Origin of the sequence: Methylobacterium sp. J-067, from assembly GCF_022829465.1 — a bacterium.
Classification (GTDB): Bacteria; Pseudomonadota; Alphaproteobacteria; order Rhizobiales; family Beijerinckiaceae; genus Methylobacterium; species Methylobacterium litchii.
The window spans coordinates 223526-279519 of sequence record NZ_JAKSXZ010000092.1 but is presented as its reverse complement, the minus strand read 5'-3'; the positions used below and the strand labels follow the sequence as shown (position 1 = coordinate 279519).

Sequence of the window (55994 nt, the reverse complement as noted above, 5' to 3'; positions counted from 1 at the left end):
AGCACGTCGCACGGGTCGCCGTCGCCGGACAGGGTGTGCGGGATGAAGCCGTAGTTCCCGGGGTAGAACATCGGGGTGTAGAGGAACCGGTCCACGACCAGCGCGCCGGATTCCTTGTCCATCTCGTACTTGATCGGCTCTCCGCCGAGCGGCACCTCGATGATGACGTTGACGTCATGCGGCGGATTCTTGCCGATCGAGATCGCGTCGATATTCATGGGGGGTCGCTCCCTGAGGCGGACATGGCCGCGCTGGGGGTCTCATAGACACGCGCGCGGCCGGTGCAAATCGCCGAGGCGCCACGAAGCGGGAAAACCGTTCGTTTAGCTGAAGATGTAGCCGACCTTGGGCAGCGTTATGCCTGCGACGCGATCCGGCACGAGCGGCCCGCGCTGGCCACCCATACTTTCGTAGAAGGCGCCCGCGCGAATATTGTCCTCGAGCGTCCAGACGCCGAGCCGGCCGAGCCCATGATCGGCGAGGTCGTTGCGGATCGCGCGGAAGAGCCGCCGTCCGAGGCCGATCCCCTGGTATTCGGGCAGGAGATAGAGTTCATCCACCTCGCCGTCGGTACCCAGCGCCCGGCTGCGGGCCCGCCCGTAGGCGGCGTAGCCCACGATCCTGTCGCCGGTCTCGACCAGCGCGATGGGCCGCCCCCGGCCGAGGGCCGACCGCCACCACGGCCGCCCCCGCGCCGCGATCATCTTTTCCAGGGCGATGCCGGGGATGATCCCGCGATAGGCCTCGCGCCACGCCGCATCGAACACCGTCGACAAGCCGCCGATATCGGCCTCCCTGGCCCGGCGGATGCTCGTGGTGCGCGTGCTCATCGGCTCGGCCTCCCGTCCGTTCTCGGTTAACAACCTCCGGACCCGTCGCAGGTTCGATGCCGATCCAGGCGGAGTGAAGGCAAGATCGGCGCCGTTTTGCGCACCGATTGCCCCTCCCCCGGCCGGCTGGTACAGGCGGCTTTCGCCTTCCGGACCCATCGTGCTCAAACGTTTTCTCAAGCCCGAGACGCGCTACGCCCGCCGCATGGCCCGCATCGCCCGCTTCGAGCGGCCGATCGGCGGCCCGGGCAGCCGGCTCATGGCCTGGGCGAACATGCTGCTCGTGGACCACGGCGTGTTCCGCCTCGCCTATCTCAACCGCCACCGGGTCGGCCGGGGGCAGGTGTGGCGCTCGGCCCAGCCGGGCCCGCACCAGCTCGCCCGATTCCGCGCGGAGGGCGTTCGGACGGTGATCTCCCTACGCGGCGGACGCGAGCACGGCTCCTGGCCGCTGCAGCGCGAGGCCTGCGAGCGCCACGGCCTGACCCTGGTGGAGTTCGTGCTGCGCTCCCGCGAAGCCCCGGACCGGGAGACGATCCTGGCGGCGCAACGCTTCTTCGCGGGGATCGAGTACCCGGCGGTGATGCACTGCAAGTCGGGCGCCGACCGGGCGGGGCTCGCGGCGGCGCTCTACCTGATCCTGCACGAGGGGCGCCCCGTGGCCGAGGCCGCGCGCCAGCTCTCGGCCCGCTACGGCCATTTCCGCTTCGCCAAGACCGGCATCCTCGACGCCTTCTTCGCCCGCTACCTCACCGAGGGCGAGCCGCAGGGCCTCGACTTCCTCACCTGGGTCGAGACCGTCTACGACCCGGAGGCGTTGAAGCGCGACTTCCGGCCGGGCTTCTGGTCCGACGTGGTCGTGGACCGGGTGATCCGGCGGGAGTAGCCCCGCCGGCTATTCCGCCGCCGGGCGGGCCATCTCGCGGAAGGGGTGCGCCGGATACGTCCCGACGATCCGCAATTCCCGCGAGAAGTAGCCGAGTTCGTCCAGCGCCCGGCGCAGGCCGGGCTCGTCGGGATGGCCGTCGACCTCGGCGTAGAATTGCGTGGCGGTGAACTCGCCCTCGATCATGTAGCTCTCGAGCTTCGTCATGTTCACGCCGTTCGTGGCGAAGCCGCCGAGCACCTTGTAGAGCGCCGCCGGGATGTTGCGCACCCGGAAGACGAAGCTCGTCACGAAGGCGCCCTCGCCCGTGGCCGGCTCGGGCTCCGGCGAGAACACCACGAAGCGCGTGGTGTTGTGGGCGGCGTCCTCCACATCCCGCATCAGGATATCGAGGCCGTAGACGTCGGCCGCCATGGCGGGGGCCAAAGCCGCCCGGCTCGGATCGCCGGCTTCCGCGATCTCGCGGGCGGCGCCCGCCGTGTCGCCGCTCACCACCGAGCGGAGGCCCAGGCGGCGGATGATCCGCCGGCATTGCCCCAGCGCGTGGACGTGGCTGTGCACGCTCTTCAGCGCCTCCACCGGTATGCCCGGCAGGACCATCAGCTGGAAGTGGATCGGCAGGAAGTGCTCGGCCACGATGTGCAGCGGCGAGGTTGGGATCAGGTGGTGGATGTCCGCCACCCGGCCCGCCAGCGAGTTCTCGATGGGAATCATCGCCCGCTGCGCCCGCCCCTCGGTCACCGCCGCGAAGGCGTCCTCGAAGGTCGGGCAGGGCAGCGGGGTCCAGTCCGGATAGGCCTGGGAACAGATGATGTGCGAGTTGGCCCCGGGCTCGCCCTGGTAGGAGATGGTACGCTCAGACATCGTCTCGTGCGGGTTCAGTTGAGGCGGCGGCGCTGCATCAGCACCCGCGCCTTCTCGAGGTCGGCGGGGGTGTCGACGCCGAGCGGCAGGTCGTCCACGACCACCGCGTCGATGCGCATCCCGGCTTCCAAGGCGCGGAGTTGCTCCAGCTTCTCGCGGGTCTCCAGCTCGCCCGGCGGCAGGGCGACGAAGCGGGTCAGCGCCTTCCGGCGGTAGGCGTAGAGGCCGATATGGTGCCAGAGCGGGCCGGGGCCGTAGGGCGCGCGGGCGCGGGTGAAATACAGGGCACGCAGGCGGCGCGGGGCCACCTCGTGGCCGACGAGCTTCACCACGTTGGGGTTGTCGGCCTCCTCCGGATCGGTGATCGCCGCGCAGAGGGTGACGATGTCCACCGTCCGGTCGGACAGGGGCAGGATCGACGCGCCGATGATCGCCGGGTCGATGGTCGGGAGGTCGCCCTGGACGTTGACGATGACGTCGTGCCGGCCCTCCGGGTCGATGCTCTCCAATGCCTCGGCGAGCCGGTCGGAGCCGGACGGGTGGTCCGGCCTCGTAAGCACCGCGAGACCGCCCGCCGCCTCGACCACCTGCACGATCTCCGGCGTGTCCGTCGCCACCACGACGGGGCCGATCCCGGCCTCCACCGCGCGGCGCCAGACATGGAGGATCATCGGCTCGCCCGCGATGTCGGCCAGCGGCTTGTTCGGGAGGCGGGTGGCGGCGAGTCGCGCCGGGATGAGAACGAGGGGATCGGACATGGCTTCGCGGGTCCGTGGAACGGTCGGGTCTGTATCAGGCCGGGTGGCGGTTGTCGTCCCTGGGGGCCGGCCGATGCAAGGCAGTGACAATACCGGCGAAATCCTGCATGCGCGCTACCCCCGCGACCCTGCGTTATCCCTTGGCGGCATTGTCAAGGTCGGGGCGAAGCGGCTAAGGCAGCCTCGAAGCCTTCCAGAGTGCGGCGGTGTGGCCGGGTGTGCCCGCGCAGGCGCGGCCCCGGGGACGTAGAGAGGCCCATGAACTCGTTCGAGGTGAACAAGATCGCCGGTGCCGTGCTCGGCGCCATGCTGTTCGCGGCTGGCTCCGGCTTCGTGGCCGAACTGATCTACCATCCGAAACCGGCCGGCAAGGCGGGCTACGACCTGCCGGAGGCCGAGGCCGAGAAGCCTGCGGCGGCCGGTGCGGAGGCGAAGGTGGAGCCGATCGCCGTGCGGCTCGCCAGCGCCAACGCCGAGAAGGGCCAGGGCGGGACCAAGGCCTGCCAGGCCTGCCACAGCTTCGAGAAGGGCGGCCCGAACAAGGTCGGCCCGGACCTGTGGGACGTCGTGGAGCGCAAGAAGGGCGCACACGAGGGCTACGATTATTCCGCCGCCATGAAGGAGAAGGGCGGCACCTGGACCTATGCCGACCTGGACGAGTTCCTGACGAGCCCGAAGGCCTATGTCAAAGGCACGAAGATGGGTTTCGCCGGCATCGCCAACCCGCAGGAGCGGGCGAACGTGATCGCCTACCTGCACACGCTCTCGGACAGCCCGAAGCCCCTTCCGGCCGCCGACAAGGCCGAGGACAAGCCCGCCGCCCAGCCGGCAGCCGCCAAATCCGAGGAGAAGCCGGCCGCCGCGCCCGCCGCCGAGAAGCCGAGCGCCGAGAAGCCGGCCCTGAACAAGGGTTCGGAGGGCAAGGATTCGCCCGCCAAGCCGGCCGACCTGAGCACCGCCAAGCCGGCGATCGAGAAGCCCGCGGGCAGCCCGCGCCCCGACGGCAACGGCAGCGACCGCAACGCCCCGGCCCCGCCGGCCGACGCCCATGACAGCGACCAGACGGGTCAGCCGTCGAGCGTGATCCCGGCGGAGCCGACCGCGCCGTCCGCCCCAGCCACCAAGGAGCCGCCGTCGCAGGCGAACCCCGAGGCGGTCGAACGGGCCAAGGAACTGGACATCCAGGTTCCGAAGAAGGACGACAACGCGCCGCCGAAGTAAGGGCCGTTGCCGGACGAGCCTCCCGAACGGCCCGCCCCGCGCCAGGCGTCCCTGGCGCTCCTCGTGGCCGTGACGATGACGGGCACGGTGGCGCTGCACATCTTCGTGCCGGCGCTCGCCGCCGCCGCGTTCGACCTGCACACGGACGCGGCCGGGATCCAATCGACGATCACGGTCTACCTGATCGGTCTCGCGGGCGGGCAACTGGTCTACGGCCCGCTCTCGGACCGCTATGGCCGCCGGCCGGTGCTGATCGGCGGGCTCGCCCTCTATCTTGCCGGGCTGCTGCTGGCGATTCCCGCGCCCAATCTCGGCGTGCTGCTCGTCGCGCGGATGATGCAGTCGCTCGGCGCCTGCTCCTGCCTCGTCATCGGCCGGGCGATGGTGCGCGACGTCTCGACCCGTGAGGACGCGGCGCGCAAGCTCGCCATCCTCGTCACCGCCATGACCCTCACCCCCGCCCTGGCTCCGGCCATCGGCGGCGTGGTGAGCCACGCCTTCGGCTGGCGGTCGGTGTTCGTGGTCCTCGCCGCGCTCGTCGCCATCCTCGGGGCGTTGGTGGTGCTGACCCTGCCGGAGACCAACCGGCAAAAGGTGGCGCTGCCGGGCCTCGCGGCGGTGCTCTCCGCCTATCTCCGCCTCGTGCGGATGCCCGTCTCCCGCGCCTATCTCGTCGCCGGGGGCTGCGCCGGCACGAGCCTCTACGCCTTCCTGGCGGTGGCGCCGTTCCTGCTGGTCAACCGCCTCGGGCGCTCGCCGGAGGAGGTGGGGTTCGATTGCCTGCTCGTGGTGTTCGGCATGGTCGCGGGGGCGGTGATCGCGAGCCGGATCGCCCGCCGCGTGTCGATTCGGCAGGGCGCGCGGAGCGGCAACCTGATCTGCATCGTCTCGGCCCTGGCCCTGCTCGCCGTCGACCGGTCGGGCGTCCTGACGATCGAGACGCTGATCGTCCCGCTCTTCGCCTACGCGGTCGGGGTCGGCCTCCTGAGCCCCAATGCCGTGGCCGGGCTGATGAACGTCGATCCGCACGCGGCGGGCTCCGCGTCGAGCCTCTACGGCTTCACCCAGATGACCTTCGGCGCCCTGTTCACCGCCGCCGCGACGGCGTGGCCCGCCACCTCGGCGGCCCCGGTCGCGCTGACGCTCCTCGCCGCCGGGCTGATCGCGGGGCTGTCGCTCCGGCGGGCGTGAGCCTCAGCCCTGCGCCGGCAGGATCGCCCCGGACAGGCCGACGGCGAACCCGTCGCGGAGTTCGAGCCAGAGCAGCCGCGCCGGATCGACCGGCCCCGGCATGGTCAGGCGCCCCGGCGGTACGGGCGCGAAGCCGAACCGGGCGTAATAGGGGGCGTCGCCCACGAGGATTACCAGCCCCTCCCCCGCCGCGCGGGCGGCCTCGATGGCGGCGCGGGTGAGGGCCGAGCCGATGCCGCGCCCCTCGAAGCTCGGATCGACGGCGAGCGGCCCGAGCATCAGGACACCCGCCTCCCCCGCGCGCACCGGGCTCATCCGCACCGAACCGACGAGGAAGCTGCCGACCGAAGCGGTGACGCCGAGATCGCGCCGGTACGGGTTGCCCTCGCGCAGGCGATAGGCCGTGCGCGCGAAGCGGCCGGGCCCGAAGGCGCGGGCTTCAAGGCGGGCGATGGCGGCATCGTCCTCCGGCCGCTCGGGGCGGACGACGAGGGAGAGTGAGGTCACGGCTCGGGCGGCTCCGCGGAAACCTGAGCCGCGTAACAGTGTGCGGGCGCGCCGGCAAACCAGCGTCGTGAGCCAGGCTCCGAATCCAGGGGCACCGGCTCGCGAGTGATGATAAGTCGAGCCGCGAGAGGATCGCGATGCGCCTGACCCGCTATACGGATTACAGCCTGCGGACGCTCATCTACGTGGGGCTGCGGGAGCCGGGCCAAAGCTCCATCGGCGAGATCGCCCGTGCCTACGGCATCTCCGAGAACCACCTCACCAAGGTGGTGCACCAGCTCGGCCGCCTGGGGTTGATCCGCACGATCCGCGGGCGCGGCGGCGGCCTGCGCCTCGGCATGGCGCCGGAGCGGATCGTGATCGGGCAGGTGGTCCGCCAGACGGAGGACGACCTCGCCCTCGTGGAATGCTTCGCCTCGGGCGCCTGCATCATCACCGCGCCGTGCCGGCTGAAGCATGCCCTGAGCGAGGCGCTCGGCGCGTTCCTCGCCGTCCTCGACGGTTACACCCTGGCGGACCTGCTCGGCGGCCCGGAGAGCGGCGAGGTCGCCCGCCTCCTCGGCATTCCCAGCCCGGAGCCGGAGCCGGCCGTGCTCTGACTCAGGTGGCGCGGGCCGAGAAATCGATGCGTGGGTCGATCCAGACGTAGATCAGGTCCGAGAGCAGGTTCACCGCGAGCCCGATCAGCGAGAAGATGTAGAGCGTGGCGAAGACCACTGGGTAATCCCGCCCGACGATGGCCCGGAACGAGAGTTCCCCGAGCCCGTCGAGGGAGAAGATCGTCTCGATCAGAAGTGAGCCGGTGAAGAAGGCCGAGATGAAGGCCCCGGGGAAGCCGGCGATGACGATGAGCATCGCGTTGCGGAAGACGTGCCCGTAGAGCACCCCGCGCTCGGACAGGCCCTTCATCCTGGCGGTCAGAACGTATTGCTTGCGGATCTCGTCGAGGAACGAGTTCTTGGTGAGGAGGGTCGAGGTGGCGAAGGCGCCGATCACCAGCGCGGTGAGGGGCAACGCCATGTGCCACGCGTAATCCGTGACCTTGTGCCAGGGGGTGAAGCTGTCCCAGCCCTCGCTGGTGAGGCCGCGCAATGGGAACCACTGGTAGAACGATCCGCCCGCGAACAGGATGATCAGCATCAGCCCGAACATGAAGCCCGGCACCGCGTAGCCGACGATCACCACCGCCGAGGTCCAGCGGTCGAACCGCTCCCCGTCCCTCACCGCCTTGCGGATGCCGAGCGGGATCGAGATCGCGTAGGACAGGAGCGTCATCCACAGGCCGAGCGAGATCGAGACCGGCAGCCGCTCGCGGATGAGCTGGATGACGCTGACGTCGCGAAAGTAGCTGCGGCCGAAATCGAAGCGGATGTAGTTCCACATCATCATCGCGAAGCGCTCGGGCGCCGGCTTGTCGAAGCCGAACTGCTTTTCGAGCTTGGCAATGAATTCCGGGCTGAGGCCCTGCGCGCCGCGATAGCGTGAGTTGGCGGCCCCCCCGCCGTTGCCGCCGCCGCGCGAGCCGCCGCCGAGGTCGCCGTTGCCGCCCGTCACGCGGGAGAGCGCGCCCTCATTCTGCCCCTGCATCTTCGAGAGCACCTGCTCCACCGGGCCGCCGGGGGCGAATTGCACGATGGCGAAGGTGATCAGCATGATGCCGAGCAGGGTCGGGATCATCAGGCCGATGCGGCGCAGGATGTAGCTCAGCATCAGGTCATTCCCGCCCGATCCGCCGGGCCTTGTCGGTGTCGGACCACCAGGTCGCGGGGGCGCCGAGGTCGTATTTCGGCGGCGTGGCCGGGCGTCCGAACACGTCCCACAGGGCGAGGCGGTGCTGGTCGCCATACCACATCGGCACCCAGTGGCGCCCGGCGCGCAGCACCCGGTCGAGGGCGCGGCAGGCCGTGGTCAGCGCGGCGCGGGATTCCGCCCCGGCGATGGCCGAGAGCAACGCATCGACGACGGGGTCCGCGATACCGGCCATGTTGTTGGAGCCGGGCGTCGCGGCGGCGCGGGAGCCGTAGAGGTCGCGCAGTTCCGCGCCGGGGGTGACGCCGCCCGAATAGCGCCGGGCGGTGAGGTCGAAGTCGAAATCCTTCAGCCGCGCCTGATATTGCGACGGATCGACCATGCGGCTCGACGCGCGGATGCCGACGAGGCCGAGGTTGCGGATGTAGGGCTGCGTCACCGGCTGGAAGACCGGGTCGTCGTCCAGGAATTCGAGGGTCAGCGGCTCGCCGCCGGGCAGGCGCATCTCGCTGCCGCTGCGGGTGCAGCCCGCCTCCCGCAGCAGGGCGTCGGCGCGCTTCAGGAGCGCCCGATCCTGGCCCGACCCGTCCGAGACCGGCGGCAGCCAGGGCTCGCCGAACACCTCGGCGGGCAGCTTTTCGCGATGGGGTTCGAGGAGCGTCAGTTCCTCGGGCGAAGGCGCGCCCGTGGCCTTGAGGTCCGAGTTCTCGAAGAACGAGGCCGTGCGGGTATAGGCCCCGTACATCAGGTTACGGTTGGCCCATTCGAAGTCGAAGCACAGGCCGATGGCCTCGCGCACCCGGGGGTCCTTGAACTTCGCCCGCCGCTCGTTGATCCACCAGCCCTGGGTGCCGCTGGGTCGCGCGTCCGGCACGCGTTCGCGCACCACCCGGCCCTCGGCCACGGCAGGGAAATCGTAGCCCGTCGCCCAGACCCGCGCCGTGAACTCCTCGCGGAAGGTGAAGGCGCCGCTCTTGAACGCCTCGAAGGCCACCGTGCGATCACGAAAATACTCGTAGCGCAGGCTGTCGAAGTTGTTTCGGCCGACATTCACCGGCAGGTCGGCGGCCCAATAGTCGGGCATGCGCTCCAGGCCGATGGAGCGGCCGGGATCGACCGCCGCCACCCGGTAGGGGCCGGAGCCGAGCGGCGCGTCGAGGGTCGAGGCCTCGAAGTCTCGCTGGGCGTAATAGGCGGCGGAGAACACCGGCAATTGCGCCACGATGAGCGGCAGGTCGCGGGCGCGGCCCGGCGCGAAGGTGACGACGAGGCGCCCCTCACCCTCGGCGCGGGCGTCGGTCATGTCGCGGATCGTCTCCGCGATCTCGGGATGGCCCTTGTCCCGCAGGATCTTCAGGCTGAACGCCGCGTCCTGCGCCGTCAGGCGGGAGCCATCGTGGAAGCGGGCCTGGGGCCGTAGTTCGAACGTGTAGGTCAGCCCGTCCTCGCTCACGCTTACGGAGCGGGCGAGCAGGCCGTAGATCGCGTCCGGCTCGTCGAGGGCGCGGGTCATCAGGCTGTCGAAGGTGAATACGAGGCCGGCGGCGCCGGAGCCGCGCAGCACGTAGATGTTCAAGGTGTCGAAGGTGCCGAGCGACTGGTTGCCCACCGTGCCGGAGATCTGCCCCGAGAACCGGCCGCCCTTGGGCGCCATGGGGTTCACGTAATCGAAGTTGGGGAAGTCCTTCGGGTATTTCAGGTCGCCGAAGCTCGACAGCCCGTGCCGCTCGTCGTCGGCGGCCCAGGCCGGCCGGGGGAGCGGCAGGGAGGCGGCCAGCCCGCCAAGGACGAGGCCGCGCCGCGTCGCCCTCAACGGGGCGCCCCCGTCTTGGCGGCCAGGGCCTCGTCGTACCACCACGTCGTGGGGAAGCCGGAATTGGCGTAGAGCGGCAGGACCGGCGGGTGGCTGAAGCGGTTCCAGCGCAGGGTCCGCTGCCGGTCGGACGCCCATTGCGGCACGACGTAATCGTGGGCCAGCAGCACCCGGTCGAGGGCGCGGGTGGCGGCGATGACGCCCTCCCGGTCGGGGGCGAAGATCACCTTCTCGATCAGGGCGTCGATGGCCGGGTCCTTGATGCCGATCAGGTTGCGCGAGCCCGGCGAGTCGGCGGCCTTCGAGCCCCAATACTCGCGCTGCTCGTTGCCCGGCGACAGCGATTCACCCCAGCCGGTGGTGGTGATGTCGAAGTCGAAGTTGCGGATGCGGTTCTGGTACTGCGCCTGATCGATCACCCGCAGGGTCGCGCCGATGCCAATGAGCTTCAGCTGCGCCGAGAAGGGCAGGATCACCCGCTCGAAGGTGTTCTGGAATTCCAGGAACTCGACGGTCAGCGGCGTGCCCGCCTTGTCGACCATCTGGCCGCCCTTCAGCTCGTAGCCGGCCTCGCGCAGGAGACGCACCGCCTCGCGCAGGTTGGCCCGCACCGCCTCGGGGCTGTCGTTGACCGGGTTGGCGTAAGGCGTGGTGAAGACCGAGGCTGGAACCTTGTCCTTCAGGCCCTCCAGGATCTCCTTCTCACGCCCCTCGGGCAGGCCGGAGGAGGCGAGTTCCGAGCCGAAGAAATACGAGTTGATGCGCTTGTAGAGGCCGTAGAACAGCGACTTGTTCATCTCCTCGTAGTTCAGGGCGAGGTTGAACGCCCGGCGCACGCGCGGGTCCTTGAACTTGTCCTTGCGCGTGTTGAACACGAACGCCTGCATGATGCCCGTGCCCCGGTCGGGGAAGGCCTCCTTGATGAGGCGCCCGTCCTTCACGGCGGGGAAGTCGTCGTAGGCGGTCGCCCAGTTGCGGGCGATGTTCTCGACGCGGAAATCGTAGAGGTCGCCCTTCAGCGCCTCGACCAGCACGGTGCCGTCGCGAAAATACTCGTAGCGGACGGTGCCGAAATTGTTGCGGCCGGCATTCACCGGCAGATCCTTGCCCCAGTAATCGGCGACGCGGACATAGGTCGCGGTGCGGCCGGGCTCGAACTTCTCCAGCCGGTAGGGGCCGGAGCCCAGCGGGATCTCCAGGCTCGTCTCGGTGGGGCTGCGCTGGCGGCCCTGCGCGTCCTTGCCCTCCCACCAGTGCTTGGGCAGCACCCGCAACTGGCCGATCACCTGCGGCAACTCGCGGTTGCCCTTCTCGGAGAAGGTGAACGTCACCTCGCGCGGGCCGGTCGCCTCGGCCTTGTCCACGGTCTGGTAGTAGGCGGCGTAGAAGGGTGAGTTCGCCTTCAGCACGCCGAAGGACCAGACCACGTCCTCGGGGGTGATCGGCTGGCCGTCGTGCCACTTGGCGCCCTCGCGCAGGCGGTAGGTGACGGAGCCGAGATCGGGGGGAATACGCACCGCCTCGGCGAGCAGCCCGTAGGAGGTGAAGGGCTCGTCCGAGGATTCGGTCATCAGCGTATCGTAGATCTGCTGGACGCCGCCTTCGAGGTCGCCCTTCAGGCCCGAGACCACGATGTTGAAGTTGTCGAACCCGCCCTGGGAGCCGAGCCGCACGAGGCCGCCCTTGGGGGCGTTGGGGTCGGCGTAGTCGAAATGCGTGAAGTCGGGCCCGTATTTCGGCTGGCCCATCAGCGTCATCGCGTGGGTCCATTGCCCGTTCGCATCGGGCGGCGTGGGCTGCGCGCCGGCCCGGCCGACCGTATTGGCCGCCAGGAGGGTGCCCAGAAGGGTGCCATTGAACAGGCGGCGGGTCACGGGCTGCGTCACGCTTGGGCTGCCTCCGGTCCACGCGGTCGCGGGGCATTCCGGCCCCCGACCCTCCGGGGGGTCTTAGGACGGCGCCCGGGTCGCGTCGAGTGCGCGGGCGCCCCGTGCGTCACGGCGCCGGGTCGGCGGAGTCAGTGTCTGGCGCGGCGGGCGAGGTGCGTTCCGACCTCGAACAGGGCGAGGTCGAGGATCACGCGCAGGTGGTTGTCGGCGTCGTCGCCGAGTTCGTCGATGGCCTTGCGCGCGTCGAGGAGCGAGGCCGCCGCCCGGTCGAGGGCGTGCCGGCCCTGCGCATCGGTCTCCGTAAAGAAGCCGTTGCCTTCCTCGCGGGTCTCGGTGATGTCGATGATGATGCCCTTGGACCGGACGGGACGGCCGACATCGTCCTGATAGATGCGTCCCCGGCTGAGGATCCAGCGGATGCCGCGATCGGCCGTGACGACGCGGTACTCGGCGAGGAACAGGCGACCGTTGGCCAGCGCCCGCCACAGCGCCTGGACCAGCCATTCGCGGTCGTCGGGATGGATGCCGACCATCCCCGCCTCGCCCTGCAACGGCTGGCCGGCGAGGTCGGGATCGAGGGCGAGCAGGTTGGCGGCGCCCCGGTCGTAGCGGGCGGTGCGGCGCACGATGTCCCAGTCCCAGGTTCCGACCACGCCGGAGGCGTCGAGGGCGGAGCGCAGGTCTTCGAACGACTCGCGGCAATCGTTATCCACCTCGGTGGCCACGAGCAGCAAACCCCTCAGTTCAGAAGCAGACAAAGCGGCGGAGACCGGCCTCGTGCCCCTCAGGCGCCTATCACCTAGAGCAGTGATAGTTACTCAATTGGAAACGAGACGATCCCCTATACTATCGATTCTGATACGGACGTTTCCATTCGTAAGCAACCTTGGCCAAAGGGAAATTCGTCGGGGCGGGTGTGCGTCAGGCGCGGCCCTGGCCCCGGCGCCCCTCGACCAGCCACATCGCCAGCACGGCGGCGGCGAGCGCCGCGAGGGCGGCGAGCCCCAGCGCCAGGGGATAGACCTCGACGCCCCGGATGTTGGCGCTGTCGCTCGGCCGGAAGCCGATCCAGTCGCCGCCCGACAGACGCCCGCCGCGCAGGCTCTGGAGCCGCGGCACCTGCAACGCCCCCGCCGCATCGGAGAGGCGCCGGACGGAGCCGCCAGAGCCCTCGGCGACGGGCCGCAGGCGCTCGGTGTCGCTGAACACGTCGGCGAGTTCGCGCGGGTTTGCCGGGCCGACGCTCACGAAGGCCACGAGGTTGCCCGAGCGCAGGGTGTGCAGCCCCAGGCTCTGGGCGTCGAAGGTCGCGGTGAACAGGCCGGGCTCGGTGGGCTTGAGGGCCAGCGTCGTGACCCTGCCGGTCGGCCACGTGACGGTGACGGGCTCGGCGGTGTCGGCCATGGTCTGGCGCTCAACGCGGACCTCGCGGCCGTGGCCCGTCGTCTGAGCGCGCAGGGCCTCCTCTTCGAGGGCGGGCTCCTTCATCAGCCAGTGGGCAAGGCGCCGGAGCAGGTCGAGATAGGGGCCGCCGTCCTGATAGCCCCGCGCCCACAGCCAGGCATGGTCGGACAGCAGCAGCGCGACGCGGCCCTTGTCCTCCCGCGAGAGGGCGAGCAGCGGCAGGTTGTCGGCGCCCGACAGGATCGGCTCGAGACCGGGCCGCAGCCGCGCCTGGACGATCCTCAGCCAGTCGCCCCAGGCGGGGGGCGAGGCGTCGGAGCCCGGCAGGTCGCGGGTGACGGGGTGGCGCTTGCCGGTCTGGGTCGGGGTCGCCTTGTAGGGCCGCTCCACCACCCGCCCGTCGGGATCGCCCGGCAGGATGCCCGCGAGCCGGGTGCGGGCGAGGCTCGCCGCGCCGGCATATTCCGGCCCGGCGGCGATCAGCAGCGCCCCGCCCTCGCGGACGTAGCGGACGATGTTGTCGAAATAGGCCTGCGGCAGCACGCTCTGGTTGGCGTAGCGGTCGAAGATGATGAGATCGAAATCCTTGATCTTCTGGACGAACAACTCGCGCGTCGGGAAGGCGATGAGCGACAGTTCGGAGATCGGCGTGCCGTCCTGCTTCTCCGGCGGCCGCAGGATGGTGAAATGCACGAGGTCGACGTTGGCGTCGGACTTCAGGAGGTTGCGCCACGTCCGCTCGCCCTGGTGGGGCTCGCCGGAGACGAGGAGCACGCGCAGCTTCTCGCGGATGCCCTCGATGGGCAGGACGGCGCGGTTGTTGACCGTCGTCAGCTCGTTGGGGAGCGGCTCGACCTCGATCTCGACGACGTTCTGGCCGCCATGCTCGATCCGGGTGGAGAGGTCGAAGGGGCGGCCGGTGGGCACGTCGCGCCGGTCGATCTCTTCGCCGTCGCGGCGGGTGACCACCACCGCGTGGCCGGTGCCGCCGCGCTCCATCACCTCGGCGCGGATCGTCAGGTCCTTGCCGACGATGCCGAAGCGGGGGGCCTCGATCAGCTTGATCTGCCGGTCGCGCTCGTCGGCATGGCCGGTGACGAGGACGTGCAGGGGCGCCTTGATGCCGAGCTGGGCGAGGTTCGGCGGGATGTCGTGGACGACACCATCCGTCACCATTACGATGCCGGCCAGCCGCTCGGGCGGCACGTCGGCCAGCGCCTGACCCAGGGCGGCGAAGAGCTTGGTGCCGTCGTCGCCCTCGCCGGCATCGGGCACGTCGATGAAGCGCGGCTCGATATTGGTCAGAGAGCCGAAGCGGCGCTGCAACTCGGCGCGGACCTGATCCGTCACCTGCGGCCGGTCGCCGAGCGCCTGCGAGCCGGAGCGGTCGATCACCACGGCGGCGATGTCCTTCACCGGCTCCCGGTCCTCGTGGACGAGGGCGGGGTTGGCGAGCGCCGCCAGGACCAGAGCGAGGACGAGGGCGCGCAGCAGCGCCGTGCGGCCCCGCGCCAGGACGGCCAGCACCGCCATCGCCAGCGCGACGACGCCCAGGACGGCGAGAACCGGCCACGGCAGGAGCGGCGTGAAGCTGAGGCTCAGCATGGCGGGGCCTTTTCCCTCACTGCCCCAGACGCTCCAGAAGCGCGGGCACATGGACCTGATCGGCCTTGTAGTTGCCGGTCAGGGTGTAGATCACGATGTTGACGCCGCCCCGGAACGCCATCTCCCGCTGGCGCTGGTCGCCGCCGGTGATGGGATAGAGCGGTTCGCCCCGCCGGCCGATGGCCCAGGCGGTGGCAAGGTCGTTGCTCGTGATGATAATCGGGCTCACCCCGTCGCCCGCCCGCGCCGGCCGGCGCTCGCCGCCCTCGGGGGCCGGCGGCAGGGCCTCGACCCAGGTCTGGCCGGTGGCGTAGCGGCCGGGAAAGCTATCCACGAGGTAGAAGGCCTTGGTCAGCACGTGGTCGGCCGGCACCGGCTCCAGTTCCGGCACTTCGAGCGTCGCCAGCATCTTGCGCAGGTAGGCGGCTTCCGGTGTCGTCGGGCCGCCCGGCCGGGCGGTGAGGGCGTCGCGGGTGTCGAACAGCACCGTGCCGCCGTTGCGCATGAAGGCGTCGATCTTCCGGATCGCGGCCTCCGAGGGCTGCGGCCGGTTCGGCGCGATGGGCCAGTAGATCAGCGGGTAGAAGGCGAGTTCGTCCTTGGCCGGATCGAGCCCCGCCGGCTCGCCCGGTTCAAGGGCGGTGCGGGCGGCGAGCATCTGCGTCAGGCCGGAGAGCCCGGCGCGGCTCGCCTCGTCCACGGCGGCGTCCCCCGTGATGATGTAGGCGAGCCGGGTGATGAGGGCCGATTCGATGCCGTTCGGCCGGTTGGCCGGGGGCTCCTCGGCGCGCACGCCCCGCACCGGCACACTCGATGCCACCAGGGCCGCGAGGATGAGTGCGGCGGGGCGGGCACGCAGGGCCCTGAGCCGCCCGAGGAAGCCGCCGAGCCACAGCCCGGCCAGCGTATCGAGGACGAGGAGCAGCAGGCCCGCCGTGAACAGGCCAGGGCGCAGGTCCACGGTGGAGGCTCCGGCCAGGGAGCCGAGGGCGGCCCCGGTGAGGGGCGCGTAGTCGACGGGCGCGAGCCGGTCGTCGGGCTTGAGAGCGTTCACGCTGATCCCTCCGTCCGGCGGGCCGTAGAAGCCCGGCGGATGCTCCTGGCTCGCCCGGTCGGCGTAATCGGCCGGGACGGCGGTGGCGGAGGCCGGCGCCGAGCCGAGGGCGCCGAACCCGTCGAGGGTGACGCGGGGCGCCAGCACGGCGACCTTCGCGCGGTTGGCGCCCGCCTCGGCGGAGGCCGGGCCGGCACCCGCCAGCGCCACCACCCGCCGCAGCATGTCGATGAACAGGCCGGAGAGCGGTAGGTTCGACCACGTCGTGTCGGCGGTGACGTGGAACAGCACGATCCGCCCCTGCCCGCGCTTCTGCGCGGTGACGATGGGCGTGCCGTCCTGCAACGACGCCCAGGTCTTGCCCGGCAGGTCGCCATCGGGCTCCGCGAGGATCTGGCGGCGCACGCCGATATCGGCCGGCGGGGTCAGGCCGGCGAAGGGGCTCTCCGGCGGGAACGGGGCCATGGTCTTCGGCGCGTCCCAGGACAGGGCGCCGCCGAGGTTGCGGCCACCCCGGCGCAGGCGCACCGGCACCAGGGTGTCGTGACCGGCGGCGAGGCGCGCGCCGGCGAAGCGCAGGAGTAGCCCGCCCTCCTCCACGAACTTGTCGATGCGCCCCGCCGTCTTGTCGTCCAGGGCGCCGACGTCGGCCAGGACCAGCACCGAGACCTGGTTGTCGAGGAGCTGGTTGATCGAGTCCGCAAGGCTCGCCGCGCCGCGCGCCTGCTGCACGTCCGCGAAGGGTTCGAGGGCGCGGGAGAGGTAGTAGAGCGGCGCCAGCAGCGGCTGCGACTGGTCGAGGGTGCCGCCGAACACGAGGCCGACCCGGCGCCGCTTGCCGCGCTCGTCCATGAGCGAGACCGCCCCGGCCGAGTGCTCGTTCGCCACCTCGATCCGGCTGATGCCGTTGCGCAATTCGGTGGGCATGTCGAAGACGGCATCCGCGCTCAGGGCATCGCCCGCGAAGGTGAAGTCGCGCTCGGCGAGCGGCAGGCCCTTCTGGTCCAGCGCCCGGATCACCCCGGCATCCCGGCCGTTGCCGGCCGCGCGGAGCACATGGGCGGTGAGCCGCCCGCCGGATTCCGAGACGGTGAGCGCCAGGGCCGGCGGCCTGTCGGCCTTAAGCACGCTGAGCGCCGCCCCGGCGCCGGTCGCGAGGTCGTTCAGGCCCTTGGCGAAGCGCTCGTCGGGGCTGCCCGCGACCCCGTCCGTGATCCAGACGAGGCCGGCGCCCTGGTTCTTGTCGAGGAAGGCGCCGATGCCCTGCAGATGCGCGTCGCGGGTCGGCAGGTAGGGCCTCGGCGCGAGGGCACGCAGCCGCTCCAGGGTGGCGGCGGGGGACTTCGCCTCGACGGCGGCGACGGGCTCCGCGAGGCCGACGAGCGCCACCGCGCGCCCGTCGCGGGCGGCGCCCTCGACGGTGTCGGTGGCGACCCGCATCCGGTCGCGCCAATCGTGCGCGGATGCGAAGCCGTTGTCGAGGAGCACGAGGAGGGGCTTCTTGCCCCCGCCCGCGCCGATGCCGCCGGGGCTCCAGACGGGACCGGCCACCGCCAGGATGAGCGCGGCGGCGAGGAGCAGGCGCAGGATCACCAGCCAGGGCGGCGTCCGCGCGGGGGTCTGGCGCTGCGGGATCAGATCCGCCACGAGCTTCAGCGGCGGGAAGTCGATCCGACGGGGACGCGGCGGCGTCACCCGGAGGAGGATCCACAGGGCCGGCAGGCCGATCAGGGCGGCGAGCGCCAGGGGCGCGGCGAAGGTCAAGCCGAACATGGTCGCCTCAGCCGCCGCGGGCGATGACGAGGGTCGCGAGGCGCAAGGCCGCCTCGCTCGCGGGACGGTCGGTGCGGTGGAGCGTCAGCGTCCAGCCCGCCCCGCGCACGATCTCCTGCAACCGCTCTCGGTGGGCGGTGATCCGCGCCCGGTAGCGCTCGCCCCAGGAGCCGGCATCGCCGATGGCGAGGGAGGGTCCGCCTTCGAGGTCGTGCAGCACCGCCTGCCCCGTGAAGGGGAAGGTCTCCTCGATGGGATCGACCACCATGAGCAGATGGCCCCGGCTCCCCGCCGCCGAGAGGCCGCCGATGGATTCCGCGATCCGCTCCGGCGGGGTGAGGAAATCACCGATCAGCACCACCTCGTCGAAGCGCGCGGGCTGGGCGGCCGGCGGGAGGTCGCGGTCGAGCCCCGCCGTGTCGGCGACCAGGGCCTGGGCCAGATGCTCCACGATGCCCCGCGAAGCCCGCGCCCGCGTCAGGCCGAGCAGCCCGACCCGCTCGCCGCCATCCACGAAGGCGTCGGCGAGCGCGAGGCCGAGGACGAGCGCGCGCTCCACCTTGGACGCGCTCGCGAGGTCCGAGGAGAAGGCCATGGAGGCCGAGCGGTCGATCCAGAACCAGATGTTGTGGGCCGCTTCCCATTCCCGCTCGCGGACGTAGAGCCGGTCGTCGCGGGCCGAGCGGCGCCAATCGACGCGGGCGGCGGCCTCGCCGGTCACGAAGGGGCGGAACTGCCAGAAGCTCTCGCCCGGCCCGGCCCGGCGCCGCCCGTGCAGACCGTGGGCGAGCAGGCTCGACACCCGCCGCGCCTCCAGCACGAGGTGGGGCATCAAGGCGGCCAGCGCCGCCGCGCCCTCGGTCTCGCGGCGCCCCGGATGGCGCGTCTGCGCGGCGAGGGCCTGTGTCGCGACCAAGGTCAGAGCTTCTCCGCGAGCTTGGCGATCAGACCCTCGATGGTCTCGCCGTCGGCGCGGGCGGCGTAGTTGAGCGCCATGCGGTGCTTCAGAACCGGCTCGGCCAGCGCCTTCACGTCGGCGACGGAGGGCGCGACGCGGCCCTCGATCAGCGCGCGGGCGCGGGCGGCGAGGGTCAGCGCCTGGCTGGCGCGGGGGCCGGGTCCCCAGAGGAGCTTGTCCTTCACCAGCGCGTCGCCGCCATGGGGGCGCGCCGAGCGGACGAGATCGAGGATCGCCTCCACCACCGCCTCGCCCACGGGCAGGCGGCGCACGAGGCGCTGGGCGGTCATCAATTGGTCGGTGGTCATCACCGACGTCGGGCGGACCTCGTCGGCGCCGGTCGTCTCGATGAGGATGCGCCGCTCGGCCGCCCGGTCGGGGTAGCCGACGTCGATCTCGAGGAGGAACCGGTCGAGCTGCGCCTCCGGCAGGGGGTAGGTGCCCTCCTGCTCGATGGGGTTCTGGGTGGCGAGCACGTGGAACGGACGGGGCAGGTCGTGGCGCTCGCCGGCCACCGAGACGTGCCCCTCCTGCATCGCCTGGAGCAGGGCGGACTGGGTGCGCGGGCTGGCGCGGTTGATCTCGTCCGCCATCAACAATTGCGTGAACACCGGGCCCTTCACGAAGCGGAAGGCGCGGCGGCGCTCGGCATCCTCCTCCAGAATCTCGGTGCCGAGGATGTCGGAGGGCATCAGGTCCGGGGTGAACTGCACCCGGCGGGCATCGAGGCCGAGCACGGTGCCCAGCGTCTCCACCAGCTTGGTCTTGGCCAGACCCGGGAGGCCGACGAGGAGGCCGTGGCCGCCCGCGAGGATCGTGACCAGGGCGAGGTCCACGACCTTCTCCTGCCCGAAGATGACCCCGTGGATCGCCTCGCGGGCCTGTCCGACCGCCGCGAGGCAGCTCTCGGCGGTGGCGACGATGCCGTCGTCGAGGCTGGTGGCGGGGCTCGTGCCCTGGCTGGCGGCCTGGATCATGCCGGTGTCCGTCTCCCTGGGACGCTGCGGACGGGCGTCCGCGAAAGTCCAGGAGTGTGGGCCGGCTTCAGGGGGCTGGCAAGGTCGGGATCGCCGCACGGTTGCGTGGGCGCCCCGCCCGCCGAGGCGGACGGGGGCGTCAGGCCGCCCGCAGGCCGCCGAGGAAACGGCCGACCTCGGCGCCCAGGCGCTCGGCCTGCCGCGACAATTCGGTGGCCGAGGCGAGCACCTGCGCCGAGGCCGCGCCGGTCTCGTCGGCGGCGTCGGCCACGACGGCGATGCCGCCCGTGACCTCGCTCGTGCCGGCGGAGGCCTCCGTGACGCCCCGGACGATCTCGCGCGTGGCCGCGCCCTGCTCCTCCACCGCCGCCGCGACCGAGGCCGACAGGCCGTCGATGTCGCGGATGCGGCTGGCGATGGCCTCGATGGCCCCGGCGGCATCGCCGGTCATCGACTGGATCTCGCCGACCTGCGCGGTGATCGCCTCGGTGGCCCGGGCGGTCTGGCTCGCGAGCTGCTTCACCTCCGCCGCGACCACGGCGAAGCCCCGTCCGGCCTCGCCGGCGCGGGCCGCCTCGATGGTCGCGTTCAGCGCCAGCAGGTTGGTCTGGGCGGCGATGGTCGAGATGAGTTCGACCGCCTCGCCGATCCGCGCGGCGCCCCGGCGCAGGCCATCGACGGTGCGGCCGGTCTCCGCCGCCTGGGCGACCGCGCGGGCCGCCAGTTCGGCCGAGCCCGAGACCTGCCGGGCGATCTCCTGGATCGAGGAGCCGAGTTCCTCGGCCGCCGCCGCGACGGTGCCGACATTGGTGGCCGATTCCTCGGCGGCCGCCGCCACGCCTACCGAGCGCTCAGCGGTCTTCGCCGCCGAGGAGGACATGACGCCAGAGGTCGCCTGCAGCTCGGTCGCCGCCGAAGCGACGGTGCCGACGATGCCGCCCACCGCCTGCTCGAAGGAATTCGCGAGGTCGCGCATCGTCGCCCGCCGCTGTGCCTCGACGCCCTCCCGCGCCAGGGCCGCCTCGGCCTCCAGGGCGCCGTTGCGCTCCAGGCTCGCCCGGAAACCGAGGGCGGCGCGGGCGATCTCGGCGATCTCGTCCCGGCGGTCGGTGCAGGGGACCTCCGTGTCGGCATGGCCCTCCGCGAGGCGCGACATGGAGGAGGCGACCCGGAGCGCGCGCCCGGCGATGTCGCGGGCGAGCCACGCCATCAGGGCGAGGACCAGGGCGGCGCCGATGCCGGTGGCGACGGCGATGCCGGTGAGCGCCGAGGCGACCGAGGCCTCCACCGCCGCCGTCCCATCGCGTGCCTCGCGGCTCGCGGCGATTTGCAGGGCGTCGAGGTCCTTCCAGGCCGTATCGTAGAGCTTGTTGGCCGGGCCGTTGAAGGCGGCGTGCGCGGCCTCGGCCTCGCCCTTCGCGCCCAGGGCGAAGGCGCTCGACTGCGCGTCGAGATAGGTGCGCCACTTGGCCTTGAACGCCTCGAAGGCCGCCTGCCCCGCCGCGTCGGAGGGGATGGCCGCGTAGGCCCCGATCAGGTCCCCCATCTCGCGGATGCGCGCGCCATTGCGCTCGCTCGCCTGGGCGCGCTTGGCCCCGTCCGTCTCGTCGATGACGCGGGTCGCGCCGAGCCGCACCCGCGTCATGGTTGCGCGCAGGTCGCCCAGACGCTCGACCGACGGCAGGAGCCGCAGGCCGATCGTCTCCGTCACCGCCGCGCTGTCCCGCACCTTGAAGACCGCTTGCGCGCCGACCCCCAGGACGATCGTACAGACGAGGCTTCCGATGACGAGGAACTGACCTCTCAGGCGCAGGGGCAAGTGCATCGTTCAGACCATGACCTCAAGACAGCTGAGGTCTGGCCCAATCGCATTGGGAAACGGTTAAGCACGGCGCCCCGCGATGGGGCGCCGTGCGTTCAGGCCTTCACGTCCCGCCCGTCGGTGAATTCCCGCCACAGCAGGACGAGCGCCGCCATCACCGCCGGGCCGAGGAACAGGCCGAGCAGGCCGAAGGATTCCACGCCACCGAGGATGCCGAGGAGCACCCAGAGGAAGGGCAGCTTGGTGGTGCCGCCGATCAGCGCGGGCCGGATGAAGTGGTCGGCCGCAAAGGTCACGACGAGGCCCGCCACGGCGACGATGATCGCTGCCTTGACCGCCCCCGCCGACAGGAGGAGCAACGCCGCGACGGCGATGGCCAAGGCCGCGCCGAAGGGGATCATCGCCGCCACCGCCGTGAAGGCGCCGAGGAGCACCGGGTGCGGCACGCCCGCGAAGTAGTAGACGATGCCGAGGATCACGCCCTCGCCCAGGCCGACGAGGACGAGGCCGTCCACCGTCCCGTGGACCGAGGCGACCATCTGGCGCCCGACCCGCTCGCCGCGGGGGCCGAACAGGCGGTCGCAGGCCTTGAGCGCCTGCCGCGCGACCGTATCGCGGTCGCGGAACAGGAAGAATAGGGCCACGAGGCTGAAGCCGAACAGCACCACCCGGTGGACCACCTCCCGGCCGATGTTGCGGCCGGCGCCCAGGACCTTGCCGTTGTCGAAGCGGTGCAGGATCTCCGACCCCGCCTGGGCATGGCCAAGGTTGTCGTTCCACCACGCCGTCGCCTGGGCCGCGCCGTAGGGCAGCCGGTTGAGGAACTCGGGCGCGGGGATGCCGCTCTCCTCGGCCTTGCGGACGAACTCGGCGACGTCGTGCGCCTCCCGCGCCGCCTGCACGCCGAGGACGACGAGGGGCACCAGGAACACGAGGGCCACGGCCAGCACCGCGAGGCTCGGCAGGACGATGTTGTGCCGGCCGGGCGGGAAACGCCGCTCGATCTTGGCGTAGAGCGGCCCCAGGGCGATGGCGAGCACCACGGCCCAGGCGAGGGCCGGCAGGAACTCCCGCAGGATGTAGATCCCGAGGGCGCCCAGCGCGAGGACGAGGATCACCCGCGCCGCGCCCTGCGAGGGCGCGCGCTCGGGCGGAGGCATGGCGGGATGGCCCGGCCGCGCCTCCGCGAGCGCGCGGGCCGGGGGCACCGGCACGGCGAAGGTCGGGTCGAGGGTCGAGGGGGGCGACGGTTTCATCCGCCTTCTCCGATTCGGGTTGCCGGGCTGATTCGGGCGCGGCCGAGCGTGACAATAGCCCTGCCGCAGATAGGTCCGCCCCGCGCATCCGCCACCACGAGGGCGCCCGACTGACCGGGTCGTGAACGCGCGATGCCGGCAAACGGCCCCGCGTCGTGTTGCGGTTGCCGCACCCGACCCCCTCGTGTAGAGGTCCGCCGATCCGTCGGCGCCGAGCGGAGGGTTCGGGATTCCGGGCCCGCCGCCCGCGCCTCATGGCAGCGAGGGATAGGACGCCGGGCATCCGGCGCGAGGGGGCTCCCGCCGCCGAACCGGAAACCGTTTCAGAGCCCACGAGAAGACATGTCCGACGATCCCGCCACCGGCAGCGCGACCTTCCAGCGCGTGGCCGACATCATTGCCGAGACGGCCGACATCGAGCGGGACAAGATCACTCCCGAGAGCCACGCCATCGACGACCTCGGCATCGACAGCCTCGCCTTCCTCGACATCGCCTTCGCGGTGGACAAGGCCTTCGGCATCAAGCTGCCGCTGGAGCGGTGGACGCAGGAGGTCAACGAGGGCAAGGTCCCGGCCGAGCAGTATTTCGTGCTGAAGAACCTCTGCGCCCGGATCGACGCCCTGGTCGCCGAGAAGGCCGCCAAGGTCTGACGGCCCCGCGACCCGATGCGGCCAGCTCGCCATGCGTCTTGAATATTTCGAGATGATCGATGCCGTGGTGCGGCTCGACCGTACCGCCGGCACCATCGAAGCCGTGGCGAAGGTGCCGGACGCGAGCCCGGTCTTCGAAGGGCATTTCCCCGGCCACCCCCTGGTGCCGGGCGTGCTCCTCACCGAGACCATGGCCCAGGCCTCGGGCTATCTCATCCTCGCCCATCTCGGCTTCGAGCGGATGCCCTTCCTGACGGGCGTCGACAAGGCGCGGTTCCGCAGCTTCGTCGGCCCCGGCGCGGTGCTGACCGTGACCGCGAAGCTCGAACACGACGGATCGGGCTACGCCGTCACCAAGGCGGCGATCCGCCACGAGGGCAAGTCGATCTGCGATGCGGAGCTTCGCTTCCGCACCATGCCCTTCCCGGAGGGGCTCGACGCGCCGATGCGCGAGCGCGCCAGGACCAGCGGCCTCCTCCACCTCGCGGGGATCGGCGACGGAGCCCCAACATGACGCGTCCGGTCGTCGTCACCGGTATCGGCCTCGTCTCCTGCGCGGGCGAAGGCGAGGCGGCGCATCTCGCGGCGCTCGCGGCCGGCACCCCGCCGCGCACCGACGCGGACAGCTTCGCGCCCTACCCCGTCCACCCGGCCCCCGCCATCGCCTGGGACCGGCAGATCCCGAAGAAGAGCGACCAGCGCCAGATGGAGGCGTGGCAGCGCCTCGGCGTCTACGCCGCCGGCCTCGCCCTCGATGCGGCCGGGGTGAAGGAGGATGCCGCCTTCAAGCAGGCGCTGCACCTCGTCGTGGCGGCGGGCGGCGGCGAGCGCGACTACGCGGCCGACGGCGCGATCCTCACCGGCCTGCGCGACGCGGCCGATCCGGGGGCCTTCCTCAACGAGCGCCTGCAGAACGACCTGCGGCCGACCCTCTTCCTGGCGCAGCTCTCGAACCTGCTCGCGGGCAACATCGCCATCGTCCACGGCGTGACCGGCGCCTCGCGCACCTTCATGGGCGAGGAGGCGGCGGGCGTCGATGCCCTGCGCATCGCCCAGGCGCGGATCGCCTCCGGCCAGAACGAGGCGATGCTGGTCGGCGGCTCCTACAGCGCCGAGCGGCCGGACGCGCTCCTCGTCCACGCCATGGGCGGCTTCGCCAAGCAGGGCGATTACGTGCCGGTGCGCGACCGCGCGGCGCCGGGCGGCTTCATCCTGGCGAGCTGCGCCGCGTTCCTGATGCTGGAATCGGCCGAGCACGCGCAGGCGCGCAGCGCCCAAGCCCTGGCGCGCCTCGGCCCGGTGGCGAGCGGCCGCTGCCGCCGCGAGCCCGGTGCCGTCACGGAGTCCCTGGCCGCGCGCTGGGGCGAGGCCGTGACCGCCGCCCCCGATTTAGTGATCTCCGGCGCCACCGGCGTCGCGCCGATCACGGCGGAGGAGACCGAGACCCTGGGCCGGCTCGCCCCCGACGCGCATATCCATCCCCTCGGCGACCTGATCGGCCATGGGCTCGAAGTCGCCGCCCCGTTCGGCGCGGCCCTCGCGGCGGCGCTGATCGCGGAAGGCCGCGCGGGCGACATCGCCGTCACCACGGTGGGCCACCGCCGCGGCGAAGGCGTGATGCGGCTCACGCGGGCCTGACGCCGGTCTCTGGGAAAGCCAACGCGATCCGGCAGCCGCCCTCCGGCGCCTCGGTCACCGCGACCGTCGCACCGTGCAGCTTGGCGATGGCCGCCACCAGCCCGAGGCCGAGCCCGTTGCCGGGCGTCGCGCGGGCCGTCTCCGCCCGGTAGAAGCGCCGGAACACGCGCTCCCGCTCGGCCACCGGGATGCCCGGCCCGGTATCCTCGACGGCGAGCAGGCACATCCCGTCCCGCCGGGCGACGACGACCTGCACGGTGCCACCCTCCGGCGTGAACTTCAGGGCGTTGTCGATGAGGTTCGACAGGGCCTCGGCGCAGAGGTCTCGGTCGGCATGGATCGCCGGCACCGGGGCGATCCGCGCCTGGAGGCGGATGCCACGCTCCTCTGCCAGGGGCTCGAACAGGTCCACCGCCTCCTCAGCCAGATCCTTGAGGTCCAGCGTGCCGAAGGCGGCGCGGCGGCGCTCGTCCTCCATCTCGCCGATGCGCAGCACCGCCGTCACCATGGCGAGGGTCTGGTCGATCCAGGCGAGACCCTGCCCCACGGCCTCGCGGAACTCGACCACCGTGGCGGCGTGGTCGCGGCTGCGCTCCAGGCGGGCGCGCAGCCGTGTCAGCGGCGTGCGCAGGTCGTGGGCGACGGCATCGCCGACGCTGCGGATCTCGCCCATCAGGTGCTCGATCTTGTCGAGCATCCGGTTCACGTTGCCCGCGAGCCGGTCGAACTCGTCGCCCCGCCCGTCCACCGGCAGGCGCTGGCGCAGGTCGCCACGCATCACCCGGTCGAGGGCCGCCTCCGTCGCGGCGAGGCGCCGCCGTGCCCGGCCCGCGAGGAGCAGCCCCCCGCCATGGAGAGCACCAGCGTCGGGACGAGGCCGAGGCCCAGCGCCCGCACCGACATGTCCCGCACCCGGTCGAGTTCGTCGGAATCGTGCCCGATCACCGCGACGCTGCCATCCGGCAGGGCGAGGGCCGCCGCCCACATCTCGTCGCGGATCGTCCGCTGCCCCAGCTCGACCTTGGCCGCCACCCGGTAGGCGTCGCCGTCCGGGGGCAGGCTGGCGGGCAGGCTGTCGAGGTTGCCCGCCCGGCGGGTGTCGCCCGGCCCGAACAGCCCGGCATAGTGTCGGGCATGGGGATCCATGGCGATCCACGTATCGACTCGCCGGGCGGCCCCGCTGGGGTCGCTCGCCACGGCGCGGATCTCGAGGCGCAGGGTCTCGGCCAGTTCCTCGCGCAGGAGGCCCGCAGTCTGCCAGTAGACGAAGGCGAAGATCGCGAGGGCGAACAGCACCGACCACAGGGCGATGCCGCAGGCGAGGCGGAAAGCGGTGGAGCGGAAGAGGTCAGTCATCGGCCTGCAGGGTGAAGCCGATGCCGCGCACGCTGGCGATCATCGGCGCCTCGCCCCCGGCTTCGAGCTTGCGCCGCAGCCGGCCGACATGGACGTCGATGAGGTTGGATTTCGGGGTGAAACGGTAGCCCCACACCTCCTCGAATAGCATCGCCCGGGTCACGACCTGCCCCGGCCGCCGCATCAGGTAGGCGAGGAGCTTGTGTTCGCGGGGCAGGAGGTCGAGGTCGCGCCCGCCGCGCCGCCCCTGCCCCGCCATCAGGTCGAGTTCCAGGCTCCCGACGCGCAGCACCGTCTCCGGCGTTTCCACCGGGCGGCGCAGCAGCGCCTCGATCCGCGCCGCGAGTTCCCCGAGGGCGAAGGGCTTCGTCAGGTAGTCGTCGCCGCCCGCCCGCAGGCCCCGGATGCGCTCGTCGACGTCGCCCAGCGCGCTCAGCACCAGGGCGGGCGTCCGATCACCGGATTGCCGCAGGTCCTGCAGCAGGCGCAGGCCTTCGAGGCCCGGCAGCATCCTGTCGAGGATGATCGCTCCCCAGCCGCCCTCCCCTGCCGCCCGCGCGCCGGCCGGCCCGGTCTCGGCCCAAGCGACCTCGTGCCCGCGCCCGCGCAGATCGGCGAGCACGTCGGCGGCCGTGTCGGAATCGTCCTCGATCAACAGCAGGCGTGCCACGCTGCCCCCCTCGTCGGTCTCTCTGCCGCAAAGGCGTGCGTCCGTCGCGCCGCGCCGCACCGCATGAACCCGAATTTAATGGCGCGGCGCGGTCGCCGCCCCACAATCTGGAATAACTCTAAATCGTACCGCAACCCGATGGCATCCGCCTGTTTGGCGGAGGCGGCCAGCCGGGTTGACCGCATTGGGGGTGCGGATCGTGGCCAGGAAGCGGCGCCCACGGCGCCTGATCAATCGTTACGGGCAGACCCGGCTCTATGACGTCACGACCGGGGCCTACGTCTGCGTGGAGCAGCTCAAGGTGTGGCGTTCGGAGGGATTCGACGTGATCGTGCGCGAGGTCGAGAGCGGCCGTTACGTCACCGAGGCGGTTCTGCCGTCGGGCTTCGATGCGTGACGCGCCCTCCCTCCGGTACGGGCCGAACCCCGCCTCGCGCCCGCCGCCGCAGCGCAGCGCGACGCCGTCCTCCGCGTCCGTGAGCGCGCCGCGCCGCCGGAGCGGGTGGGGCCGGACGCTCGGGCTCCTGCTCCTCGCCGGGCTGGCGGGGGCCGGCTGGATCGAGCGCGATGCGCTGATGTCCTTCACCGGCTACGGGGCCAAGCCGGAGGCGCCGGCTGCGCAAGCCAAGGACAAGCCGGCCGAGGGCGATCCCGACACCGTGACCCTGGACGAGACGGGCCGCAAGCGGGCGGGCGTCGCGGAGGGCAAGGCGGTGATCCGCCGGATCGTGCTGCCCGTCCGCGCCCCGGGCACGGTGGCCTTCGACGAGCGGCGGGTGACGCATCTCAAGCCGCGCACGCAGGGCCGCGTGCTGAGCCTCGCGGTGCAGCCGGGGGACCGCGTCCATGCCGGGCAGGTGCTGGCCACCCTCGACGCGGCGGGCATCCTCGACGCGCGCAACGGCCTCGCCTCGGCCAACGCCGCCCTCGGGGAGGCGGTCGCCTCGGAGCAGGCCGCCGCGCTGCAGGTGAAGCGCGGGCAGGATCAGTTGTCCTTCGGCGGCGTCGCCAAGGCCGAGGTGGAGCGGCGGCAGGTCGATCTCGCCAAGGCGCAGGCGGCGGTGAAGTCGGCCCAGGCCAACGCGGACATGTACCGGGCACAATACGAACGCCTCGCCCCCGCCGAGGGCGCGGCGCCGGGCACGAGCGCCATCGTCACGCCCATCGCGGGCGTGGTGACGAGCGTGGGCATCACCATCGGCGACGTGCTCGACACCGCCCGCGACGCGATCACCGTGGCCGACCCGTCGCGGATGCTGGTCCTGGCGAACCTCTACGGCCCCGACATCGCCCGCGTGAAGACGGGGGACCAGGCCACCATCGAGGCGCCGATCCCCGGCCACGAGGCGTTCGCCGGCACGGTCGGGGCGATCAACGCCGCCCTCGACCCCGCCACCAACACCGCCCCGGCGCGGATCGAGATCGCCAACCCCGGCGACACACTGCGCGCCAACATGTTCGTCTCGGTGACGATCGCGGCCGACCTCGGCCGTTCGGGCGTGACGATCTCCGCCGCCGCGGTGCAGGAGACCGAGCAGGGCCCCATCGCCTTCGTCCGCACCGGGCCGGACACCTTCGTCCGCCGCGCCCTGACGCTCGGCATCCGCCGCGCGGATTGGGTGGAGGTCGAGGGCGGCGTGGCCGAGGGCGAGACCGTCGCGACCCAGGGTAGCTTCGCCCTCAAGGCGATCCTGCTGCGCAGCCTCCTCGGCTCCACGGATTGAGCGCCGCACCATGAAACGCTGGTTCGCGATGCTCGTGCGGCGCCGCCTCCTCGTCCTCGTCCTGGCGCTCGCCGGGGCGGCGGGGGGCATCGCCAACCTCCGGGGCCTGTCCATCGACGCGGTGCCGGACATCTCGCCGAAGCAGGTGATGGTCCTCACCCTCTCGCCGGGCCTCGGCCCCCTGGAGGTGGAGCGGCTGATCACCTTCCCCGTCGAGAACGCCATGGCCGGGGCGCCGGGCATGGAGGGCGTCCGCTCCGTGTCGCGGGCGGGCATCTCGGCGGTCTACGTGACCTTCCACGACGCGGTGCCGATCCGCGACGCGCGGGATCAGGTGTTCCAGCGCCTGCCGCTCGCCAAGAGCATGATGCCGGCGGGCGTCGGCGACCCGCAGATGGGGCCGATGGCGACCGGCCTCGGGGAGATCTACCAGTTCGAATTGCGCGGCCCTGCCACCTCGCCGATGGAGCTGAAGCGCATCCTCCAATGGACCATCGCGCCCAAGCTCAAGCTGACGCCGGGCGTGGTGGACGTGAACATCTACGGCGGGCAATTGCCGACCTACGAGGTCCAGGTCTCCTCCGAGGCCCTGCGCCGCTACGGCGTGACCCTCGCCCAGGTCTACACGGCGCTCCAGGACAACAACGCCGACGGCGGCGGCGCCTATATCGAGCACAACGACCAGCAATTGACGATCCGGGGCCTCGGCCTCGCCAAGGGGCCGGAGGATCTCGGCAACGTCGTCGTCACCACCGCCGCCGGCGGCATCCCGGTGCTGGTCTCGACGCTGGGCAAGGTAGTGCAGGCGCCGAAGGTCCGCCTCGGCGCCGTTACGCACGACGCGCAGGGCGAGACGGTCGTCGGCATCGCGCTGATGCAGTACGGCGAGAACGCCAGCGCCGTGGTCGAGGGCGTCAAGACAACCATCGACTCCCTTCGAAGCGAGCTGCCGCCCGGCGTCTCGATCGTCCCCTATTACGATCGCAGCGCCCTGGTGGACCGCACGATCCACACCGTGGCGCACAACCTCCTCGAAGGGGCGGCCCTGGTCATCGTGGTGCTGCTGCTCCTCCTCGGGAACCTGCGCGCCGGGCTGATCGTGGCGGCGGCGATCCCGCTCTCCATGCTGATGGCCTTCGCGGGGATGCGGCTGATCGGCCTCTCCGGCAACCTGATGAGCCTCGGGGCCATCGATTTCGGGCTGATCGTCGACGGCTCGGTGGTGATGATCGAGAACGTGCTGCGCGCGCGGGGCGCCCATCCCGACCGGCCGCCCCTCGCCGTGGTGAGCGAGGCCGCCGCCGCCGTCGCCAAGCCGGTGATGTTCGCGGTGGCGATCATCATCGTCGTCTACGTGCCGATCCTGGCGCTCCAGGGCGTGGCGGGAAAGATGTTCGTGCCGATGGCGCTCACGGTCATCCTGGCGCTCGGCGGCTCGCTGATCGTCACCATGACGCTGATGCCGGCGCTGGCCGCGCTCTTCCTGTCCGGCAAGGGGCTCGGGGAGCACGAGACCCGCCTCGTCCACGGGATGCGCCGCGCCTACACCCCGGTGCTGCGGCTCGCCGAGCGCCATGCCGGGATCACCCTGCTGCTGACGCTCTCGCTCTTCGCGGGCTCGTGCCTCCTCGCCACGCGGCTCGGCGGCGAGTTCCTGCCGCAACTGGCCGAGGGCTCCATCGTCATCACCTCGGAGAAGCTGCCGGGCATCAACCTCGACGCCTCGCTCAAGACCGTGCACCGGATCGAGGCGGTGCTGAAATCCTTCCCCGAGGTGAAGAAGGTCGTCTCCCTCACCGGCAGCGCCGAGATCCCGACGGACCCGATGGGCGTCGAATCCACCGACAGCTTCATCACCCTCACCGATCCCGCCACCTGGACGACCGCCGACAGCCAGGACGGGCTCGTCGCCGCCTTCGACAAGCGCCTGCAGGCGGAGGTGCCGGGCGTCGCCTATTCCTTCTCGCAGCCGATCCAGATGCGCATGGAGGACCTCCTCCAGGGCGTGCGCGGCGACGTGGCGATCAAGCTCTACGGCGACGACCTGAAGGTGCTGGCGAGCAAGGCCGACGAGATCGTGAAGGTGGTCTCCGCCGTGCCCGGCGCCGCCGACGTGAAGGCCGAGGCCCAGGCCGGGATGCCGACCCTCACCGTCGCGATCGACCGCGCCAAGGCCGCCCGCTACGGCATCAACGTCTCCGACGTGCTCGACGTGGTGAGGAGCATCGGCGGGCGTACCAGCGGCGTCGTCTATGGCGACGACAACTCCATCACCGACATCGTCGTGCGCCTCGATCCCGCCGACCGCAGCGACATCGAACGCATCCGCACCCTGCCGGTGGGCGGCTCGGGCAAGATGATGATGCCGCTCTCCATGGTGGCCAGCGTCGAGGTCGCCTCCGGCCCGGCGCAGATCAGCCGCGACAGCCTGCAACGGCGCATCTCCGTGCAGGCCAACGTGCGCGGCCGCGACGCGCAGAGCTTCGTGGACGCGGCCCAGGCCGCCGTGAAGGCGCAGGTGACGCTGCCACCGCGCTACTCCCTCGAATGGGGCGGCCAGTTCCAGAACCTGCAGGAGGCGACCGCCCGGCTGATCCTCGTCGTGCCGGCGGCCTTGGCCGCGATCCTCGTGCTGCTCGTGGTGATGTTCGGCGACATCCGCCTCGCCGGCCTGATCTTCCTCAACGTGCCCATCGCGGCGACGGGGGGCATCCTCGCCCTCTACCTGCGGGGCCTGCCCTTCTCGATCTCGGCGGCCATCGGCTTCATCGCGACCTTCGGCATCGCGATCCTGAACGGCGTCGTGCTCACGAACACCATCCACGACCTCGAACGCGAGGGGCTGAGCCCCCGCGACGCGGCGACGGAGGCCGCCGAATCCCGCCTGCGCCCCGTGATGATGACGGCCCTCGTCGCAACCCTCGGCTTCCTGCCGATGGCGCTCTCGACCAGCGCGGGGGCGGAGGTGCAGCGGCCGCTCGCCACGGTGGTGATCGGCGGCCTCGTCTCCGCGACGCTGCTGACCCTCGTGGTCCTGCCGGCGATCTACCCCTACGCCGCGCGGCTGCGCCTGCCCTTCCTGCCGGAGGCGGAGAGCCAGCCCGAGCCGGAGCCCGAGCCCTACCGCCGCCGCAGCCGGATGTAGAGGGCGCCGCCGCCGCCATGGTGGCGGGCGGCCTCCTCGAAGCCCAGGACGATGCCGCGCAATTCCGGCGAGCGCAGCCAGTGCGGCACGTTCCGGCGCAGCACGCCGCGCTCGCGATACGGGTCGGCATAGGTCTCCCCGCCCTTGCCGGTGACGACGAGGACGTAGCCGTGCCCCGCCGCCCGCGCCCGCAGGAGGAAGCCCGTCAGCGCCGCATGGGCCTCGGCCTGGATCATGCCGTGCAGGTCGAGGCGGGCCTCGATGGGCTGGCGCCCGCGCTTCAGGGCGATCCGCGCCTGCCGTTCGAGCCCCGCATGGGGCATCGGATTCTGCGGCGGCGCCTGATAGGGCGCGGCGGTCGCCACGCGGGGCGGCGGCGGCACGAAGGCCGGCGGGGCCTTGGCGGGCGCTCCCTTGAAGGGCGTCGCCCGGGGGCCGGGCAGGCGCTCCGGCATCGTGGCGGTGGAGGGCGCGGGGATCGGCTCCTCGGCCTGCGGGATCGGGCGGCCCTGCAGCGGCGTGAAGCGCTTGGCGACCTCGCGCCACAGGCGGCTGTCGCCGGAGGAGAGGCCGCGCGAGCGGCGCGGCGACTTCACGACCCGCCCCCGTGGCGCGGCAGCAGGACGACGAAGCCCACCGGATCGCGCAGGTTGCCGGCGGCGATGCCGGCCTGCGCGCCGCTGCCGACGAACAGGTCCCCCCGCGCCGGCCCAACGATGGCCGAGCCGGTGTCGGCGGCGATGGTCAGGCGTCCGCGCTCGCCCTCCCGCGCGCCCGGCAGGCGGCCCTCCAGCCAGAACGGCAGGCCGTAGCGCCACAGCGTGCCATCGACGGCGAGGCCGATGCCGGGGGAGAGCGGCGCGTTCGCCGCCCCTGGCGGGCCGAGGGTGGGCTCCTCGACCTCCGCGAGGCGGAAGAAGATGTAGGAGGCGTTCCGGCGGATGAGCCGCCTGGACTCGCCCGGGTGGTCGCGCAGCCAGCCCGTCCAGCGGGCCAGCGTCAGCCCTTCGAGGGGCAGGTGCCCCTCCTGCACGATGAGTTTCGCCACCGCCGTGTAGGCGCGGCCGTTGCGCCCGTCATAGAGCGCCCGCACCGCCCGGCCGTCCGGCAGGCGGATCCGGCCCGAGCCTTGGACCTGCAGCACGAGGAGATCGACGCCGTCGCGTAGCCACAGGATCGGCCGCGCCCGCTCGGCCAAGGCCCCGTCCTCGATAGCGGCCCGGTCGGGATAGGGCTCGAACCCCGATGCCGTGGCGCGGGCGGCGCGCAGGGCCGGATCGAGGCCGGGCCGCGTCTCGCCGGGGCCGAGGGTCACGAGGTCGTCCGGCCGGGCGAGGATCGGCGTCGTGAAGCCCGGCGCCTGTGTGAGGGAGCCCGGGAGTTCCGGCTCGAAATAGCCGGTGAGGAAGCCCGGTGTCCCGTCCGGGCGCACGATGCGATAGGCGGCGAAGGCGCGGCGGAAGAAGTCGGCGGCGCCCTGCGGCGGAACGGTGAGCGCCTTGGCGCAGGCGGCGATGAGATCGACGACGTTCCCCGTCACGCCATTCCGCTGGGGCGGCGCGGGCATGGGCGCGGCGCAGACGCGCCGGAACGCGGCGAGCGCCCCGGCCGGGTCAGGTCCAGGAAAGCCTGCCAAGTCGGCGATGGCGACGGGTTCGAGGCGTGCGCCCGCGATCTCGGCGGGCGCCGAGGCGGCCCGCGGCGCCAGAAGCGCCGCGGCTAGGGCGACGGAGGCGAGTCCGAGGCGGGCACGCGGAGGTCGCACGTCACCAGACGGTCAGGCGCCGGCCTCGGTGGCGACGAGTTGCCAGTTCGGATCGCGCGAGCCGAGGGTGCGCGCGAAGGTCCAGACATCCGGCACCTCGACCACCGTCTCCGCACTACCATCCACGACCTTGCCGTTGGCGTCGCGGGTGGCGGTGATGAGGTTGGAGAGGAAGCGCACCGTGATGTGGGCGACGCGGTTGCGCACGTCCACGGCGACGATCTCGGCCCGGTCGATGGAGACGAAGGTCGTCTCCAGGGTCTGCCGGTTGCGCTCGCGCTCGGCGATGGCCCGCTCGAACGCCTCGCCGACCTCCTTCGAGAGCAGCGAGCGCAGGGTCTTCCGGTCGCCCTTGGCGAAGGCAATCATGATCGCCTCGTAGGCGACCTTCGAGCCCTCAATGAAGGAGCGCGGCTCGAAGTTCGGCTCCAGCTGCACCACGGCCTCCAGGCCGCGCGCCACCTCGGAGCCCGGCTCGGCGATGCCGCGCCAGTCGCGCGGGGCAGCGGCCGGAGCTGGCTGGGCCACGCGGTCGACGCCGGGCAGGCGCACGACGTTGTCGCCGCCCCGGTTCTGCGGCTCCGTGCGGCTGCGCTCCACGGGCTTGAAGGGCGAGCGCTCGGCGCCGGTCTTCTGGCCGAGGACCGAGCGTAACCGCCAGATGACGAACACGGCCAGCGCCAGGAAGATGATCGTCGTTAAGTCGAAACCGTCCTGCATCACCGATCCGATTGCGGCCGTCCGCGCGTCTGTCGCCCCGCGCGTCTGGGCCCTGCCGTAGCGCGTCGTACGTTCACCCTTATCCGACCAACGCGCTCGGATCGAGCCGGTTGTTCGGGCAGTCCCGTTTGTGATGCGACGAACCCGCGCGACCGGTGGTTGAATCCTGTGCCGATCTCGCCCCGCCGCGTCGCTTGTCGGTTCCCTGTGGGCGTGATAGCCGCGCCGGAGGAAGGGCCTTGGGCGGCCCGTGCCAAGACAGTCTTCCGCCGTCCGCGCCGGACGTCAGATCGAGAAGGATGAATCCGATGGCCGATTCCCCGGCAGCCAACGGCAACGGCGGCGGCATGCCGCAGGGCGCCCCCACCATCAACGCCCTGGCGCAGTACGTGAAGGACCTCTCCTTCGAGAACCCGCATGCCCCGCGCTCCCTCCAGCCGAAGGAAGGCGCCTCGCCGCAGATCAACATCCAGGTGAACGTCAACGCCTCGCAGCTCAGCGAGACGGATTTCGAGGTCGAGCTGACCCTCGAAGGCGACGCCAAGATGGACAACGAGGTGCTGTTCGCCTTCGACGTGAAGTATGCCGGCATCTTCCGCATGCTGAACATCCCGGAAGACCAGATGCACCCGGCCGTGATGATCGAGTGCCCGCGCCTGCTCTTCCCCTTCGGCCGGCAGATCGTCGCCGAGGCGGTGCGCAACGGCGGCTTCCCGCCCCTGTACATCGACCCGATCGACTTCGTCGGCCTCTACCGGCAGAAGATGATGGAGCAGCAGGGCGCCACGGGTCCCCTCGCCTCCTGAGGTCTCGGGCCCGCCCCCACGGGCGGGCCACCTCGTCAGGGGTGCGAAAGCTTGACCGCACCGTCCGGGCGGCCCATGCGGGCGGCCCCACGGTAGTCGGACAGCATGCCCCCCACCGCCCACCTTTCCCTGATCAACCTCTTCATCGGCGACATCCAGGGAGGGCTCGGCCCCTTCCTCGGGACATGGCTGGCGCAATCGGCCCAGTGGGGCCCGGCGCGGGTCGGGTTCGTCGTCACCCTGGTCGGGTTCTGCACCCTGTTCCTGAGCGGCCCCTTCGGCGCGCTGGTGGACCGGGTGCCCCGGCCCCGGCTGCTGATCGGCGGGGCCTGCACCGCGATCCTCGCCGGCACGCTCCTCCTCCTCCCGGCCCGCAGCTTCTTCGCCGTGTTCACCGCGCAGCTCCTCGCGGCGGCGGGCGGCACGCTGCTCCTGCCCGCCGTGGCGGCGCTGACCCTGGGCATCGTCGGCAAGGACGGGTTTCCGAAGCAGCAGGGCCGCAACCAAGCCTTCAACCACCTCGGCATCCTGCTGGCGGCCGGCGTCATCAGCCTCGGCGCCCCCTTCGGCCCGGCCACGGCCTTCTACGTGCTCGGCGCCATGGCGCTCGCCGCCATCGTCGCGACGGTGACGACCCCCGCCAACGCCTGGAACCGCCGCCGGGCGGTGGGCTGGACGGAGGACGAGGAGGACGAGCCCGAGCGCTCCGGCATCCGGCAGGTGCTCGGCAACCGCCGCCTGCTGGTGCTCACCGTCGCGCTCACCCTGTTCAACCTCGGCAACGGCGGGATGCTGACCCTGCTCGGGCAGAAGCTCGTGGCGACCTCCGGCGACGCGACGGTCTGGACCGCCCGCTACGTGATGGTGGCGCAACTCGTGATGGTGCCGGTCGCCCTGTTCGCGGGGTCCCTGGCCGACCGGCGCGGACGGCGGCTCCTGCTGATGGTCGCCTTCGCCGTGCTGCCCCTGCGGGCGGTGATGTCCGGGCTGATCGACGATCCGTGGTGGCTCATCGGCGCGGAGGTGCTCGACGGCATCGCCTCGGGCATCGTCGGCGTCGCGGTGCCCGTGGTGGTGGCCGACCTGACCTGGGGCTCGGGCCGCACCCAGACGGCCCTCGGCAGCGTCAACGCGGTGCAGGGCGTGGGCGGCGCCCTGTCGGGCTGGTACGGCGGCCTCGCCTATGGATGGTTCGGCTGGACCGGGGCCTTCCTCGCCCTCGGCGTGCCGGCCCTCTTCGCCCTCGGCCTCGTGATCTGGCTCGATGCGACGCCGGAGCCCGGCCGCCGCCGGAAGCGCCGGGAGCGGCGCGCCTCCCACCAGAACCAGCCGGCCTGACATGACAAAGCCCGGCCGAGGGGCCGGGCCTTTTGGTTCCCGTCGCGCAGGGGATCAGCCGACGTAGGGGCTGCCGGTCTCGGCGGGGAAGCGGTCGGCCAAGGCGCGGCGGAGCTTCTCCAGGGCGCGGTTCTCGATCTGGCGCACGCGCTCCTTCGAGATGCCGAGGCGCTGGCCCAGGGCTTCGAGGGTCGCCTGATCCTCGGCGAGGCGACGCTCGCGCAGGATGCGCAGTTCCCGCTCGGAGAGGACGCCCAGCGCCTGCTGCAACCAGCCGAGGCGGCGCTCGCCGTCCACGGCCGCACCGACGGTCTCATCTGGAAGGGCTGCGCCATCCACGAGGAAGTCCATCCGCTCGGAGGCAGCGTCGCCGTCCTCGCCCACGGGGGCGTTCAGCGACATGTCCGGCCCCGAGAGGCGGGCATCCATCAGGGCCACGTCGTCCCGCGAGACACCGATGGCGCTGGCGATCCGGCGGTGGATCTCGTCGCCGACATGCTCTTCGGTGGATTGCATCAACCGAGCGCGCAGGCGGCGCAGGTTGAAGAACAGGGCCTTCTGCGCCGAGGACGTCCCGCCGCGCACGATCGACCAGTTCCGCAGGATGTAATCCTGGATGGAAGCCCGGATCCACCACGTCGCGTAGGTGGAGAAGCGCACTTCCCGCTCCGGCTCGAAGCGCGCCGCCGCCTCCATCAGGCCGACATGCCCCTCTTGAACGAGGTCGGCCATCGGCAGCCCATAATGACGAAAGCGCCCCGCCAGGGCGATGACGAGACGCATATGGGCCGAGATTAGACGGTGAAGGGCACGCTCGTCGCGCCTGTCCTTCCAGCGGACGGCGAGGTCGCGCTCTTCTTCGCGGGCGAGGAAGGGCGCCTCCATCGCGGTCCGGATGAATTGTCGACGAATTCCCGCGATTTCCGCCATCCCGCCTGCCTCTCTAGAACCGAGTGCTTGTGCGGCACCGGTCCCAATCGTCCGGCGCGCAAGGCGTCAGTCTGAGCGACGCCAAGCAACCGGTAACGGCAGCGCAAACGCGAAAGTTCCGCGCCCGCATCGCGGAAAGATGCTCGGCCGGACAAGAATCGCGATCAACTTTCCGAAAGATGGGTCGGTTCGCGCCGCTTTCCAGAGTCGAAAGACAAGTCCAGGGGGAAAAGTGACGCGGTTAACCATTTCGGGTGTGTGCAACGAAAAAGCCCGGCCATCACGGCCGGGCTTTTCCTCAACTCAATTAGAAGGTGAAACGACCTCTCAGGCCGCCTCCTCCTGGATGTCGTCACCCTCGGCTTCGCCCTCGCTCTCAGCCTCGGCTTCCGCCTTGGCCCGACGCGGCGACTTGGCGAGGCTCTGCTCGATGAGCTTCAGCGCCTCGGTCTCGGTGATGCGGTTCACCGAGGAGATCTCGCGGACGATCCGGTCCAGGGCGGCCTCGTAGAGCTGCCGCTCGCTGTAGGACTGCTCCGGCTGAGCCTCCGAGCGGAACAGGTCGCGCACCACTTCGGTGACGGCCAGCAGATCGCCCGAATTAATCTTCGCCTCGTATTCCTGCGCCCGGCGCGACCACATCGTCCGCTTCACGCGGGCGCGGCCGGTCAGGACGTCGAGGGCCTTCTTCACCACTTCCGGCTCGGCGAGCTTGCGCATGCCGACGGAGTTGGCCTTCGCGGTCGGCACCCGAAGGACCATCTTGTCCTTCTCGAAGGAGACGACGAACAGCTCAAGCTTGTATCCAGCGATCTCCTGTTCCTCGATCGCGGTGATCCGACCGACACCGTGGGCCGGGTACACGACGGCCTCGCCGGTCTTGAAGCCTTGCCGGCCTGCGGTCGTCTTCTTGGCTGTGGTCATGCGAGAAGGGCCTCCACTGACGCGCGACACGGCGGGCGCCTCGCGCGAAAAGCTGTTCCCGGGCGGACGACACCCGGTCGGATCGCAACTTCCCGGAACCGGCGCATGAAGAGCGCGACCCCGGAACACTCGCGAAGCCGGGCACGCGACATTGCCTTCCGCCGGGAGAGACCCGGCGGCCGAACACATGCAACCCCCAATGAGGGAAATGCGTTTCGGCGCGGAGTAGGCACGTCTGACGCGAGCGACGGCAGGCGGATTGTGTATCACAAACCGCGCCGGAATCAAAGCTCGCTCGAAGGCACGCGGGCGCCCGCAGCGCCTGCGCTCAGGGTTTTACACCGACGCGCCCGCCCGCCTAGGGAGGCGATGCAGGGCAGGTCTTCCGGCAGCGCACGGCCGTCCCGCAGGGTTCATGCGGCGGTGCGCCCGGTCCGGTCAATCACACAGATCAGAAGGCGATCAATCGCCCGTGCCGGCGTTCGGCGAGAAATGCGCGTCCAGCTTGCCGGAGACGCCGTCCCATTCCTTCGCGTCGGAGGGGGCGTCCTTCTTCTGCGTGATGTTGGGCCAGCTCTTCGCGTAGTCGGCGTTGAGCTTCAGCCACGTCTCCAGGCTCGACTCGGTGTCGGGCTTGATCGCCTCGGCCGGGCATTCCGGCTCGCAGACGCCGCAATCGATGCACTCGTCGGGATGGATGACGAGCATGTTCTCGCCCTCGTAGAAGCAGTCCACCGGACAGACTTCCACGCAGTCCATGTACTTGCACTTGATGCAGTTCTCGGTGACGACGTAGGTCATCGGCTCTCTAGGTCCTCAGGTCCCGCATCATCCGGATGGGGCACACGGCCCGCGCATCCGGGGCTGCGCTGGCGCGCAGGCGCTGTTGGTAAGCGTTGTCGGGAAGGGCTCTAGACTCTGCCTCCCCCACTGACAAGCGCGCCGACGCCGCTCCCCCGGCAGGACGTCCCCCTGTGGCAGCGCGTCATCACCCCGGCTCGCCGGTGATCGGCTCGTAGAGGCCCCTCGCCTCCTCGGCCGGGCCGCGCCGCGTCCCGAGATCGGCGACCCGCACGGCCATGGTGGCATGCGCCGCCGCGACCGTGACCACATCGCCGAGGCCCAGCGCCTTGGCCGGGTTGTCGCAGCGCGCCCCGTTCACCCGGACATAGCCGTCATCGACGAGGCGCGCGGCCAGGGTGCGCGTGCGAGCGAAGCGCGCGAACCACAACCATTTGTCGAGGCGCTGACGCCCCTCGCGCATCGCGCCTCCCGCCGATCAGCGCTTGTCGCCGCCGCCCGATTCCAGCTGGGCCTTGAGGGCTGCGAGCTTGGCGAAGGGCGAGTCGGGATCCGGCGCACGCTCGCGCCGGGGCGGACGCTGGTCGGGACGCGGCCCGCCATGGCGTTCCTGGCGCGGATCGTGCCGCCCCTCGCCGCGATGCTCCGGCCGGCGGTCGGGACGGCCCTCGTCCCGGCGCCGCTCGGGGCGCGGACCCTCGGGACGGTCGCGACGACGTTCGTCGCGGCCTTGGCCTTGGCCCTGGCCCTGACCTTCGGCCCGGCGCGGCTGATCGGAAGCCCCGGCCGGGGCGCCATCGCGGCGGCCACCGCGCGGACGGTTGTTCGGGCGGGCATTGGCCGGGCGCTGGTGACGCTGAAGCCGCCACACCTCGACCTGGGCAATCTCGGCAGGCGCGGCCTCCTCCTCGGCGGGAGCCTCGTCCGACGCCTCGGCGACGGTCTCGCCGTCGGCAGCGGCCTCCGCGACCGGCTCGGCGTCTGCAGATTTGGCCTGCTCGGGCTCGGCCGGGGTCTCGGCCTCGGCTTCGACGGCGGCGGGCGCGGTCTCGGGCTCCGGCGCGACCGGGGTCTCCGCCTGAGCGATCAGCGGATCGACCTCCGTCTCGGCGACCAGATCGTCGGACGGCGCGCTCTCGGCGGGCGCCTCGTCGGAGGGGGCTTCCTCCGTCGCGGCGTCGGCGTTGGCCTCGGGGGCCTCCTCCGGCGCTTCGGCGGCGACGACGGGCTTGGCCGGCTCGGTCGGGGCGGCGGCGAGCAGCGGCACGGTGATGGCCGGGCCGGGGCGCGACTCGTTGGCGTAGCCCAGGGATTTCAGGATCGAGGCGAAATCCTCGCCCGAGCAGCCGACCAGGGAGGTCATGCCGACCGTGGCGACGAACCCGTCGCCGTCGGCGCTGCCGTCCGGCGGGGCGCCCGGCGTCGTGCCAGGGCGGTAGGCGATGGCCGGGCGGATCAGGTCGGCGAGGCGCTCGAGGATGTCGACGCGCACCGCCCGCTCGCCGCAGACGCGGAAGCCGGCGGCCCGGTAGAGGCCCTTGGCGATCTCCTTGTCGACCTTGATCGAGGTGCGGCCGGAGCCGGCGAGATGGGCGATCTCGTCCAGGCCGCGCTGGTCGAGCCCGCCGTTGCGCAGGGCCCAGAGTTGGGCGGCCAGGGTGCGCGGCGCCGGCTTCAACAGGGCCGGCAGGAAGATATGGTAGGCGCCGAAACGCACGCCGTGGCGGCGCAGCGCGGCGCGGCCGTCCTGATCGAGGCTGCGCATCTCCTGCGCGACCTTCGAGCGCTCCAGCACGCCGAGCGATTCGACCACCTGATAGCCGATGCCCTTGGCGAGGCCGGTGAGGTCGGCGGCGGTCTCGATCTCCATGAGCGGGCCGAGGAGGCGCGTCACATGCGCCTTCAGCCACGCCTCGAGTCGGGCCTGGACCTTCTCGCGGCCCGCCGTGTCGAGGCTGTCATCGGCCAGGACGCGGATCTGCGGGGCGAACAGCTTGTCCCCCGGTACCAGGCGGCCCACCGGGGCGCCGGTCCAGCGGATCGTGCCGTCATGCGACAGCACGAGGGTCGAATCCGCCGTCGTGGCGAACCGCTCGGCCCGTGATTCGAACTCGCTGGCGAGCGCCTTCTCGGCCGCGCTGCGGAGCGTCTTGGCCTCGTGGCCTTCCGCACTCGCATCGGGCACGAACAGGAAGCCGTTCAGCTGGCCGACATGCTGACCCTCGACGGTGACATCCCCGTCGGGGGTAATTTGGGCTTCGAGCATCGTGTTCTCTCGTAGGCGTCGCATCAGGACGCTGGTGCGCCGGTCAACGAAGCGGCTCGCAAGGCGTTCGTGGAGGGCGTCCGACAGTCTGTCCTCTACCCGACGCGTTTCGCCCTGCCAATGTTCGGGGTCGCGAAGCCAGTCAGGTCTATTCGCGACGAATGTCCAGGTGCGCCCCTGCGCGATCCGCCGGGACAGGGTGTCGATGTCCCCGTCCGTCCGGTCGATCGACGCCACGTGCTCGGCGAACCACTGGTCCGGGATGCGCCCGGCCATGCCCTTCATCAGGAAGCGGTAGAGTTCGGCGACGAGGTCCGCGTGAACCTGCGGGTGCACCTTGCGGTAATCGGGCACACCGCAGACGTCCCAGAGGCGGCGCACCGCCGAGGGGCCGCGCGCCATGTCGCGGATGTCGTCCTCGCGCATCAGGATTTCCAACGCCTGCTGGTCCTCGCCCATGGGGGCGCGGGTCAGGCCCGCCTCGCGGGGGTGCTCGTCGAGGCTCGTCTGGAGGGCTTCCAGGCTCCCGAAGGAGAGATCCGGGTTGCGCCATTGCAGGATGCGCAGCGGATCGAAATCGTGGTTCTCCAGGCGCTCCACCAGTTCGGCTTCGAAGGGCTTGCAGCGGCCCGTCGAGCCGAACGTGCCGTCCGACAGGTGGCGTCCGGCCCGGCCGGCGATCTGGCCCATCTCGGCCGGGGTGAGGCGGCGGAAGCGGGTGCCGTCGTATTTCCAGCTCGCGGCGAAGGCGACGTGGTCCACGTCGAGGTTCAGCCCCATCCCTACCGCGTCGGTGGCGACGAGGTAGTCCACGTCCCCGCTCTGGTAGAGCTCCACCTGGGAGTTTCGCGTGCGGGGCGACAGGGCGCCGAGCACCACCGCCGCGCCGCCGCGCTGGCGGCGGATCAACTCGGCGATGGCGTAGACCTCCTCCGCCGAGAAGGCGACGATGGCCGTGCGCCGGGGCAGGCGCGAGAGCTTCTTCTCGCCCGCGAAGGTCAGCTGCGACAGGCGCGGCCGGGTGGTGGTGTGGACGTTCGGGATCAGGTCCTGCACCAGCGGCAGGATGGTCGAGGAGCCGATGAGCAGCGTCTCCTCCCGGCCGCGCACGTAGAGCAGGCGGTCGGTGAAGACGTGGCCGCGATCCATGTCGGCGGCGAGCTGGATCTCGTCGATGGCCACGAAGGCCACGTCGAGATCGCGCGGCATCGCCTCGATGGTGCAGATCCAGTAGCGCGGCCGGTCCGGCTTGATCTTCTCCTCGCCGGTCACGAGGGCGACCTTCTCTGGGCCGACCTTGGCGACGACGCGGAGATAGACCTCGCGGGCGAGCAGCCGCAGGGGCAGCCCGATCATCCCGGTCGGGTGCGCGAGCATCCGCTCGATGGCCAGATGCGTCTTGCCGGTATTGGTGGGGCCCAGGACGGCCGTCACGCCGCGGGCACGGGCGTCGCGGCGGAGGGAGCGCTGGGTGGGGCGAAGCAGGGCGTCGATGATCGGCTGTTCCTGCGGTCGGACGACCGGCTGCCCCTAATATGGGACGCTGCGCCCGCCCCTGCCAACCTGCGGCACGATGACGGGGTAGGCGTCGATCCGCACGTCCGCCTGCGGATGCTGCGGCTCGACGTCGGCGCAGAGAGTGTCCGGCACCGCCGTGATCGGCCCGCGCCGGGGCGGCCGGTGCTCGATCACCTGCGCCGAGGAGAAGGCATCGCCCCCGCAGGCCGAGCCTGCGGTGAGGGGCTGCGCCAGCGCCGGGGCGGCACTCAGGAGGGTGACGAGGACGGCAAGGCGCGGCAGCATGGGGGGAGCCTTCAGTCCACGCCCTCGACCAGCACCACTTCGCCGGTTCCGGCGGGCAGGCGCTTGGCGACGGCGGCTTGGTATTCCGGCGAATAATAGTAGGTCCGGGCGGCCTCGTAGGACTCGAATTCGAGCACGACGTTGCGCGGGCGGGCCTCGCCTTCCAGGGCTTCGCTGCGACCGCCCCGCACCAGCGGCTTGCAGCCGTAGAGCTTCATCGCCTCGGAGGCCATGGCGGCGTAGTCCTTGTACGCCTCCGGGTCCGTGACCGTCATGCGGACGATGATGTATCCCTTGGCCATGGCGTCTCCTCGGGCGGGCTCGGCCGCTCCACCGGGATAGGGCCGCCCCGCGCCGAAGGGAAGCGTCACTGGCCGGGCAGGCTCGCCTGGGCGAGGGCCGGGTCTCCCGCGCGTCCGGCGGTCTCGGTCTCGCCCGCCCGCGTCCAGCGGGTCGCCTCGATGATGTTGGTGCCGATCTCGGTGAGCACGGAGATGCGCAGGGGTACGAGGACCTTCGTGCCTTCGACCGGCGCGAGCCACACGGACATCTCGCGGTTGTCCTCCATGAACTTCACCCCCGGCCGGTCGTGTCGGTGGCCGGCGATCGCCCGGTAGCGGGCGTTGCAGACGAGGACCGGGCCTGCATAGCCGGGCTTCTGCACCTCGCGCGTCTCCGCGTAGCTCAGCACCACGTCGAAGCGTGTCGCCCCGTCGAAGAGCGGCAGGGTGCGGTCGCAATTGGCGGGGTCGGTGGGGGCGGCGCCCGCCTTCACCGGCATGACGAGGGCGCTCGCGGGGTCCATGATGCTGCGCTTCATGGCCGCCGTGACCGGCACCCGGTCCTGCATGTCCACGAGCGGCGGGGTGATCTCGGTCTGGACCACGTTGCCGTGGGCCAGCGCCATGCGCACGGCGATGCCGGAGCTGGCGGTGCGGGTGGCGATGGAGAAGGCGTCCGGCAGCGGGCCGGCGCCCACGCCCCCCGAGGAGCGCGCGGAGCCCTGGCCACCGGTGATGGCGCCGACGAGGCCGGTGAGCGTCGCAGAGACGTCCATCCGGTACGAATCGCGCTCGAAGGCACCCGCAAGCCGGGCGGTGCCGATCCGCAGGCCGGCGAGCGCGATGGCGTAATCGACGGAAAGGGAGGCGGGGGCGGCGGCGACCTTCGCCTTGCGGGGCCGCGCCTCCGCCTGCGGGGGAAGCATCCCCAGGGCGGCGGCGAGGGTCGCCGCGAGGAGGGGTCTGACCGGGATCGTGATACGCATGGTCCGGCTCGAAATCCTGGACCGCGCCGGCCGGGCCGCGCGGAATGGGCTTGGTTATCCCCGTGCCATGGTTAACAGAGGGTTCGGACGACGGCATCACCGGTCGAGCCTTGACGGGACGGCCCTGTGTCGCCTATAGCCCCCGCCTTCAACAGGACTCCGCCGGACCTGGTTTGACGCACGGGCGCAGCCCGCGGCGCGAAGGTTTGCGCAGGCTGCGATCTGGCCCGCGGCGGAACGAAACGGGATTATTCAAGTCATGGCGCGCCGCTGCGAACTCACCGGCAAGGCCGTTCAGGTCGGCCACCTCGTGAGCCACTCGAACCACAAGACCAAGTGCCGGTTCCTGCCGAACCTGTGCAACGTCACGCTCCAGTCCGATGCCCTCGGCAAGCGCGTGCGGATGCGCATCACCGCCCACGCCCTGCGCACGGTCGAGCACCGCGGCGGGCTCGATGCCTTCCTCGTGAAGGCCTCGGAAGGCGACCTGTCGCAGACCGCCCGTCTCCTCAAGCGCGAGCTGCACAAGAAGCTCGCCGAGGTTCCGGCCGCGGCCTGAGGCCCTTTTCGGATTGATCTGAAAGCGACCGGCGCTCACAAGGCGCCGGTCGCTTTCGTGTGTCCAGGATCCATCATGTCCGAGAGCCGTCCGCCGCTTCCGCCCTTCACCGCCGAGAGCGCCGCGAAGAAGGTTCGCGCCGCCGAGGATGGCTGGAACGGGCGCAACCCGGAGAAGGTCTCGCTCGCCTACACGGCCGACAGCCGCTGGCGGAACCGCGCGGAGATCTTCTCCGGCCGCGAGGCCATCGTCGCCTTCCTGACCCGCAAATGGCAGGCCGAGCACGAGTACCGGCTGATCAAGGAGCTGTGGGCGTTTCACGAGAACCGCATCGCCGTGCGATTCGCCTACGAGTTCCACGACGCGTCGGGCGCGTGGTTCCGGGCCTACGGGAACGAGAACTGGGAGTTCGACGCCCACGGCCTGATGCAGGCGCGGCACGCCAGCATCAACGACCTGCCGATCCGCGAGGACCAGCGCCTGTTCCACTGGGACCGCTCCGCCCCCCGCCCGGCCGACCATCCGTCGCTGAGCGACCTCGGCCTGTGAGAGAGGGCGGCGCCTAGCGCCGCCCGCCCGCCGCCATCCGCGCCGGCTGCCGGATCGGGACCGCCGCGCCGTCCTCCTCGAACAGCTCCGCCAGCTTCTCCGTCATCGCGCCGCCAAGTTCCTCAGCATCGATGATCGTCACCGCGCGACGGTAGTAGCGCGTCACGTCGTGGCCGATGCCGATGGCGAGCAGTTCCACCGGCGAGCGGGTCTCGATGTCCTCGATCATCCAGCGCAGGTGGCGCTCCAGATAGTTGCCGGCGTTGACCGAGAGGGTCGAATCGTCGACCGGCGCACCGTCCGAGATCACCATCAGGATCTTGCGCTGCTCGGGGCGGCCGAGCAGGCGCTTGTGCGCCCAATCCAGCGCCTCGCCGTCGATGTTCTCTTTCAGCAGCCCCTCGCGCATCATCAGCCCGAGGTTCTTCCGCGCCCGGCGCCAGGGGGCGTCCGCCGCCTTGTAGACGATGTGGCGCAGGTCGTTCAGCCGGCCGGGCGAGGCCGGCTTGCCGGCGGCGAGCCACGATTCGCGGCTCTGGCCGCCCTTCCACGCCCGGGTGGTGAAACCCAGGATCTCGACCTTCACGCCGCAGCGCTCCAGCGTCCGCGCCAGGATGTCGGCGCAGGTCGCCGCCACGGTGATCGGGCGCCCGCGCATCGAGCCGGAATTGTCGAGCAGCAGGGTGACGACCGTATCGCGAAAATTCGTGTCCTTCTCCTGCTTGAAGGAGAGGGGCTGGAACGGGTCCGTCACCACGCGCACGAGGCGCGCCGGATCGAGCTGGCCCTCTTCGAGGTCGAAGTCCCAGGCGCGGTTCTGCTGGGCGAGGAGGCGGCGCTGCAGCCGGTTCGCCAGCCGCCCGACGACGCCCTGCAGGTGCGAGAGCTGCTTGTCGAGGTAGCTGCGCAGGCGGGCGAGTTCGTCCGCGTCGCACAGGTCCTCGGCGTGGATCACCTCGTCGAATTTCGGGCTGAACACCTTGTATTCGGGGCCGCGCGCCTCGTTCGCCTGACGCGGCGGCGGGCGGGAGCCTTCGGCGGCCTCATCCGATTCGGCATCCTCGGCCTCGTCGGGCAATTCGCCGGAGGGGGCGTCGGCCTGCTCCTGCGCGCCCTCCTCGATGTCGTCCGAGGCTTCCTCCGAGGTCTCGATCTCGGCGCGGTCGCCTTGCGACTTCTCCTCCGAATCGCCCTCGCTCGGGTTCTGCTCGTCGTCCTGGGCGTCGTTCTCGTCGTCGTTCTCGTCGTCCTCCGGGTCGAAGGGCGTCTCGTCCGACATGTCGAGGGAGGTGAGGAGGTCGCGGATCGAGCGGGCGAAGGCGCGCTGGTCCTCGATGGAGCCGATGAGCCCGTCGAGGTTCGGCCCGGCCTTCTCCTCAATGTGCGAGCGCCACAGGTCCACGATCTTATTGGCCGCCTCGGGCGGGGCTTGGCCCGTCAGCCGCTCGCGCACCATGAGGGCGACGGCGTCCTCGAGTGGCGCGTCCGCCCTGTCGGTGATGGTCTCGTACTTGCCGCCCCGGTGGTAGCGGTCCTCCAGCATCGCGGCGATGTTGCTCGACACGCCCGACATCCGCCGGGAGCCGATCGCCTCCACGCGGGCCTGCTCGACCGCGTCGTAGATCGCCCGCGCCGGGGCGTTCTCGGGGGCGAAGCGGCGGTGCAGGCTCACATCGTGGCAGCCCAGGCGCAGCGCCATCGCGTCGGCGTTGCCGCGCAGCACCGCGACGTCCCCCGCCGACATCTTCCGCGGCGGCTCGGGCAGGCGGGCCTTGTCGCCCGTCAGCGCCGGCCGGTCGGTGGCGTAGGTGACCTCGATCTCGGCCTTGCGGGCGATGGCGCGCAGGCACCCCGCCACCGAGCGCTTCAGGGGCTCCGCGACAGGCTCGCGCCGCTCGCCGGGCTTGCGGTTGGACAGGGACATGCTGGCCTTCAGCTCAGGGCGACGTTCATCGCGCTCTCGGGCAGTTCCTTGCCGAAAGCGCGCTGGTAGAACTCGGCCACCAGGGTCCGCTCCAGCTCGTCGCACTTGTTCAGGAAGGTCACGCGGAACGCGAAGCCGATGTCGCGGAAGATGTCGGCGTTCTCGGCCCAGGTGATGACCGTGCGCGGGCTCATGACGGTGGAGAGGTCGCCGTTCATGAAGGCGTTGCGGGTGAGGTCGGCGACGCGCACCATGCGGCTGACGATGTCCCGGCCGCTGTCGCCCTTGTAGTGGGGCGCCTTCGACAGGACGATGTCCACCTCGCGGTCGTGCGGCAGGTAGTTCAGGGTGGTGACGATGGACCAGCGGTCCATCTGGCCCTGGTTGATCTGCTGCGTGCCGTGATACAGGCCCGACGTGTCCCCGAGGCCGACTGTGTTGGCCGTGGCGAACAGGCGGAAGGCCGCGTGCGGGCGGATGACCCGCTTCTGGTCGAGCAGCGTCAGGCGGCCCGAGACCTCCAGCACCCGCTGGATCACGAACATCACGTCCGGGCGGCCAGCATCGTACTCGTCGAAGACGAGGGCGACGTTGTTCTGCAGGGCCCAGGGCAGGATGCCGTCCTGGAAGGCCGTGACCTGCTTGCCGTCCTGCAGCACGATCGCGTCCTTGCCGACGAGGTCGATGCGCGAGACGTGGCTGTCGAGGTTGATGCGGATGCAGGGCCAGTTCAGCCGGGCCGCCACCTGCTCGATATGGGTCGACTTGCCGGTGCCGTGATAGCCGGTGACCATCACGCGGCGGTTGCGCGCGAAGCCGGCCAGGATGGCGAGCGTCGTCTCCCGGTCGAAGATGTAGTCCGGGTCGAGATCGGGCACGTGCTCTTCGGCTTCGGCGAAGGCCGGCACCTTGAGGTCGAGGTCGATGCCGAAGACGTCGCGGACGTTGACGGTGCGGTCGGGGAGCCGGGCGGGCGTATCGTCAGAGAGCATTCGGGACCTCTTGGAGCGCGGGGCAGCCCGGAAGGCCGCATCCGCGCAGGAGACGCTTGGGAGCGGATTCCGCAAGACGCGGAACCTTAGACGGCAGCGCGGGGACTCGCCACCGTGGGAACGAGACCCCTCATATAGAGCCGACCGGCCTCCGCTTCGAGCGGGGCAACGTGCATCCTTCGTGCCGCCTCAGCACATACCGGCGGCGCGCAGCACATCGTGGGCGCGGATGATGTCGCGCAGGCGCTCCTCGAACGACCGGTCGCCGCCGTTGGCGTCCGGGTGGAAGCGCTTCACCAGCGTCTTGTACTGCGCCTTGATCGCGGCGGTGTCGGCGGTGTCGTCGAGGCCGAGCACGTCGAGCGCCTTGCGCACGGCGGCCGAGCGGCGGGGGCGCTCCGGCTCCTCCGGCTTGGCGCGCCGGCCCTTCTCCCCCACGCCGTTGGCGCGCAGGATGCCCAGCGGATCGACATAGGCCCAGTCGCGGCCCGCCTCCTGCTCCGGCTTGGCGTCCGCCGTGCGGTTCACGCCCATGGCCCAGGTCGGGCGGTGCCCGATCAGCGCGTCCTTCTGAAAGGCCTGGACGGCGGCGTCGTTCATGCCGTCGAAATAATTGTACGAGGCGTTGTAGGCGCGCACGTGGTCCATGCAGAACCGGTAGTACTGCCCCTCCGCCTTGCGGCCCTTCGGCGCGCGGTAGAGCCCCGGATTCGTGCAGCCGGGCGCTTCGCACGCCGTGTCGGCAGCGGCCTTGGGCTCGTCGCAGGACGGCTTGATGCGGATGCTGTCGAACAGGCGCGAGTTGAGATCCATGACGGGCCGATTATGAGGGGGCGTATCGCCAACACAAGGGCGCTGGGCCTGATGACGCATGCGCGGGATCGGGCTTGACGGGGAAAGCGACGCAGGACGCGAGATGGCCGAAACGCTTCGGGACTGGATCGAGATGCAGCTGCGCCGTGAGTTGGCGCCCGCACACCTCGACGTGATCGATGAATCGCACCTCCATGCCGGCCATTCCGGGGCGCGGCCGGGGGGCGAAACCCACTATAGACTGGATATCGTATCGTCCGCCTTCGAGGGAAAGAGCCGGGTGGAGCGCCACCGCCTCGTCAACGGGCTGCTCGATCCCGCCTTCGCCCGGGGCCTCCACGCCCTGGCGATGCGCGCGCGCACCCCGGCCGAAGCCGCGTGATGGGAGGCCTCCGGCCGTGACCCTCGTCTGCACGCCGGAGATCGCCATCCCCGAGGCGGAACTGATCGAGACCTTCGTGCGCGCCTCCGGCCCCGGCGGCCAGAACGTCAACAAGCTCTCGACGGCGGTGCAGCTGCGCTTCGACGTGCGCCGCTCCTCGTCCCTGCCCAACGCCGTGGCCATTCGGCTGATGCGGCTCGCCGGGCGGCGCCTCACCGACGACGGGGTGCTCGTCCTCGTGGCGCAGCGCTTCCGCACCCAGGAGCGCAACCGGGCCGACGCCCGCGAACGCCTCGCGGCCCTCGTCGCGGAGGCCGCCGTGCCGCCGACGCCCCGCCGCGCGACCCGCCCGACGCTCGCCTCGAAGAAGCGCCGGCTGGAGGAGAAGACCAAGCGCGGCGCCACCAAGCGCCTGCGCGGCGCGCCGATGGACTGAAGCCCGCGCCCGCACGGCGCATTGCGGCCCGGCGCCGGGGCGCCGATATCGGCGGAACCACGCGAGACGCAGGACGACATGCCCGAATTGCCCGAGGTCGAGACCGTGCGCCGGGGCCTGGAGCCCGCCATGGTCGGCGCCCGCTTCAGCCGCGTGACGCTCCGGCGCCCGAACCTGCGCTTCCCCTTCCCCGACCGCTTCGCCGCCCGGCTCGAAGGGCGCGCCGTCACAGCGCTGGCCCGCCGCGCCAAGTACCTGACCGCGAACCTCGACAGCGGCGAGACGCTGATCATGCATCTCGGCATGAGCGGGCGCTTCGACGTGGCGATGCCGGACGGCAGCAACCTCTCGCCGGGGGATTTCTATCTGGAAGGCGCGCAGGGCGTACCGAAGCACGACCACGTGGTGATGGCGATGAGCTCGGGCGCCACGATCACCTACAACGACGCCCGCCGCTTCGGCTTCATGGACCTTGTGCCGAGCGAAACCCTCGAAACCTGCCGCCACTTCGCGAAGATGGGCGTCGAGCCCCTGGAGGGACTGACCGGCGCGGTGATCGCGAGCCTGTTCCGGGGCAAGATCACTCCGCTCAAGGCCGCCCTCCTCGATCAGCGGCTCATCGCCGGGCTCGGCAACATCTACGTCTGCGAGGCCCTGCACCGGGCGAAGCTCCACCCGGAGGCGCCGGCCGGCTCCCTCGCCAAGGCGGACGGGCGCCCCACGGCCCCGGCCAACGCGCTGGCCCGCGCCATCGTCGCCGTGCTGACGGAGGCGGTGGAGGCGGGCGGCTCGACGCTGCGCGACTATGCCCGCACCGACGGCACCGCCGGCGGCTTCCAGCACGCCTTCCGGGTCTACGACCGATTCGGTCTCACCTGCACTCGCGCAGGTTGCACCGGCACGGTGGCGCGAATGGTCCAGGCGGGCCGTTCCACCTTTTTCTGCGCCACCTGTCAGCCGTCCACGGCCGAAGCGGCACGACCTCGCGTTGCGGAACGGCAATTTCGCCACAAAAGTGGCTAGGGTCGCGCCCCACGACGCGACACCCTGATGTGGGCGGCCGCCCCCCACCCGTTCGCGGAACGGTTCGGCCGGACCGCCGAGGATCCCGATGTTCTTTCGCCGTTCCAAGACAAAGCCCGGTGAGGGACAGGAGGTGGTCGATCGCGGCCACGATCACGACGATCACGACGACGAGATGCCGTTGCCGCAGCGTCTGTCGCCGCGCTCTCCCAGCGAGGCGATCAAGCCCATCGCCGCGCCCCCGCCGCCGGAGCGCCCCGAGCGCGAGCGCGGCAGCTTCATCGGCCTCGTCAGCGGCCTCCTGACCTTCGCGGTCGCCGCCGCCCTGGCGGCGATGGTCACGCTCACGATCTACCAGCGCAACGTGCAGGAGCCAGGCCCGCTGCCGGCCGACAAGGTCGTCGTCATCCCGCGGAGCAGCGGCACGACCGAGATCGCCGAGACCCTCGCAAAGGAGGGCGTGATCCAGCACACCGGCCTGTTCGAGTTCGCCGCCCGCTTCGGTGGGCGCCCGCCGCTCCGGGCCGGCGAGTACCTGTTCAAGGCCCATGCCAGCATCGGCGAGACCCTGGATACCCTGGCCACCGGCCGTCAGGTCCAGCACGCGATCACCTTCCCCGAGGGCCTGACCTCAGAGCAGATCGTCGCCCGCCTCAACGAGAACGATGTGCTCTCGGGCGAGATCGGGGAGGTCCCGCCGGAGGGCTCCCTGCTGCCGGACACCTACAAGTTCGAGCGGGGCGCCACCCGCCAGCAGATCGTCAACCTGATGAAGGCGAAGCAGCGCGAGGTGCTGAACCAGATCTGGCAGCGCCGCAGCGCCGACGTGCCGGTGAAGACCCCAGCCGAACTCGTCACCCTCGCCTCCATCGTGGAGAAGGAGACCGGCCGCGCCGACGAGCGCCCGCGCGTCGCCGCCGTCTTCGCGAACCGCCTCAACCGGCGGATGAAGCTGCAATCCGATCCGACCATCGTCTACGGCCTCGTCGGCGGGCGCGGCACCCTCGGGCGGGGCATCCTGCGCTCCGAGATCGACCGGGCGACGCCCTACAACACCTACGTGATCGAGGGCCTGCCGCCGGGGCCCATCGCCAATCCCGGCAAGGCCGCCCTCGAAGCCGCCGCCAACCCGTCGCGCACCCGCGACCTCTTCTTCGTGGCGGACGGGACCGGGGGCCACGCCTTCGCCGAGAGCCTGGACGCGCACCAGCGCAACGTCGCCCGGTGGCGTGCCGTGGAGAAGAGCCGCCAATCCCCGCCGGACGCGGTGGACAAGGCCGACCCGCCGGCCACCTCCGACACGTCGGGCGCGGCACCGACCGCCGGCACCAACGCGGCGCTCCTCGACCCGGCCTCGCCGGAGGCCCGCTCGCGTGCCTTCGACGCCTCCGAGGGCACCCGCCTCGACCCGCTTAAAAACAAGACCTACGATCTCGGCTCGCCGAAGAGCATCCCCGTGCTCGCCGATCCGCCGAGCCTGAAGCAGAAGCCGAAGCGGTAGGGTCCGGCCCTCTTTCCCCCGCCGAAATCCGTGCTACAGCCGCCGTCCCTCCGGACGACGGCACCGCCCATGGCCCAGATCGCGAGCATGACGGGATTCGCCCGCGCCGCCGGCACGACGGGCGCGGTGCAATGGGCCTGGGAGGTCCGCAGCGTGAACGGGCGCGGGCTCGACGTGCGGGTCCGGGTGCCCACCGGCTTCGAGGCCGTGGGCGAGACCGCCCGCACCGCCCTGCAGAAGACCCTCTCACGCGGACAGATCCAGCTCTCGCTGAACTTCACGCGCAGCGAAGGCGCTCCGAAGGTGCGCATCAACGAGACATTGCTCGCGAGCCTCGCCCAGGCGGTGGCGCGGGTGCCCCGGCCCGAGGGCGTCGCCCCCGCCACGATGGACGGCCTGCTCGGCATCCGCGGCGTCGTGGAGGCCGAGGAGGAGGCGTCCTCCGACACCGATTCGCTCAACCACGACCTCACCGAGGGGGTGGTGCGGCTGGTCGCCGACCTCGTGGAGGCCCGCCGGGCCGAGGGGCGGCAACTGGAAGAGGTGGTGTCCGGTCAGGTCGCGCGCATCGCCGCCCTCACCCAGGCCGCCGAGGACGAGCCCTCCCGCCACGCCGAGGCGGTGCGGGCGCGGCTGAATGCGACGGTGGAGGCCCTGTCGAACACCGGCCTCGACCCCGAGCGCCTGCACCAGGAGGCGGTGCTGCTCGCCGCCAAGGCCGACGTCCGCGAGGAACTGGACCGCCTGCGCGCCCATGGCGCCGCCGCCCGCGATCTGCTCGCCGCCGGAGGGCCCATCGGCCGCCGGCTCGATTTCCTGGCCCAGGAATTCGGCCGCGAGGCGAACACCCTCTGCGCCAAGGCCGGCGAGATCGGCCTGTCGCGGATCGGCCTCGACCTGAAGGCCGTGGTCGAACAATTCCGCGAGCAGGTTCAGAATATCGAATAGGTGCGCGGGCTACCGTGACGCCTCACCCAAACCGGAGCCGGGCTGACCCGTGATCGACGAGACGAGAATTGCGCGGCGGGGCCTGATCCTCATCCTGTCCTCACCTTCGGGCGCGGGCAAGACGACGCTGACCCGCGCCATCGCCGGGGATTCGAGCTGGGCGCTCGAACTGTCCATCTCGGTGACGACCCGCGCGCGGCGCCCGTCCGAGATCGACGGGCAGCACTACCACTTCATCGAGCGGGAGGCCTTCGAGGACCTGCGCGCCCGGGACGACCTGCTCGAATCGGCCGAGGTCCACGGCAACTTCTACGGCACGCCCCGCCGGCCGGTGGAGAAGGTGCTAGGCTCCGGCCGGGACATGATCTTCGACATCGACTACCAGGGCACCCGTCAGGTGCGCAGCAAGCTCTCCGGCGACGTGGTGAGCGTGTTCATCCTGCCGCCGAGCATGGCCGAACTGCGCCACCGCCTTGAGCGCCGGGCCGAGGATTCTGCCGAGACCATCGAGCGCCGCCTCGCCAACGCCCGCACCGAGATCCAACGGTGGAGCGAGTACGACTACGTCATCGTCAACGACGACCTCCAGGCCGCCTTCAAATCCCTGCAGGGCATCCTCGCCGCCGAGCGGCTAAAGCGCACCCGGCGCACCGGCCTCGCGGCCTTCGTGGACGGGTTGCTGGCCGAGGGCGACGGGGCCTAGGCCGGGTTCAGCCACAGGCGCATGGCGTCGAACGTCGCGTTCGCCGCCGCCACCACCGTCTCGCCCTCGCCGTCGAACGCATCGAGGCGGGCACGGAAGGCCGACCACATGGCTCCGGTCCGGGGGCCGTGGCCGGAATAATAGGCGAGCCCTTCCCCGCCGAGTCCGTGCGCCGCCGCGATGTGCCGGCCGATCACCCGTCCGCCCAGGGTCGAGCCTTCGAGCACGTAGAGCGCGCCCATCGCCTGGGCGGGCCCCGTAAGCGCGATGGGCCGGGCCTGCGGCAGCGCGCCAATCTCCGGTCCCGTCAGCCCGAGGAAGGCGAGATCATCTGTCAGCGCCACGACGCGGCGGCGGTCATCGAAGAACGCCCCGTCGCCCAGCGCCGTGCCGATGGCCGGCTCCCAGGTGGCGTGGAAGCCGTGCAGGCGGCCGAGGAGATCGCGGTAGCCCGTCAGCGTGGCGACGCGCGCCTCCCAGCCCAAGTCGCGTTCCAGCGCCTCGTGCGCCGAGGCCGTGGCCGTCCTCAGCCTCAGGTGGAGCGTGGGATCGGACATGGTCAGGCGGTGATGGTGAAGCAGGCGCCGGGGTTGTTCACGACGTCGAGGCGCGCATTGATCTGGTCGAGCATCGCCCGGATCAGCTTCATGCCGAGGCCGGAGCCCTGCGCGCTGCCCTTCGGCTCGGCCCAGTCGTCGGGCAGGCCGGCACCATCGTCGCAGACCTTGAGCTGCACGCCGCCCTCGGTGTCCGAGGACGAGACCGTCACCTCGACCCGCCCGCCCCCCGTGGCCGTGGTGGCGTATTTGAACGCGTTGGTGACGAGTTCGGTGGCGATGAGCGAGAGCGCCACCGCCTTGCGGTAGGGCACCATCATCCCGCGCTCGACGGTGAGATCGACGGAATGCCCGTCCCCGGCGAGCCCGGCGAGGTCCTTGCACAGGCTCTCGATGGTGACACCGAGATCGACCTCGTCCACCCGTTCGGCCTGATAGAGGCTGTCATGCACCCGGGCGACGCTCATCACCCGCGCCGAGGTCTCGGCGAAGGCCTGGCGGGCCGCCGCGTCGGCGATCTGCCGCCGCTGCATTTGCAGGAAGGCCGAGACGATCTGCAGGGAGTTCTTCACCCGGTGGTCGATCTCGCGAGTGAGCAGGTCCTTCTGGGCGAGAAGGCGCTCCTTCTCCGCGAGGAGCCCGGTCAGTTCGTCGATCTTGCGACGCTGGCGCAGCACCACGCCCTCCACCGCCTCCGCGAGGGAGGTGGCGAGATTCCCCTGCCATTCCGCCCAGGGGGTGGCGTGGCCGGTGCGCTCCTCGACCCAGCGCTCGAAGGAGCGCCGGGGCAGGACCGCCACCGAGCCGCTGCCGGCGAGCACCGGCTTGCGCGGGTCGCCGCCCCAGGTGACCGTGCTCGGCATCTCCGGCCGGAACCACACCAGCAGCGTCTCGCGGGAATCGTCCACGAAGGCCGCGAGCAGGCCGCTCGCCACCTCGCGATAGGGCGCGGCTTCGGTGTAGACCGTAGTGAATTGGCTGCTCTCGAACCGGGTCTCGCCCTCGGGCAGGGTTTCGCGCAGCCACGCGGCGATCTGCACCACCGCCTCTTCCGGGGGCGCCCGGCCGATCAGCGTCGCCCGGTCCCCCGTGACGATGCCCGCGCCGGTGGATTCGAACAGGTGCAGCAGCGTCGTGACACCCCCGGTGAGGGCGGCGACGAAATCGTCCGAACGGGTGAGGCTGCGGACCAACCGCCCCTCGACGTCGAGATGCGCCTGCCGCTCGGCCCAGAGGCGGCGGGACT

The 55994-nt window shown here is 71.4% G+C and carries 54 protein-coding genes (2 of these 54 running past the window's edge); 20 read left to right on the top strand and 34 right to left on the bottom strand.

Annotation, left to right across the window (positions count from 1 at the left end; all coding sequences use genetic code 11):
* Together ppa and MKK52_RS10400 are read right to left on the bottom strand one after the other, a co-directional pair.
* Positions 1-218, bottom strand: the 5' end (the start) of a protein-coding gene (gene ppa / locus MKK52_RS10405) for an inorganic diphosphatase (protein WP_243953707.1). It extends 316 nt beyond the left edge of the window; the window shows 218 of its 534 coding nt (coding positions 1-218); its start codon is at positions 216-218; its stop codon lies beyond the left edge, outside the window.
* Between the two features lie 105 nt (positions 219-323).
* A complete protein-coding gene (locus MKK52_RS10400; RefSeq protein WP_243953706.1) occupies positions 324-830 on the bottom strand; it encodes a GNAT family N-acetyltransferase in 507 nt (168 codons plus the stop codon).
* 160 nt (positions 831-990) lie between these two features.
* Here MKK52_RS10400 and MKK52_RS10395 point away from each other — a divergent pair, with 160 nt between their 5' ends.
* Entirely contained in the window at positions 991-1716 is a 726-nt protein-coding gene (locus tag MKK52_RS10395; protein ID WP_243953705.1) for a tyrosine-protein phosphatase, read from the top strand.
* A gap of 9 nt (positions 1717-1725) precedes the next feature.
* On the opposite strand, the gene MKK52_RS10390 is transcribed toward MKK52_RS10395, so the two are convergent.
* Together MKK52_RS10390 and MKK52_RS10385 are read right to left on the bottom strand one after the other, a co-directional pair.
* Positions 1726-2580 carry a prephenate dehydratase gene (locus MKK52_RS10390; RefSeq protein WP_243953704.1) on the bottom strand — a complete coding sequence of 285 codons (855 nt, stop codon included), beginning with the start codon at positions 2578-2580 and terminating at the stop codon, positions 1726-1728.
* A gap of 14 nt (positions 2581-2594) precedes the next feature.
* On the bottom strand, positions 2595-3338 hold the full coding sequence (locus MKK52_RS10385; RefSeq protein WP_243953703.1) for a 3-deoxy-manno-octulosonate cytidylyltransferase: 744 nt from the start codon (positions 3336-3338) through the stop codon (positions 2595-2597).
* A gap of 258 nt (positions 3339-3596) precedes the next feature.
* Here MKK52_RS10385 and MKK52_RS10380 point away from each other — a divergent pair, with 258 nt between their 5' ends.
* A complete protein-coding gene (locus tag MKK52_RS10380; protein WP_243953702.1) occupies positions 3597-4559 on the top strand; it encodes a c-type cytochrome in 963 nt (320 codons plus the stop codon).
* Between the two features lie 6 nt (positions 4560-4565).
* Entirely contained in the window at positions 4566-5750 is a 1185-nt protein-coding gene (locus tag MKK52_RS10375; RefSeq protein WP_279597741.1) for a multidrug effflux MFS transporter, read from the top strand.
* Positions 5751-5753: 3 nt separating this feature from the next.
* Here the strand turns inward: MKK52_RS10375 and MKK52_RS10370 are convergent, their stop codons facing one another.
* Positions 5754-6257, bottom strand: a complete 504-nt coding sequence (locus MKK52_RS10370; protein WP_243953701.1) for a GNAT family N-acetyltransferase — start codon at positions 6255-6257, stop codon at positions 5754-5756.
* Between the two features lie 137 nt (positions 6258-6394).
* On the opposite strand from MKK52_RS10370, the gene MKK52_RS10365 reads away from it, so the two are divergent.
* The gene (locus MKK52_RS10365) at positions 6395-6856 is read left to right on the top strand and encodes an Rrf2 family transcriptional regulator (protein WP_243953700.1); all 462 of its coding nucleotides are present in this window, start codon (positions 6395-6397) and stop codon (positions 6854-6856) included.
* Position 6857: 1 nt separating this feature from the next.
* Here MKK52_RS10365 and MKK52_RS10360 read toward each other — a convergent pair whose 3' ends face one another.
* From MKK52_RS10360 to MKK52_RS10315, 10 genes are all read right to left on the bottom strand, one after another.
* On the bottom strand, positions 6858-7967 hold the full coding sequence (locus tag MKK52_RS10360; protein WP_243953699.1) for a microcin C ABC transporter permease YejB: 1110 nt from the start codon (positions 7965-7967) through the stop codon (positions 6858-6860).
* 4 nt (positions 7968-7971) lie between these two features.
* Complete coding sequence (locus MKK52_RS10355; protein ID WP_243953698.1) at positions 7972-9819, bottom strand: extracellular solute-binding protein; 1848 nt, start codon at positions 9817-9819, stop codon at positions 7972-7974.
* Complete coding sequence (locus MKK52_RS10350; RefSeq protein ID WP_243953792.1) at positions 9816-11651, bottom strand: extracellular solute-binding protein; 1836 nt, start codon at positions 11649-11651, stop codon at positions 9816-9818. Before MKK52_RS10350 ends, MKK52_RS10355 begins: the two co-directional genes overlap by 4 nt.
* 185 nt (positions 11652-11836) lie before the next feature.
* Positions 11837-12433: a PAS domain-containing protein gene (locus tag MKK52_RS10345; RefSeq protein ID WP_243953791.1), complete on the bottom strand. Its 597-nt coding sequence runs from the start codon at positions 12431-12433 to the stop codon at positions 11837-11839.
* 196 nt (positions 12434-12629) lie between these two features.
* Entirely contained in the window at positions 12630-14717 is a 2088-nt protein-coding gene (locus MKK52_RS10340; protein ID WP_243953697.1) for a hypothetical protein, read from the bottom strand.
* A 16-nt stretch (positions 14718-14733) separates the two neighbouring features.
* Positions 14734-17544, bottom strand: coding sequence for a DUF4159 domain-containing protein (locus tag MKK52_RS10335; protein WP_243953696.1), 2811 nt, complete (start codon positions 17542-17544; stop codon positions 14734-14736).
* Between the two features lie 7 nt (positions 17545-17551).
* Positions 17552-18460, bottom strand: coding sequence for a DUF58 domain-containing protein (locus MKK52_RS10330; protein WP_243953695.1), 909 nt, complete (start codon positions 18458-18460; stop codon positions 17552-17554).
* Between the two features lie 2 nt (positions 18461-18462).
* A complete protein-coding gene (locus tag MKK52_RS10325; protein WP_243953694.1) occupies positions 18463-19479 on the bottom strand; it encodes an AAA family ATPase in 1017 nt (338 codons plus the stop codon).
* Between the two features lie 139 nt (positions 19480-19618).
* Positions 19619-21304: a methyl-accepting chemotaxis protein gene (locus tag MKK52_RS10320; protein WP_243953693.1), complete on the bottom strand. Its 1686-nt coding sequence runs from the start codon at positions 21302-21304 to the stop codon at positions 19619-19621.
* A gap of 92 nt (positions 21305-21396) precedes the next feature.
* A complete protein-coding gene (locus MKK52_RS10315; protein WP_243953790.1) occupies positions 21397-22461 on the bottom strand; it encodes an AI-2E family transporter in 1065 nt (354 codons plus the stop codon).
* A gap of 438 nt (positions 22462-22899) precedes the next feature.
* Between MKK52_RS10315 and MKK52_RS10310 the strand changes: the two genes are divergently transcribed.
* From MKK52_RS10310 to MKK52_RS10300, 3 genes are read left to right on the top strand one after another with little or no spacing between them, the layout of a single operon-like run.
* The gene (locus tag MKK52_RS10310) at positions 22900-23208 is read left to right on the top strand and encodes an acyl carrier protein (protein WP_243953692.1); all 309 of its coding nucleotides are present in this window, start codon (positions 22900-22902) and stop codon (positions 23206-23208) included.
* A gap of 31 nt (positions 23209-23239) precedes the next feature.
* Positions 23240-23722 carry a 3-hydroxyacyl-ACP dehydratase FabZ family protein gene (locus tag MKK52_RS10305; protein WP_243953691.1) on the top strand — a complete coding sequence of 161 codons (483 nt, stop codon included), beginning with the start codon at positions 23240-23242 and terminating at the stop codon, positions 23720-23722.
* Complete coding sequence (locus MKK52_RS10300) at positions 23719-24846, top strand: beta-ketoacyl-ACP synthase (protein WP_243953690.1); 1128 nt, start codon at positions 23719-23721, stop codon at positions 24844-24846. The genes MKK52_RS10305 and MKK52_RS10300 overlap by 4 nt, the downstream gene beginning before the upstream one ends.
* On the opposite strand, the gene MKK52_RS10295 is transcribed toward MKK52_RS10300, so the two are convergent.
* Genes MKK52_RS10295 through MKK52_RS10285 form a run of 3 tightly spaced genes read right to left on the bottom strand, consistent with a single transcriptional unit; the run spans position 24833 to position 26872 of the window.
* The gene (locus MKK52_RS10295) at positions 24833-25624 is read right to left on the bottom strand and encodes an ATP-binding protein (protein ID WP_243953689.1); all 792 of its coding nucleotides are present in this window, start codon (positions 25622-25624) and stop codon (positions 24833-24835) included. The two genes, MKK52_RS10300 and MKK52_RS10295, sit on opposite strands and share 14 nt — an antisense overlap.
* Positions 25624-26202, bottom strand: coding sequence for a hypothetical protein (locus tag MKK52_RS10290; RefSeq protein ID WP_243953688.1), 579 nt, complete (start codon positions 26200-26202; stop codon positions 25624-25626). The genes MKK52_RS10295 and MKK52_RS10290 overlap by 1 nt, the downstream gene beginning before the upstream one ends.
* The gene (locus tag MKK52_RS10285; protein WP_243953687.1) at positions 26195-26872 is read right to left on the bottom strand and encodes a response regulator transcription factor; all 678 of its coding nucleotides are present in this window, start codon (positions 26870-26872) and stop codon (positions 26195-26197) included. The genes MKK52_RS10290 and MKK52_RS10285 overlap by 8 nt, the downstream gene beginning before the upstream one ends.
* 175 nt (positions 26873-27047) lie before the next feature.
* On the opposite strand from MKK52_RS10285, the gene MKK52_RS10280 reads away from it, so the two are divergent.
* The 3 genes from MKK52_RS10280 to MKK52_RS10270 are packed head-to-tail and all read left to right on the top strand — an operon-like array spanning position 27048 to position 31741.
* On the top strand, positions 27048-27269 hold the full coding sequence (locus MKK52_RS10280; RefSeq protein ID WP_243953686.1) for a polyhydroxyalkanoate synthesis regulator DNA-binding domain-containing protein: 222 nt from the start codon (positions 27048-27050) through the stop codon (positions 27267-27269).
* A complete protein-coding gene (locus tag MKK52_RS10275) occupies positions 27262-28596 on the top strand; it encodes an efflux RND transporter periplasmic adaptor subunit (RefSeq protein WP_243953685.1) in 1335 nt (444 codons plus the stop codon). The genes MKK52_RS10280 and MKK52_RS10275 overlap by 8 nt, the downstream gene beginning before the upstream one ends.
* A 10-nt stretch (positions 28597-28606) precedes the next feature.
* Positions 28607-31741, top strand: a complete 3135-nt coding sequence (locus MKK52_RS10270) for an efflux RND transporter permease subunit (RefSeq protein ID WP_243953684.1) — start codon at positions 28607-28609, stop codon at positions 31739-31741.
* Here MKK52_RS10270 and MKK52_RS10265 read toward each other — a convergent pair.
* From MKK52_RS10265 to MKK52_RS10255, 3 genes are read right to left on the bottom strand one after another with little or no spacing between them, the layout of a single operon-like run.
* Positions 31717-32337: a Smr/MutS family protein gene (locus MKK52_RS10265; RefSeq protein WP_243953683.1), complete on the bottom strand. Its 621-nt coding sequence runs from the start codon at positions 32335-32337 to the stop codon at positions 31717-31719. The genes MKK52_RS10270 and MKK52_RS10265 overlap by 25 nt on opposite strands.
* Positions 32334-33506, bottom strand: coding sequence for a murein transglycosylase A (locus MKK52_RS10260; protein WP_409564650.1), 1173 nt, complete (start codon positions 33504-33506; stop codon positions 32334-32336). Before MKK52_RS10260 ends, MKK52_RS10265 begins: the two co-directional genes overlap by 4 nt.
* 12 nt (positions 33507-33518) lie before the next feature.
* Positions 33519-34226, bottom strand: coding sequence for a Tim44/TimA family putative adaptor protein (locus tag MKK52_RS10255; RefSeq protein ID WP_243953682.1), 708 nt, complete (start codon positions 34224-34226; stop codon positions 33519-33521).
* Between the two features lie 308 nt (positions 34227-34534).
* Here MKK52_RS10255 and secB point away from each other — a divergent pair, with 308 nt between their 5' ends.
* Together secB and MKK52_RS10245 are read left to right on the top strand one after the other, a co-directional pair.
* Positions 34535-35032, top strand: coding sequence for a protein-export chaperone SecB (gene secB / locus MKK52_RS10250; RefSeq protein WP_243953681.1), 498 nt, complete (start codon positions 34535-34537; stop codon positions 35030-35032).
* Positions 35033-35137: 105 nt separating this feature from the next.
* Entirely contained in the window at positions 35138-36370 is a 1233-nt protein-coding gene (locus MKK52_RS10245) for an MFS transporter (RefSeq protein WP_243953680.1), read from the top strand.
* Between the two features lie 54 nt (positions 36371-36424).
* On the opposite strand, the gene MKK52_RS10240 is transcribed toward MKK52_RS10245, so the two are convergent.
* The 8 genes from MKK52_RS10240 to MKK52_RS10205 form a co-directional block, all read right to left on the bottom strand.
* Entirely contained in the window at positions 36425-37300 is an 876-nt protein-coding gene (locus MKK52_RS10240) for an RNA polymerase factor sigma-32 (protein WP_243953679.1), read from the bottom strand.
* 327 nt (positions 37301-37627) lie between these two features.
* Positions 37628-38224 (bottom strand): CarD family transcriptional regulator, encoded by a 597-nt coding sequence (locus MKK52_RS10235; protein WP_243953678.1) that lies wholly within the window; start codon positions 38222-38224, stop codon positions 37628-37630.
* Between the two features lie 462 nt (positions 38225-38686).
* Positions 38687-39025: a ferredoxin FdxA gene (gene fdxA, locus MKK52_RS10230; protein ID WP_243953677.1), complete on the bottom strand. Its 339-nt coding sequence runs from the start codon at positions 39023-39025 to the stop codon at positions 38687-38689.
* A gap of 187 nt (positions 39026-39212) precedes the next feature.
* Positions 39213-39488: an RNA-binding S4 domain-containing protein gene (locus MKK52_RS10225; RefSeq protein WP_243953676.1), complete on the bottom strand. Its 276-nt coding sequence runs from the start codon at positions 39486-39488 to the stop codon at positions 39213-39215.
* Between the two features lie 15 nt (positions 39489-39503).
* Complete coding sequence (locus tag MKK52_RS10220; RefSeq protein WP_409564649.1) at positions 39504-42725, bottom strand: helicase-related protein; 3222 nt, start codon at positions 42723-42725, stop codon at positions 39504-39506.
* A gap of 96 nt (positions 42726-42821) precedes the next feature.
* Positions 42822-43094 carry a hypothetical protein gene (locus tag MKK52_RS10215; RefSeq protein ID WP_243953675.1) on the bottom strand — a complete coding sequence of 91 codons (273 nt, stop codon included), beginning with the start codon at positions 43092-43094 and terminating at the stop codon, positions 42822-42824.
* Positions 43095-43105: 11 nt separating this feature from the next.
* Positions 43106-43396 carry a DUF1330 domain-containing protein gene (locus tag MKK52_RS10210; protein WP_243953674.1) on the bottom strand — a complete coding sequence of 97 codons (291 nt, stop codon included), beginning with the start codon at positions 43394-43396 and terminating at the stop codon, positions 43106-43108.
* Positions 43397-43461: 65 nt separating this feature from the next.
* On the bottom strand, positions 43462-44361 hold the full coding sequence (locus tag MKK52_RS10205) for a DUF3108 domain-containing protein (RefSeq protein WP_409564648.1): 900 nt from the start codon (positions 44359-44361) through the stop codon (positions 43462-43464).
* A 259-nt stretch (positions 44362-44620) separates the two neighbouring features.
* Between MKK52_RS10205 and rpmB the strand changes: the two genes are divergently transcribed.
* Both rpmB and MKK52_RS10195 read left to right on the top strand, forming a co-directional pair.
* Positions 44621-44920, top strand: coding sequence for a 50S ribosomal protein L28 (gene rpmB / locus MKK52_RS10200; RefSeq protein ID WP_243953673.1), 300 nt, complete (start codon positions 44621-44623; stop codon positions 44918-44920).
* Between the two features lie 75 nt (positions 44921-44995).
* On the top strand, positions 44996-45469 hold the full coding sequence (locus tag MKK52_RS10195) for a DUF1348 family protein (RefSeq protein WP_243953672.1): 474 nt from the start codon (positions 44996-44998) through the stop codon (positions 45467-45469).
* A 13-nt stretch (positions 45470-45482) separates the two neighbouring features.
* Here MKK52_RS10195 and cobT read toward each other — a convergent pair whose 3' ends face one another.
* The 3 genes from cobT to MKK52_RS10180 all read right to left on the bottom strand — a co-directional run bounded on the left by cobT (position 45483) and on the right by MKK52_RS10180 (position 49198).
* Positions 45483-47393: a cobaltochelatase subunit CobT gene (gene cobT / locus MKK52_RS10190; protein WP_243953671.1), complete on the bottom strand. Its 1911-nt coding sequence runs from the start codon at positions 47391-47393 to the stop codon at positions 45483-45485.
* An 8-nt stretch (positions 47394-47401) separates the two neighbouring features.
* Positions 47402-48385, bottom strand: a complete 984-nt coding sequence (gene cobS, locus MKK52_RS10185) for a cobaltochelatase subunit CobS (protein WP_243953670.1) — start codon at positions 48383-48385, stop codon at positions 47402-47404.
* Positions 48386-48574: 189 nt separating this feature from the next.
* Positions 48575-49198 (bottom strand): J domain-containing protein, encoded by a 624-nt coding sequence (locus MKK52_RS10180; RefSeq protein WP_243953669.1) that lies wholly within the window; start codon positions 49196-49198, stop codon positions 48575-48577.
* Positions 49199-49301: 103 nt separating this feature from the next.
* Here MKK52_RS10180 and MKK52_RS10175 point away from each other — a divergent pair, with 103 nt between their 5' ends.
* The 6 genes from MKK52_RS10175 to gmk all read left to right on the top strand — a co-directional run bounded on the left by MKK52_RS10175 (position 49302) and on the right by gmk (position 54191).
* Entirely contained in the window at positions 49302-49580 is a 279-nt protein-coding gene (locus MKK52_RS10175; RefSeq protein ID WP_243953668.1) for a BolA family protein, read from the top strand.
* Between the two features lie 16 nt (positions 49581-49596).
* Entirely contained in the window at positions 49597-50016 is a 420-nt protein-coding gene (arfB, locus tag MKK52_RS10170) for an alternative ribosome rescue aminoacyl-tRNA hydrolase ArfB (protein ID WP_243953667.1), read from the top strand.
* 78 nt (positions 50017-50094) lie between these two features.
* Positions 50095-51039, top strand: coding sequence for a bifunctional DNA-formamidopyrimidine glycosylase/DNA-(apurinic or apyrimidinic site) lyase (mutM, locus tag MKK52_RS10165; protein ID WP_243953666.1), 945 nt, complete (start codon positions 50095-50097; stop codon positions 51037-51039).
* 88 nt (positions 51040-51127) lie between these two features.
* The gene (mltG, locus tag MKK52_RS10160; protein WP_409564647.1) at positions 51128-52540 is read left to right on the top strand and encodes an endolytic transglycosylase MltG; all 1413 of its coding nucleotides are present in this window, start codon (positions 51128-51130) and stop codon (positions 52538-52540) included.
* A 69-nt stretch (positions 52541-52609) separates the two neighbouring features.
* Positions 52610-53488 carry a YicC/YloC family endoribonuclease gene (locus MKK52_RS10155; protein ID WP_243953665.1) on the top strand — a complete coding sequence of 293 codons (879 nt, stop codon included), beginning with the start codon at positions 52610-52612 and terminating at the stop codon, positions 53486-53488.
* 49 nt (positions 53489-53537) lie between these two features.
* Complete coding sequence (gene gmk / locus MKK52_RS10150) at positions 53538-54191, top strand: guanylate kinase (RefSeq protein WP_409564646.1); 654 nt, start codon at positions 53538-53540, stop codon at positions 54189-54191.
* Here the strand turns inward: gmk and MKK52_RS10145 are convergent.
* Together MKK52_RS10145 and MKK52_RS10140 are read right to left on the bottom strand one after the other, a co-directional pair.
* Complete coding sequence (locus MKK52_RS10145) at positions 54188-54748, bottom strand: biliverdin-producing heme oxygenase (protein ID WP_243953664.1); 561 nt, start codon at positions 54746-54748, stop codon at positions 54188-54190. The genes gmk and MKK52_RS10145 overlap by 4 nt on opposite strands.
* A 2-nt stretch (positions 54749-54750) precedes the next feature.
* Positions 54751-55994 carry the end of a histidine kinase dimerization/phosphoacceptor domain -containing protein gene (locus tag MKK52_RS10140; RefSeq protein ID WP_243953663.1) on the bottom strand. The gene runs 1387 nt beyond the window's last position, so only the last 1244 of its 2631 coding nucleotides appear in the window; its start codon lies off the right edge, out of view — the gene reads right to left on this strand; it ends in the stop codon at positions 54751-54753.

Coding starts and splice junctions, on each gene's coding strand:
- MKK52_RS10295 (WP_243953689.1), bottom strand. CDS start 25,624: ATGCGTGGCGACCTGCGCCAGCGCCTGCCGGTGGACGGGCGGGGCGAC.
- MKK52_RS10225 (WP_243953676.1), bottom strand. CDS start 39,488: ATGCGCGAGGGGCGTCAGCGCCTCGACAAATGGTTGTGGTTCGCGCGC.
- MKK52_RS10400 (WP_243953706.1), bottom strand. CDS start 830: ATGAGCACGCGCACCACGAGCATCCGCCGGGCCAGGGAGGCCGATATC.
- cobS (WP_243953670.1), bottom strand. CDS start 48,385: ATGCTCTCTGACGATACGCCCGCCCGGCTCCCCGACCGCACCGTCAAC.
- MKK52_RS10235 (WP_243953678.1), bottom strand. CDS start 38,224: ATGACCACAGCCAAGAAGACGACCGCAGGCCGGCAAGGCTTCAAGACC.
- rpmB (WP_243953673.1), top strand. CDS start 44,621: ATGGCGCGCCGCTGCGAACTCACCGGCAAGGCCGTTCAGGTCGGCCAC.
- MKK52_RS10195 (WP_243953672.1), top strand. CDS start 44,996: ATGTCCGAGAGCCGTCCGCCGCTTCCGCCCTTCACCGCCGAGAGCGCC.
- MKK52_RS10175 (WP_243953668.1), top strand. CDS start 49,302: ATGGCCGAAACGCTTCGGGACTGGATCGAGATGCAGCTGCGCCGTGAG.
- MKK52_RS10390 (WP_243953704.1), bottom strand. CDS start 2,580: ATGTCTGAGCGTACCATCTCCTACCAGGGCGAGCCCGGGGCCAACTCG.
- MKK52_RS10335 (WP_243953696.1), bottom strand. CDS start 17,544: ATGTTCGGCTTGACCTTCGCCGCGCCCCTGGCGCTCGCCGCCCTGATC.
- MKK52_RS10340 (WP_243953697.1), bottom strand. CDS start 14,717: ATGCTGAGCCTCAGCTTCACGCCGCTCCTGCCGTGGCCGGTTCTCGCC.
- MKK52_RS10210 (WP_243953674.1), bottom strand. CDS start 43,396: ATGGCCAAGGGATACATCATCGTCCGCATGACGGTCACGGACCCGGAG.
- MKK52_RS10275 (WP_243953685.1), top strand. CDS start 27,262: ATGCGTGACGCGCCCTCCCTCCGGTACGGGCCGAACCCCGCCTCGCGC.
- MKK52_RS10240 (WP_243953679.1), bottom strand. CDS start 37,300: ATGGCGGAAATCGCGGGAATTCGTCGACAATTCATCCGGACCGCGATG.
- MKK52_RS10155 (WP_243953665.1), top strand. CDS start 52,610: ATGGCCCAGATCGCGAGCATGACGGGATTCGCCCGCGCCGCCGGCACG.
- MKK52_RS10290 (WP_243953688.1), bottom strand. CDS start 26,202: ATGACTGACCTCTTCCGCTCCACCGCTTTCCGCCTCGCCTGCGGCATC.
- MKK52_RS10315 (WP_243953790.1), bottom strand. CDS start 22,461: ATGCCTCCGCCCGAGCGCGCGCCCTCGCAGGGCGCGGCGCGGGTGATC.
- MKK52_RS10245 (WP_243953680.1), top strand. CDS start 35,138: ATGCCCCCCACCGCCCACCTTTCCCTGATCAACCTCTTCATCGGCGAC.
- mltG (WP_409564647.1), top strand. CDS start 51,128: ATGTTCTTTCGCCGTTCCAAGACAAAGCCCGGTGAGGGACAGGAGGTG.
- MKK52_RS10325 (WP_243953694.1), bottom strand. CDS start 19,479: ATGATCCAGGCCGCCAGCCAGGGCACGAGCCCCGCCACCAGCCTCGAC.
- MKK52_RS10255 (WP_243953682.1), bottom strand. CDS start 34,226: ATGCAGGACGGTTTCGACTTAACGACGATCATCTTCCTGGCGCTGGCC.
- MKK52_RS10215 (WP_243953675.1), bottom strand. CDS start 43,094: ATGCTGCCGCGCCTTGCCGTCCTCGTCACCCTCCTGAGTGCCGCCCCG.
- MKK52_RS10270 (WP_243953684.1), top strand. CDS start 28,607: ATGAAACGCTGGTTCGCGATGCTCGTGCGGCGCCGCCTCCTCGTCCTC.
- MKK52_RS10205 (WP_409564648.1), bottom strand. CDS start 44,361: ATGCGTATCACGATCCCGGTCAGACCCCTCCTCGCGGCGACCCTCGCC.
- cobT (WP_243953671.1), bottom strand. CDS start 47,393: ATGTCCCTGTCCAACCGCAAGCCCGGCGAGCGGCGCGAGCCTGTCGCG.
- MKK52_RS10365 (WP_243953700.1), top strand. CDS start 6,395: ATGCGCCTGACCCGCTATACGGATTACAGCCTGCGGACGCTCATCTAC.
- MKK52_RS10145 (WP_243953664.1), bottom strand. CDS start 54,748: ATGTCCGATCCCACGCTCCACCTGAGGCTGAGGACGGCCACGGCCTCG.
- mutM (WP_243953666.1), top strand. CDS start 50,095: ATGCCCGAATTGCCCGAGGTCGAGACCGTGCGCCGGGGCCTGGAGCCC.
- MKK52_RS10360 (WP_243953699.1), bottom strand. CDS start 7,967: ATGCTGAGCTACATCCTGCGCCGCATCGGCCTGATGATCCCGACCCTG.
- MKK52_RS10310 (WP_243953692.1), top strand. CDS start 22,900: ATGTCCGACGATCCCGCCACCGGCAGCGCGACCTTCCAGCGCGTGGCC.
- MKK52_RS10180 (WP_243953669.1), bottom strand. CDS start 49,198: ATGGATCTCAACTCGCGCCTGTTCGACAGCATCCGCATCAAGCCGTCC.
- secB (WP_243953681.1), top strand. CDS start 34,535: ATGGCCGATTCCCCGGCAGCCAACGGCAACGGCGGCGGCATGCCGCAG.
- MKK52_RS10380 (WP_243953702.1), top strand. CDS start 3,597: ATGAACTCGTTCGAGGTGAACAAGATCGCCGGTGCCGTGCTCGGCGCC.
- MKK52_RS10385 (WP_243953703.1), bottom strand. CDS start 3,338: ATGTCCGATCCCCTCGTTCTCATCCCGGCGCGACTCGCCGCCACCCGC.
- MKK52_RS10320 (WP_243953693.1), bottom strand. CDS start 21,304: ATGCACTTGCCCCTGCGCCTGAGAGGTCAGTTCCTCGTCATCGGAAGC.
- MKK52_RS10300 (WP_243953690.1), top strand. CDS start 23,719: ATGACGCGTCCGGTCGTCGTCACCGGTATCGGCCTCGTCTCCTGCGCG.
- MKK52_RS10305 (WP_243953691.1), top strand. CDS start 23,240: ATGCGTCTTGAATATTTCGAGATGATCGATGCCGTGGTGCGGCTCGAC.
- fdxA (WP_243953677.1), bottom strand. CDS start 39,025: ATGACCTACGTCGTCACCGAGAACTGCATCAAGTGCAAGTACATGGAC.